We start from the raw sequence: 50,316 nt of genomic DNA on the forward strand, positions 1-50,316 counted from the left end.
TCGCTGCGCTCGCTGGAGCAGAACGCGCCCTGGGTGCGCCGCATCTTCCTGGTCACCGACCGGCAGCGGCCCGCCTGGCTCGACCCCGACCACCCGCGGATCACCGTCGTGGACCACACGCAGATCTTCGACGACCCCCGCGCGCTGCCGACCTTCAACTCGCACGCCATCGAGAGCCGGCTGCACCACATCGACGGGCTCTCCGAGCACTTCCTGTACTTCAACGACGACATGTTCCTGGGCCGCCCCGTCACCCCCCAGGACTTCTTCCTCTCGAACGGCATGACCCGGGTCTTCTTCTCCCCGTCCCAGGTCCCGCAGCTCGAAGTCACCGCCCAGGACCGCCCGGTGGACGCGGCCGGCAAGAACAACCGGCGGATCATCGCCGAGCGGTTCGGCCCGACCATCGTGCAGAAGATGCGCCACGCCCCGTACCCGCTGCGCCGCTCCACCCTCTTCGAGATAGAGCGGGAGTTCGCCGGCCACCACCGGGCCACGGGCCTGAGCCGGTTCCGCAGCGTGACGGACATCTCGATCCCGTCCTCGCTCTACCACTACTACGCGTACTTCACCGGCCAGGCGGTGCCCTCGGAGATCGAGTTCGCGTACCTGGACCTGGACAAGCCGCAGATCGAGCGGCGCATGGGCATCCTCCTCGCCCGCCGGGACCGGCAGGCCTTCTGCATCAACGACACGGTCTCCGACGGCCGCGACGTGGACCGCCAGTCCCGGATGCTCCGTGACTTCCTCGACGCCTACTTCCCCATACCCAGTCCCTTCGAGCGGAAGGAGTACCACGCCCGATGAAAATCTCCTTCCTGATCAACAACATCTACGGGATCGGCGGCACGAACCGGACCGTCATCAACCTCGCCGAGGCGCTGTCCGCCGACCACGAGGTGGAGATCGTCTCGGTCTTCCAGCGCGCCACCGCCCCCAAGTTCGAGATCTCGCCCCAGGTGACCGTGCGTGCCCTGGTCGACCTGCGCCCCGGCAAGACCGGCGCGGACCGCGGCCACCCCGACCTGGAGGAACCCGGCTCCGTCGTACCGCGCCAGGAGGAGTTCTACGCGCAGTACAGCAAGCTCTCCGACCAGCGGATCATCGACCACCTGTCCAAGACCACCGCGGACGTGGTCATCGGCACCCGGCCCAGCCTCAACCTGTTCGTCGCGCAGTACACGCACGACGACGCGCTGCGGGTGGCCCAGGAGCACATGACCCACCTCGCCATCCCGCCAGCCGTACGCGCCGAGATGGCCCGCGTGTACCCGCGCCTCGACGCCGTCACCACCGTCACCGACGCGGACGCCCGCTCCTTCCTGGAGCACACCCCGGTGCCGCCCTCGCTGCCCGTCGTGGCCATCCCCAACAGCGTCCCGCAGCCGGTGGTCAGGCCCTCCGAGGGCGACCGCAACGTGATCGTCACCGCGGGCCGCATGCACCACGTCAAGCGCTACGACCTGCTGATCACGGCCTTCTCCCAGCTCGCCGGGGACTTCCCCGACTGGCAGCTGCGCATCTACGGCGACGGCGGCGAGGCCGCGAAGCTCCGTACGATGGTGCACGAACTGGGCCTGGCCGGACAGGTGCTGCTGATGGGCGGCTTCTCCCCGATCGAGTCCGAGTGGGCCAAGGGCTCCATCGCGGTGGTCACCTCCAGCGCCGAGTCCTTCGGCATGACCCTGGTGGAAGCCATGCGCTGCGGACTGCCGGTGGTCTCCACCGACTGCCCCGTCGGCCCCCGCGAGATCATCACCCACGGCGAGGACGGCCTGCTCGTCACCAACGGCGACGCCGACGCCGTCGCGGCCGGCCTGCGCACGGTCATGGCCGACGGCGAACTGCGCCGCCGGATGGCCGCGTCCGCCCTGCGCAACTCCGCCCGGTACGACCCCGCGGTGATCGCCGCCCGGTACGCGGAGCTCTTCGACGACGCCGCCCGCAGGCGGGCCGCCTCCGACAGCCGCTACCGCCGGCCCACGGCGAAGCTGCTCGGCCGCGAATCCGGCGCCGGCGCCCCGCCCGCCGCCATGCAGACCGCGGTCTGCCACGCGACCGCGGTGGACGCGGCCTGGCTGCGGCTGTCCCTGGACGGGCCCGAAGAGGGCCGCGTCCGCTGGAACTTCGTGCTCCGCCACCTGTCCTCGGGCAACACCCCGCTCCCCGACATGCCCCTGCGCACCCAGCGCGCGTCCCTCGACACCGGCGGCACCCGCTACACGGCCAATGTCACCCCCGAGGCCCTGACGGGCCTCGGCGACGGCCGCTGGCAGGTCATGATGGAGTCCGGCAAGGGCGAGTACGTCCACGTCAAGGCGGGCATCCGCGACACCCGGGCGCTGATCGGCGTACGGACCCGGCTGCTGGCCGACCCGAGCCCCGGCCCCGTTCAGTGGAACCTGCCCTACGCGCAGCCCAACGGGAAGCTGATGCTGCGCACCGTGGTCCGGACCGCGCACGCCGAGGTCTCCACCGTCCAGATCGCCGACAACCGGGTCATGCTGTCCGCGGTGCTCCTCGGCGAGCTCGACCTGGTGCCCGGCGCCCTGCTGATCCTGACCCGGCGCGGCCACTACGCCTCCGAACTGTCCGTTCCCGCCCACGTCTTCGGCGGACGCTTCTTCCAGGCGGCCATCCCCGTGGACGAGGCCGTCGAAGAGCGCCTGGAGCGCTGGGAGGACTGGGACTGGTGGATCCAGCCCGACCCCTTCGACCGGCGGCGGGTGCGGGTCTGCCACCTCTTCGAGGACTTCCCCGACGTCAAGAACTCCTGCGCCTATCCCGCCGTGCCCGTCGCCACCGACGAGGACCCCCGGTTCGTCATCGCGAGCCCGGTGAAGCCGGTGCACGTCCGACCGTACTGCTCCGTGTCCGGGGCCATGGCCATGAACGTGGTGGACCGTTGATCCGCACCAACCGCTCGATCCTGCACGTCGTCGCCCACCAGGACGACGACCTGTACTTCATGAACCCGGACCTGGTGCGCTCGCTCCAGGACGGGGACCGGACCACCACGGTCGTACTGACCGCGGGCGAGGACGACGGGATCAACGCCGACGTCAACGACCCCGGCCGGCACACGGTGCCCGCGGACCTCGCCGGCTACAGCACCGCCCGCGGCTGCGGCCTGCGCTCGGCCTACGCGCGGATGGCCACGGGGGACCGGTCCAGCCCCTGGCAGCGCGAGGTCACCGAACTCGTGCAGGGTTTCGCGGTGGAGAGCTTCACGCTCGTCGCGAGGCCCACGGTGCGGATGTACTTCTTCCAGCTGCACGCGGTCGCGAACTCGCCGCAGGGCATGCGCACCGGGCTGTACGAGCTGTGGGCGGGCCTCACGCGCACCCACCCCACCCTGCCCGTGTGGGGGTCGGCGCTGGCCCGCGTCCAGCACGTGAGCAGGGAGGCGGTCATCGGCGCGCTGGCCGCGCTGCTCGCCGAGACGAAGGCGACCACCGTCCGCATGCTGGATCCCGACCCCGAACACGACGGCGGCAAGCGGGACTTCGTGCTCTCCGACCACCTGGACCACACCGCCGCCGCCCAGTTCACCATCGCGGCCCTGGAACAGTCCCGGGGCACGGCGAAGCGCGGACCGGTCGTCGAGCCCTACCGCGCGTACGCCAACCGGTTCTGGGGACAGAACCTGGACGCGATGGAACTGGCCGAGAAGGCCGACTACCTGTCCGTGTACATGGGCCTGGGCTCCACCCACTGCCCCCAGGGCACCTGCCACCAGTGCGGCGACCGGCAGCTGGGCACCGACCCGTACCGCAGCACCCACATGCGCAGCAGCGCCTACCGCTACTCGCCGGGCACCGACTGGCTGCGGCTGGGTCCGGGCGGCCGGCTCAACGCGTACGGGGTCTTCGCGGGCCGGCTCGGCTTCTTCACGGAGACGGGGCCCGCCACCGGGGTGTGGCAGGGCCCGTTCATGCTCGGGGACGAGTGGATCTCCCCGTCCCTCGCCCTGGCCGGCGAGCCGGGTGGGTCGGCCCACGTGCTCGGGCTGCGCCGCCGCACGGCCGAGGGCGGCGCCGTGACCGTGGACCTGGTGCACTCGGTCCAGAGCGCGGACGGCGGCGGGTTCAGCAACTGGCATTCGCTGGAGAACCCGGACTGGACGCACGAGGACCTGCGGCGCCAGCGCGAACTCGGCGTCCCCGCGGCCGCCGTCGACGGTGCGGGGCGCCTGTACGTCTTCGTCCGCGACTTCGCCCAGGGCATCTCGGTGAGGCGGCAGAACGACTACGGCGGCTGGGAGCCGTGGGAGAGCCTCGGCGGCCGCTTCCTCCAGGACGCGGGCACCGCCATCACCACGGAGCTCGGCACGGTCGAGCTGTACGTGCCCGGCAAGGAATCCGTGTCGCGCTGGCACCAGAAGGCGGTGGGCGGCCCCTTCTTCTCGGACAACACCCTCACCACCGGTACGGTCGCCACCGGCGGCATCAGCGCGGTCAACTCCGGCGGCGGCCGCGTCTGCCTCTACTACCGGCAGGCGGCGACGCAGCAGGTCATGGCGTACCGCCAGCACGAGAACGGGCGCTGGCCCGGCTCCGGGGCCCCGCTCGGGGGCTCCGGCGGCACCGGTCCCGTCGCGGCCGTGTGGGCCGCGCAGCGCGGTGCCCGCGAGGCGTACCTGGCCCACCGCAGCGCGCGCGGCCGGCTCTGCGTCTCGCTGCCCGACCGGGAGCAGGACGCGACGGGCCCCCGCTGGCGGGAGACCGGCGAGATGTTCGCCCAGGCCCCCTCGCTGGCGTACGACGCCGCCGGCGCGCTGGTCGCCGCGGTCATCGGGACCGACGGCCGGCTGCGGGTCCAGCGCCAGCTCCGCCCGGAGACCGGCAGCCCGCTCGGCCCGGCCGTGACGGTATGAGGCGCCGGTACCAGCTCGCGCTGGCCTTGGCCCTGGTCCCGCTGGCGGCCGCCGGGCTGCTCGTACAGCAGTACTCGGCGGGGGAGAAGGAGCCCCCGGGGGAGCTGCTGCGGGTGATGGAGTGGAACATCTGCGGCGCGGCCCAGAACTGTCAGAACCGGGGCGCCACGGGCGCCGGGACCTCGGTGGTGCGGCTGGCCGAGCAGGTGGAGGCCCGCCATCCCGACCTGCTGGGCGTCAACGAGATCTGCCGCTCGCAGTTCGAGGCGCTGCAGCGGCTGGTCTCCATCCGCGGCTGGCGGATGGAGGGCTCGTACGCGCAGATGCACGACAACGTGCGCTCCTGCGGCTCCGACGGCTCGTACGGGCTCGCGATCTTCTCCCGCGAGCCGCTGACGGCCCCGCCGAAGTACCGGGCCTTCGCCAGCACCTCGGAGGAGTACGTGGCCCAGGGCCGTGCCGAGCAGGTGCGCCGCGGAGTGCTGTGCGCGCCGACGACGGTCAAGTACCGGCGGGTCATGCTGTGCGGCGCGCACGCCGGGACCGAGCCGGAGCAACTGGCGGAGGTGCAGGGGTGGTTCGCCGACCCCGCACTGTTCCCGGCGGACCTGCCGGTGGTGTTCGCGGGCGACCTGAACCAGCAGCCCAACGAGGCGTCCCTGGCCGGGCTCTACTCGCACACGCGCGGGGAGAAGGACACCCACGAGCCGCGGGGCCGGTTCATCGAGGCGGACGAGGGCGACCGGGCCTGGTTCCGCCAGGGCGCGGCGGGCGGGGTCCGCTGCGACGCGGCGGGCGTGACCCGGTGCCGCAACGGGGCGCCGACCGCCGACGACGGGCGGAAGATCGACTACATCTTCGCCACCGAGGCCCACTTCGCCAGCCCGGAGGGCCGGACCGAGGACTTCCCGGAGTCCGACCACATGCTCTACGAGGGGACCTTCCGCTTCCGGGAGTGACCACGGGTCCCCGTCGGCGGGTACGGGCCGACCCCGTCGGAACGCACCGACGACGAAGCGGGCTGTACGGGAGGCAATCCCGTACAGCCCGCTTCATTCGTGCTCCGTGCGACCCGTTACGCCGGGACGCTCGCCAGGCCCGGGGCCAGGAACTTCTTGCCGTTCACACGCTCGGAGACACCCTCGCGGTCCAGGTACGGCGTCACGCCGCCCAGGTGGAAGGGCCAGCCGGCGCCCGTGATGAGGCAGAGGTCGATGTCCTGGGCCTCGGCCACGACACCCTCCTCCAGCATCAGGCCGATCTCCTGCGCCACCGCGTCCAGGACGCGGTCGCGGACCTGCTCCTCGGTCAGGACGACATCGCCCTGCACCAGGAGCGCGGCGACCTCGGGGTCCAGCTCCGGCTTGCCGGAATCGTAGACGTAGAAGCCGCGCTTGCCGGCCTTGACCACGGCCGCCAGGTTCGGGGAGACGGTGAAGCGCTCCGGGAAGGCGCGGTTCAGGGTCTCGGACACGTGCAGACCGATCGCCGGGCCGACGAGCTCCAGCAGCACCAGCGGGGACATCGGCAGGCCGAGCGGCTCGATGGCCTTCTCGGCGGTGACCACCGGGGTGCCCTCGTCGATGACGTTCTGGATCTCGCCCATGAAGCGGGTCAGGATGCGGTTCACGACGAACGCCGGGGCGTCCTTGGTGAGGACCGCGGTCTTCTTCAGCTTCCGCGCGACACCGAAGGCCGTGGCCAGCGAGGCGTCGTCGGTCTGCTCACCGCGGACGATCTCCAGCAGCGGGAGGATCGCGACCGGGTTGAAGAAGTGGAAGCCGACCACGCGCTCCGGGTGCTGGAGCTTGGAGGCCATCTCCGAGACCGACAGCGAGGAGGTGTTGGTGGCGAGGATCGCGTGCGCCGGGGCGACCGCCTCGACCTCCGCGAACACCTTCTGCTTGACGGACATCTCCTCGAACACGGCCTCGATGATGAAGTCCGCGTCCGCGAAGCCCTCGGCCTTGTCCAGGACACCGGTCACCAGGGCGGTCAGGCGGTTGGCCTTGTCCTGGTTGATGCGGCCCTTGCCGAGCAGCTTCTGGATCTCGGCGCGGACGTAGCCCACACCCTTGTCCACGCGCTCCTGGTCGATGTCGGTGAGGACCACCGGCACCTCCAGGCGGCGCAGGAAGAGCAGCGCCAGCTGCGAGGCCATCAGGCCCGCGCCGACGACGCCGACCTTGGTGACCGGGCGGGCCAGGTTCTTGTCCGGGGCGCCGGCCGGGCGCTTGGCGCGCTTCTGGACCAGGTTGAAGGCGTAGATGCCGGAGCGCAGTTCGCCGCCCATGATGAGGTCCGCGAGCGCGGTGTCCTCGGCGTCGAAGCCCTTCTGCAGGTCGCCGTCCTTGGACGCCTCGATGATGTCGAGCGCGCGGTAGGCGGCCGGGGCGGCGCCGTGCACCTTGGAGTCCGCGATGAAGCGGCCGCGGGCGACCGCCGCGTCCCAGCCCTCGCCGCGGTCGATCTCCGGGCGGGCGACCTCGGTGGTGCCGTTCAGCACGTTCGCGGTCCACAGGAGCGACTGCTCCAGGAAGTCCGCACCCTCGAACAGCGCGTCCGCGATGCCGAGTTCGAAGACCTGCTTGCCGCGCAGCTGCTTGTTCTGGTTCAGCGAGTTCTCGATGATCACCGAGACCGCGCGGTCCGCACCGATCAGGTTCGGCAGGATGGTGCAGCCGCCCCAGCCGGGAACCAGGCCGAGGAAGACCTCGGGCAGCGAGAAGGCCGGGATGGCCTTGGAGACGGTGCGGTAGGTGCAGTGCAGACCGACCTCGACACCGCCGCCCATCGCCGCGCCGTTGTAGTACGCGAAGGTCGGGACCGCGAGGGCCGACAGCCGCTTGAAGACGTCGTGGCCGCCCTTGCCGATGGCGAGCGCGTCATCGTGCTTCTTCAGCAGCTCGACGCCCTTGAGGTCGGCGCCGACCGCGAAGATGAACGGCTTGCCGGTGATGCCCGCGCCGACGATGGAGCCCGCGATGGCCTCCTGCTCGACCTGGTCGATCGCCGCGTTCAGGTTGGCGAGGGACTGCGGGCCGAAGGTGGTCGGCTTGGTGTGGTCCAGGCCGTTGTCCAGCGTGACGAGCGCGAAGCGCCCGGCGCCGAAGGGCAGGTCCAGGTGGCGGACGTGCGCCTGCGTGACGACCTCGTCCGGGAACAGCTCGGCCGCGCCCTTCAGGAGCTCAGTGGTGGTGCTCACTTGGAGTCTCCCTCGGTGTTGAAGTGCGGGTTCTCCCAGATGACGGTGGCGCCCATGCCGAAGCCGACGCACATGGTGGTCAGGCCGTAGCGGACGTGCGGCTGCTCCTCGAACTGGCGGGCCAGCTGCGTCATCAGACGGACGCCGGAGGAGGCCAGCGGGTGGCCGAAGGCGATCGCGCCGCCGTACTGGTTCACGCGGGCGTCGTCATCGGCGATGCCGTAGTGCTCCAGGAACGCGAGGACCTGGACCGCGAAGGCCTCGTTGACCTCGAACAGGCCTATGTCCTCGATGGACAGGCCGGCCTGGGCGAGGGCCTTCTCGGTGGCCGGGATCGGGCCGTAGCCCATGACCTCCGGCTCGACACCCGCGAAGGAGTACGAGACGAGGCGCATCTTGACCGGGAGGTTGTTCTCCCGGGCGAAGTCCTCGGACGCGATGATCGCGGCGGTGGCACCGTCGTTGAGACCGGCGGCGTTGCCCGCGGTGACCCGGCCGTGGGTACGGAACGGGGTCTTGAGGCCGGCCAGGTTCTCCAGGGTGGTGCCCGGGCGCATCGGCTCGTCGGAGGTGACCAGGCCCCAGCCCGTCTCACCCGCCGCCTCGTTGGTGTTGCGCACCGAGATCGGCACCAGGTCCTGCTGGATCTTGCCGTCGGCGTACGCCTTGGCGGCCTTCTCCTGCGAGCGCACGGCGTACTCGTCGGCGCGGAGCTTGGTGATCGTCGGGTACCGGTCGTGCAGGTTCTCGGCGGTCATGCCCATGAACAGGGCGGACTCGTCGACCAGCTTCTCGGAGACGAAGCGCGGGTTCGGGTCGACGCCCTCGCCCATGGGGTGGCGGCCCATGTGCTCGACACCGCCGGCGAGGGCGACGTCGTACGCACCGAAGGCCACGCCGCCCGCGACGGCGGTCACGGCGGTGAGCGCGCCGGCGCACATGCGGTCGATGGAGTAGCCCGGGACGGACTGCGGGAGGCCCGCGAGGATGCCGGCCGTGCGGCCCAGCGTGAGGCCCTGGTCGCCGATCTGCGTGGTCGCGGCGATGGCGACCTCGTCGATCTTCGCGGGGTCCAGGTCCGGGTTGCGGCGCAGCAGCTCCCGGATCGCCTTCACGACGAGGTCGTCGGCGCGGGTCTCGTGGTAGATGCCCTTCGGGCCCGCCTTGCCGAACGGGGTGCGGACGCCGTCGACGAAGACGACGTCCCTGACGGTACGAGGCACGTTGGCTCTCCTCCAGGTGCGGGTGTGCACTGCTGCGCGGGGGCACGCTCGGCGGATACCGCTGAGCGTGCGCTCACCTGCCCCATGCTACTTGCGGGTAACCCATGTGGACACCCCCTCCGGCCGGAGCGGCGAAGGTCACACTCTGCCCCCGGGCGCCTGAGCCCGGCCGGAGGCGGACGCGAGAAGAGCCCCCGGCCGGGGCCGGGGGCTCTTGGAGTGCACTGCGCGTGGGAGCGGGAACGTCAGTCGGTGGCCGCCAGGGCCGTGACCAGTGCGTCCGTCACCTGCTCGATCTGCCAGGGGCGGGCGCCGTAGGCCGTCAGGGCCTGCGCCACCGCGTCGGCCTCCAGCCGCTGCGGCGGCTCCCAGCACAGCCGGCGGACCGTGTCCGGGGTGATCAGGTTCTCCTGCGGCAGGTTCAGCCCCTCCGCCAGCGCGGAGACGGCGGCCCGTGCCGCCGACAGCCGGGCCGCGGCCGCGGGGTCCTTGTCGGCCCAGGAGCGCGGCGGCGGCGGACCGGCCGGGCTCGCCCCCGGCTGCGGCAGCTCGTTCTCGGGCAGGGCCCTCGCCCGGTCGACGGCGGCCATCCACTGGTCCAGCTGGCGCCGGCCCATCCGCTGCCCGTAGCCGGGCAGGGCGGACAGGGCGTGCACGTTGAGCGGGAGGGCGAGCGCGGCCTCGACGATCGCGGCGTCGCCGAGCACCTTGCCGGGCGACACGTCACGGCGCTGCGCGATCCGGTCCCGCGACTCCCACAGCTCCCGTACGACGGCCATCTGACGGCGCCGGCGCACCTTGTGCATGCCGGAGGTGCGACGCCACGGGTCCTTGCGCGGCGGGGCGGGCGGTGCGGCGGCGATGGCGTCGAACTCCTGCCGGGCCCAGTCGAGCTTGCCCTGGCGGTCCAGCTCCTTCTCCAGCGCGTCGCGCAGGTCCACCAGCAGCTCCACGTCGAGCGCGGCGTAGCGCAGCCACGGCTCGGGGAGCGGCCGGGTGGACCAGTCGACGGCGGAGTGGCCCTTCTCCAACGCGTAGCCGAGCACGCTCTCGACCATCGCGCCGAGTCCGACCCGCGGGAATCCCGCCAGCCGGCCGGCCAGCTCGGTGTCGAACAGGGAGGTGGGCACCATGCCTATTTCGCGCAGGCAGGGCAGGTCCTGGGTCGCGGCGTGCAGGATCCACTCCGTACCGGACAGGGCCTCGCCCAGCGCGCTCAGGTCGGGGCAGCCCACCGGGTCGATGAGCGCGGAGCCCGCGCCCTCGCGGCGCAGCTGCACGAGATAGGCGCGCTGCCCGTAGCGGTATCCGGAGGCGCGCTCGGCATCGACGGCGACGGGTCCGGTGCCCGCGGCGAAGGCCGCGACCACCCGGGCGAGCGCGTCCGCGTCGGCGACCACCGGAGGGATCCCCTCGCGGGGCTCCAGCAAGGGAATCGGCAGCCCATCGGACGGAATATCGACGTCGTCCGGGGGGCCGCCCCCGGTGGTGGTGCGCAGGTCTGCTGCGGTCTCTTGGGCGTCGGTCACCGCTCAAGGGTATCCGTGGATACGACGCGCCCGTCGCCGGAACGTTCCGGCGACGGGCGCGAAGGGGAAGGGCGGACGTTTCCCCCGGGTTCCCCGGGAGTTCGCCCGGGAGTCCGCGGGCGAAATCAGTGGATGATCCCGGTCCGCAGTGCGACGGCGACCATCCCGGCCCGGTCGCCGGTGCCCAGCTTGCGGGCGATCCGGGCGAGGTGGGACTTGACGGTCAGGGCGGACAGGCCCATCGAGACGCCGATGGCCTTGTTGGACTGGCCCTCCGCGACGAGGCGCAGGACCTCGACCTCGCGGCCGGAGAGCTCTCGGTAGCCGCCCGGGTGGCTCGGGGCACCCGGGGGGCGGCGGTGCATACGGGCGGCGGCAGCGCCGATGGGGGCGGCGCCGGGCCGGGAGGGGAGCCCGATGTTGGTCCGCGTACCGGTGACGACGTAGCCCTTCACTCCGCCCGCGAGGGCGTTGCGCACGGCGCCGATGTCGTCGGCGGCGGACAGGGCCAGGCCGTTCGGCCAGCCGGCGGCCCGGGTCTCGGAGAGCAGGGTGAGACCGGAACCGTCGGGCAGGTGTACGTCGGCCACGCAGATGTCGCGCGGGCTGCCGACGCGGGGGCGGGCCTCCGCGATGGACGACGCCTCGATCACGTCACGTACTCCGAGGGCCCACAGATGGCGGGTCACGGTGGAACGGACGCGCGGGTCGGCCACGACGACCATGGCCGTCGGCTTGTTCGGGCGGTAGGCGACCAGGCTTGCGGGCTGCTCGAGAAGAACGGACACCTAGGCCTCCTGGGGGAGTGGCGGGACGGCCGGCTCGGGGAAGGAAGCCGGTGCGAACCGTGCGGATGGTCACTGACTCCTTCGGCACGTCACCCGCCCGGCTTTAGGGAATGATCACGATTTGGTGAGTAACAATTCGGGCAATTCGGACGCACGATCGATCATCGGGTGATCAGAAGCCCACAACGGATGCCCCGTTTTGGCACACCGTTACGGGTTTGATCGGTCGATCCTCGCCAACTGGGCCGCCCCGGGAGCCCGGACGGCCGCCTCACCCGGCGGCCGTCCGGCTTCACACCTACGGGTGGTGCGGACCCCGCCGTTGTGGCAGGGACACCACACCCGTGACCGTCTCCGTCGGCCCCACCGGCGGCAGCCCCGCGATCTGGCACAGCAGCTCGCACCAGGCCGACAGGTGCGCCGAGGTGTCCGGCACCCCGCCCACCCCCTCGCGGGGCGTCCACGAGGCCCTGATCTCGATCTGGGTGGCCGGCCGCCGCTCCGAGAGCCCGCCGAAGTAGTGCGAGCTCGCCATGGTCACGGTCCCGCTCGCCTCCCCGTACGTCAGCCCGCGCGCGTCCAGCGCCCCCGTCAGCCAGGACCAGCACACCTCCGGGAGGAGCGGGTCCGCGGCCATCTCCGGCTCCAGTTCCGCCCGTACGAGCGTCACCAGCCGGAAGGTCCCCTGCCAGGCGTCGTGCCCCGCGGGGTCGTGGAGCAGGATGAGCCGGCCGTCGGCCAGGTCCTCCTCGCCGTCGACGACCGCCGCCTCCAGCGCGTAGGCGTGCGGGGCCAGTCTCTGCGGCGGTTTCGTGGGGTCGATCTCGATCCCCGGCCGTAGCCGCGCCTTCTTCAAGCCGTCGACCGCCCGCCGGAACGGGAGCGGGACGGAGCTCTCCTTCGCGCTGTCCACACCGTCAGCGCCATCTGAAAATCGTCCCTGAGCCGCAGCCATGCGGGGAAGACTAGGCGCAGCGGACGCCCGTACGACGCAGGGACACCCGCGCCGGGCCGGGCACTTCTTCATACGTGCGAAGATTTGAGTTGTGAGCGCCAACGACCTTCCCCTCGCGCACGGCTCCGCCGGCGCTGGGGAGACCCCATTCCAGGGCCAGCCGAGTCAGACGTACGATTCCGCCTTCCTGAAGGCGTGCCGGCGGGAGCCGGTGCCGCACACCCCGGTGTGGTTCATGCGGCAGGCCGGGCGCTCCCTCCCCGAGTACCGCAAGCTGCGCGAGGGCACGCAGATGCTGGAATCCTGCATGCGCCCCGACCTGGTCACGGAGATCACCCTCCAGCCGGTGCGCCGCCACGACGTGGACGCGGCGATCTTCTTCTCCGACATCGTGGTCCCGCTGAAGGCCATCGGCGTCGACCTGGACATCAAGCCGGGCATCGGCCCGGTCGTCGCCCAGCCGATCCGCCGCCGCGAGGACCTCGCACAGCTGCGCGACCTCACCCCCGAGGACGTCGGTTACGTCACCGAGGCGATCGGCATGCTCACGGGTGAACTGGGCTCCACGCCGTTGATCGGATTCGCGGGTGCGCCTTTCACCCTCGCGAGCTACCTCGTCGAGGGCGGCCCCTCCAAGAACCACGAGCACACCAAGGCCCTCATGTACGGGGACCCGGAGCTGTGGGCCGACCTCCTGGACCGCCTCGCCGAGATCACCTCGGCCTTCCTCAAGGTCCAGATCGAGGCCGGCGTCTCGGCCGTCCAGCTCTTCGACTCCTGGGTCGGCGCCCTGGCCCCGGCCGACTACCGCCGCTCGGTGATGCCGGCGTCGGCGAAGGTCTTCGAGTCGGTCGCCTCGTACGGGGTCCCGCGCATCCACTTCGGCGTGGGCACGGGCGAGCTGCTCGGCCTGATGGGCGAGGCCGGCGCGGACGTCATGGGCGTCGACTGGCGCGTCCCGATGGACGAGGCCGTCCGCCGGGTCGGCCCGGGCAAGGCGCTCCAGGGCAACCTGGACCCGGCGGTCCTCTTCTCCACCACGCAGGCCGTGGAGGCCAAGACGGACGAGGTCCTCTCCGCCGCGTCCGGCCTGGAGGGCCACATCTTCAACCTGGGCCACGGCGTCCTGCCCACGACGGATCCGGACGCCCTGACCCGCCTGGTGGACTACGTCCACACCAAGACGGCCCGCTGAGCCGAGGCTTCGACGACGTCGGTACTGTGCCGTGCATGACATGGCACGGGCCGACGTTTCGCATGTCCGACGGGGAGAGCATCGACGGGTCCTGGTGCCTGGTCTGGCGCAGGTACGAGACAGGGGGCGAGCCCTTCCCCGAGAACCTCTTCGTGTACGCGGACGGCAGGATCACCCTCGGGCGGTACGAGGCGACGGACCTGCCCGGCCTCGGCGGGCTGCTTGCCTCGGGGAAGGTCGCCCTGGACCCGCCGGGTGGGCGGCAACGGACCGTCGGGCCCTCGAAGTGGCAGTCGCGCGAACCCGAGACGCGGACCGACGAGAGCTTCCTCCTGGACGCCGCCGACGAGATCGCCCGGCTGGCGGGCCGGCCCACGACCGGCGACCTGCTCCTGGAGGCCGTCCGGGCCTACCGGCGCAATCCCACGCCGGCCGGCCGGTCCCTGCTCCGGGACGCGTACCTCGCCGTCCCCGCCCACCTGCGGGTCTACGTCCTGGGTGACATGGACCGCCAGGACCGGCCGCTGCGGATCCTGGTGACCGACCTCGGGCAGGCCGTGGACGGGGACGGTCCGGTGGCGACGCGGGAGCTGCACGAAGCCGCCCTCGCCTACTTCGCCGATCGCGACGCGGGCGACGAGCAGGCCGAGGCCCGGTCGGCCGTCCGGTACGCCGACGCCCCGCCCGGCGCCCCCGAGCCCCCGCTCGTCCTCCGCGAGAGCGTGTATCCGCAGGGTTGGCCGGCCGGGCCGGGCGACTTCGCGCTCCGCAACGACTACGACGCCCCCTGCACGTACGCGGGGCAGACCTACCCCACCGTGCTCCACGGGTACTGGGCCCTGTCCGCCGCCGACCGGGCCGACCACGACCGGATCCGCGCCGCCGCGACCGCCCGCGAGGCCCAGGAGCTCGGCGGACGGGCGCCGCGGCGCCCGGACTGGCCCGAGGTGCGGCTCGCGGTCATGGCCGGCCTGCTGAGGGCCAAGTTCGACCAACACCCGCGACTGGCGCAGCTGCTGGTCGCCACGGGGCAGTCGGCCATCACCTGCACCGGCATCTCCGACGCACCCTTCTGGCGCGAGGAGGGCCCCCGCGGCCGGAACTGGACGGGCCGCCTCCTGGAACTGACCCGCTCCGAACTCGTCGCCGCGCGAGCACCGCGCGAGTAGCGGGCTAGACCCCCGCCGCGCGGACCGCCGAGACCGCCTTGCGGGCCGCCACCAGGATCGGGTCCCAGACCGGGGAGAACGGTGGGGCGTAGCCCAGGTCCAGGGAGACGAGCTGGTCGACCGTCATGCCCGCCGTCAGGGCCACCGCCGCGACGTCCACGCGCTTCGCGGAGCCCGCGCCGCCGACGATCTGTACGCCGAGGAGCCGGCCCGTGCGGCGTTCCGCCAGCATCTTCACCGTCATCTCCGCCGCGCCCGGGTAGTAGCCCGCCGTGTTCGTCGAGCGGATCGTCGCGGTCACGAAGCGCAGGCCCGCCTCCAGCGCGTCCCGCTCGCGCAGCCCCGTACGGGCGATCTCCAGGTCGCAGACCTTGCTGACCGCCGTGCCGACCACCCCGGGGAAGGTGGCGTAGCCGCCGCCCACGCCCGAGCCGATGACCTGCCCGTGCTTGTTGGCGTGGGTGCCCAGCGGGATGTGCCGGGTGCGGCCCGCCATCAGGTCCAGGACCTCCACGCAGTCGCCGCCCGCCCAGATGTTCTCGTGCCCCCGCACCCGCATCGACAGGTCCGTGAGGATGCCGCCCGACTCGCCCAGCGGCAGGCCCGCGGCGCGGGCGAGCGCGGTGCGGGGCTCCACGCCGATGCCGAGGACGACCACGTCCGCCGGGTACTCCCCGCCCGCCGCCGTGGCCACCGCGACGGCCCGGCCCTCCTCGTCGGTGAGGATCTTCGTCACCTCGGCGCGGGACACCGTACGGATCCCCATGCCGTTCATCGCGGTGTGCACCAGGCCGCCCATGTCCGGGTCCAGCGTGGCCATGGGCTGCTGGCCGCGGTGCAGCACGGTCACCTCGTAGCCCCGCCCGACCAGGGCCTCCGCCATCTCCACGCCGATGTAGCCCGCGCCGACCACGACCGCCCGGCGGCCCCGCGTCCGCTCCAAAGTGCCCATCAGGCGCTGGCCGTCGTCCAGGGTCTGGATGCCGTGGACGCCGTGCGCGCCGATGCCCGGGAGCCGCGGGCGGACCGGGCGGGCGCCGGTCGCCAGGACGAGCTTGTCGTAGTCCGTCCACGAGTCGGCTCCGGTGTCCAGATCGCGGGCGCGGACCCGGCTCCCGGCGATGTCCAGCTCCAGCACCTCCGTACGCGTGCGCAGGTCGATGTCCCGCGCCCGGTGCTCCTGCGGGGTGCGGGCGATCAGGTCGTCCCGCTCCGCGACCGCGCCGCCGATCCAGTACGGGATCCCGCACGCGGAGTACGAGGTGAAGTGCCCCCGCTCGAAGGCCACGATCTCCAGCTCCGCCGGTCCCTTGAGCCGCCGGGCCTGTGACGCGGCGGACATCCCCGCCGCGTCCCCGCCGACCACCACCAGTCGTTCCGTCGCCATCGCCCGCACCGTCCTTTGTCGTCGCCGCCGTCGCGACCACGCTACGGGCGAATGCGTGTTCAGTTCCGGAGGTCCACCGGGTCCACCGGGTCCACCGGGTCCGCCTCGCGCGCCGCCGGGACCCGCTTCGCCACCGGGCCCGCCTTCGGCTTCGCCGGGCGCCACTTGCGAAACAGCCGCCGGCCCAGCACCACGGCGCCGGCCGTCAGCGCGAACGGGAGCAGCGCGCCGAACGCCACCGTCAGGTACCGCACGATCTGCGTGAAGACGTTCCACCCGGCTTTCAGGGCGCCCAGGAAGGTCGGCTCCTCGTCCTTCTTCTCCCCGGCCCGCACCATCGGCTCGGCCGGCTCCGAGAAGGTCAGCGTGATCGTGCCCAGCGAGGTCTGGTCCTTCAGCGCCGTCTGCTGGGCCAGCAGCGACTCCAGGTCCGACTGGCGCTTGGCGAGCTCGCTCTCCAGCGTGACGACGTCGCCCAACCCCGAGGCCTTCTCCATCATGTCCCGCACCCGTGCCACGCTCGCCTGCTGCGACTTGACCCGGCTGTCGGTGTCCGCGACCTTCTGGGTCACGTCCTGCGCCTCGACCTTCCGGTCGAGCAGCTTCCCGCTGCCCTCCATCGCGCCGAGCACCGCGTCGAAGCGGTCGCCCGGCACGCGCAGGGTCACGGTCGAGGTCATCAGGCCGTCGGCGTCGCGTTTGGTGGTCTCGTTGCCGACGTAGCCGCCCGCGTTCTCGGCCGCCGTCCGGGCCGCCGCCGTCGCCTTCTGCGCGTCCGCCGTCTCGACGCTCAGCGTCGCCGTACGGATGATCTGCGCCCGGGCGGAGGCGGGCGACTGGCCCTTGTCCGCCGCCGCGGGCGCCGCCGCGGCGCCCGCCGCGCCCTTCGCCGCCTCGCCGTCTGGGCGGGGCGCCGCCACGTCCGCCGCCTTGCCGGCCGAGGCGTCGCCGCCGGCGCTGCATCCGGTGAGCGCGAGCGCCCCGGCCAGCGAGAGGGCGGCCAGGGCCGCCGCGGATCGCCGTCTGTACTGCATGCGCTGGATGTTCTGGGTGTGCATCGCTGAATACCCCCCGAGAATGCGGCTGATGTCGCCGATGGGACGTACGGAGTCCCGCCGCGGGTTTCGCCCGCGCGGTTGCGAGGCGGTCCCGAAGCGGTCACGGTCCGGCCTCGGTGATCGGTCCGAGCTCGGTCTGAGACGATGTGCGCATGCACGAAGCGGACGCGCGTACGGATCAGCAGGCCGGCCACGGTCCGGGCCACGGACCCGGCCACGGACCCGGCCACGTCGTCGTCATCGGCGGCGGCATCGCGGGACTCGCCGCGGCGCACCGGCTGCTCGCCGACGGCGCCCGCGTCACGCTCCTGGAAGCCGGCCCGCGCCTCGGCGGCAAGCTGCTCGCCGGCGAACTCGCCGGCGCCCCCGTCGACCTCGGCGCCGAATCCGTGCTCGCCCGCCGCCCCGAAGCCCTCGAACTCGCCCGCGCGGTCGGCCTCGGCGAGGCCCTCCAGCCGCCCGCCACCGCCACCGCCCACCTGTGGACCCGCGGCGCGCTGCGGCCCATGCCGCGCGGCCACGTCATGGGCGTGCCCGGGGACCTGGGGCCGCTCGCCGCCTCCGGAGTCCTCTCCGCCGAGGGCCTGGCCCGGATCGAGGCCGAACGCGCCCTGCCGCCCGCCGAGATCGGAGAGGACGTCGCCGTCGGCGAGTACGTCGCCGCCCGTCTCGGCCACGAGGTCGTCGACCGGCTGGTGGAGCCCCTGCTCGGCGGGGTCTACGCCGGCAACGCCTACCGCATCTCCATGCGGGCCGCCGTGCCCCAGCTCTTCGCGGCCGCCCGTACGCACGCCTCACTGGGCGACGGCGTACGGGAACTGCAGCACCAGGCGGCGCTCCACCCCCAGCAGGGCGGCCCCGTCTTCGCGGGCATCGACGGCGGCATCGGCCGGCTCCCGATCGCCGTGGCCGAGGCCTGCCGGGCGGCCGGGGCCCGGATCCTGCGCGACACCCCCGTGCGCGAGTTGACCCGTAGCGCCGAAGGCACCTGGCGGGTGGTCGCCGACGCGGAGGTCATCGAGGCCGACGCCGTGGTCCTCGCCACCCCCGCGGAACCCGCCGCCCGGCTCCTGGCGGCCCTCGCGCCCGCGGCGGCCGCCGAGCTGCGCGGGGTCGAGTACGCGTCCATGGCGCTGATCACCATGGCCTTCCGGCGCTCCGACCTGCCGGCCGGCATCACCGGCGGCGGCGCGAGCGGCTTCCTCGTACCGCCCGTGGACGGCCGGACCATCAAGGCGTCGACCTTCTCCAGCAACAAGTGGTCCTGGGCCGGGGCCGATCCCGAGCTCTTCCTGCTGCGCACCTCGGTGGGCCGGCACGGCGACGAGGCCGTGCTCGGGCGCGAGGACGCGGAGCTCGTCGAGGTCTCGCTCGGCGACCTCGGCGAGGCCGTGGGCCTGGCGGCCCGGCCGGTCGCGTCCACCGTCACCCGCTGGGACGGCGGACTGCCCCAGTACCCGGTCGGTCACCTCGACCGCGTGGCCAGGATCCGCGCCGCCGTCGCGGCCCTCCCCGGCCTCGCGGTGTGCGGTGCGCTGTACGACGGGGTCGGCATCCCGGCGTGCATCGCGAGCGCCGTCCGGGCCGCGGACGTGGTGATGGCCACGTTGGGCACCCCTGGCACAGACCACTGATCGGCACACGGGACAATAGGCACATGACTGCACCAGAGAAGATTCCCAACGCGGGGAAGAAGGCGAAGGACCTCAACGAGGTCATCCGCTACACCCTGTGGTCCGTCTTCAAGCTGAAGGACGTCCTCCCGGAGGACCGCGCCGGCTACGCCGACGAGGTCCAGGAGCTGTTCGACCAGCTGGCCGCCAAGGACATCACCGTCCGCGGCACCTATGACGTCTCCGGCCTGCGCGCCGACGCGGACATCATGATCTGGTGGCACGCGGAAACCGCGGACGAGCTGCAGGGCGCGTACAACCTCTTCCGCCGCACCAAGCTGGGCCGCGCGCTGGAGCCGGTGTGGTCGAACATGGCCCTGCACCGCCCCGCCGAGTTCAACAAGTCGCACATCCCGGCCTTCCTGGCCGACGAGACCGCCCGCGACTACGTCAGCGTCTACCCCTTCGTGCGCAGCTACGACTGGTACCTGCTGCCCGACGAGGACCGCCGCCGCATGCTCGCCGACCACGGCAAGATGGCCCGCGGCTACCCGGACGTGCGCGCCAACACCGTCGCCTCCTTCTCGCTGGGCGACTACGAGTGGCTGCTGGCCTTCGAGGCCGACGAGCTCTACCGCATCGTCGACCTCATGCGTCACCTGCGCGCCTCCGAGGCCCGTATGCACGTCCGTGAAGAGGTGCCCTTCTACACCGGACGCCGCAAGTCCGTCGCCGATCTGGTGGCCGGACTCGCCTGAGACCTCCCCTGGGGGGAAGGGCCGGAGGACGACCACACCGTCAGGTGAGCTCCTCCGGTGGATCGGGAGGCCCTGCCCCCGAAACGACGCAGCCGGAGATCCCGCCCGGAAGTTCAGACGACCGGCGGCAGCAGTGCCCTGCGGGCGCTCGCTGCCCGGTCGTCCAGCGACACCGGTGCGGGCTCCGGATGCGGCGCGCACGTGATGCGCCGTCCTCGGGTGTCACCCGTGAGGAGATACCGCTCCACGTGACGGTCCACGCAGTCATTGCGTCCGCCGACCACCCCGTGGGTGCCCGCCCCCTCCTCCGTCACCAGCGCGGCCCCGGCGCCGAGCCGCCGTTGCAGCTCCAGGGCGCCCGGGTACGGGGTCGCCCCGTCCCGCTCCGCCGCGACGACGAGCGTCCGGGGGAGTGCGGCCGGCCGGCCGCCCACCGCCACCGGCCGCTGCCGCTCGCTGACCGGCCAGTACGCGCACGGCAGGTTGAGGAAGGCGTTGGCCCAGGTCTCGAACGGGGCCGCACGCGCCAGCTCGGTGCTGTCGCGGTCCCAGGTCTCCCAATCCGCGGGCCAGGGGGCGTCGTTGCACAGCACCGCCGTGTACACGGCCGTCGTGTTCTCGCCCTCGGCCGCCGAGCCCGGGTCCGGCGCGGCCTGCCGGACGAGCGGGCCCGGATCGCCGCGCAGGAAGGCGGCCAGGGCCGCGGCCCGGTCGGGCCAGACCTCGTCGTAGTACGCGGTCCGCAGGTACGCGGAGTGCAGTTCGCCGGTCCCCACGACTCCGCCCGCCGGAGTACGGGCCACCGCGGCCCGGACGCGCTCGTAGCTCGCCTGCACGGCCCGCGGGGTGGTCCCGAGGCCGTACGCGTCGTGGTGGCGGGCCGCCCAGGCGCGGAAGTCCGCCCAGCGGCGCTCGAAGCCGCGCGCCTGGTCCAGGTTGTTGCGGTACCAGACGCGGCCCGGGTCGGGGTTGACCGCCGAGTCGAAGACCATCCGGCGGACGTGGCCCGGGTAGAGCGTGGCGTAGACCGCGCCGAGGTAGGTGCCGTACGAGGCGCCCATGAAGTTCAGCCGCGCATCGCCGAGCGCGGCGCGCAGCACGTGCAGGTCGCGGACGTTGTTCAGGGTCGTGTAGTACGCGAGGTCCGCGCCGGCCCGCCGCGCGCAGCCGCGGGCGTAGGCCTGCGCGGCGGCGACGCGTTCGCGCTTGTACTGCGGGGACGGGGCGGGCGGGACCTGCGTCGGGGCCGCGGCGTACTCGGCGGGGTCCTGACAGGAGAGCGGGCCCGAGCGGCCGACCCCGCGCGGGGCGTAGCCGACGAGGTCGTAGGCGGCGGCGACGCGCCTCCACTCGGGGAGGCCGGCCACGAGGGGGAAGAACATGCCGGAGGCACCGGGGCCGCCGGGGTTGTAGACGAGGGAGCCCTGGCGGGCGCTCTCGCGGGCGCCGGCGGCGGGCCCGGCGCCGGTCGCCGTGGCGCGGCTGACGGTGAGCGAGAGCTGCGGGCCGCGGGGGCGGGCGTAGTCGAGCGGGACCCGCAGGGTGGCGCAGCGGACGGGGTCGGGGAGGTCCTCGACGGCGGGGCAGGGGCGGAAGTCGAGGCCCGCGACGGCCGCCGCCCGGGCGGCCAGCTCCGCACCCGCCGCGGCCACGGCGCTGTCCGGGGCCGGATCCGCGGCCGCCCGGGCCGGGGCGGGGGAGCACAGGGTGAGGCAGAGAGCCGCCGCGGCGGCTGCGCGGCGTGCGAGCTTCGTCCGCATGACGGCCCTTCCATCTCATCGTGTCGTCCGATGAAAGGCTTGGGCCGGGTCCCTGTAAAGGATCACTGACGGGTGTCGCCCTCAATCCCCCCGTTGCCGGGGGACCGTTCCCCGCTTGCCGTACTCGAGGGCCGCCCGCAGCCCGGGATCCGTGACCGCGCCGAGCCCTCGCACGGCCACCGCGGTGAGCGAGCCCCTGCGGCCGCGCTCGCGGTCGAGCGAGAGCAGCAGCCGCTGCCCGTCGGGTGAGGCCCAGGGCGAGTTCTGGTGGCCCTCGAAGCGCGCGATGGCCAGACACCCCAGGGCCAGGATCAGCGGCAGCGCGAACCAGCTCAGCATCATCCCGGCCGAGGTTCCGTCCGAGGTCCCGTCCGAGGGGACGCAGAGCGCGGCCGCCATCATGGCGAGGATCAGGAGGGTGGCCCGGCGGACCGAGCGGACCGCGTCGTACACCCTCCGCCCGGGCCCGCCGTCCAGTGCGAGGCCCGCCTCGCCGAGCCGCTCCGCGAGGGCCCGTACGGCCGCGTCCTCGGCCACGGCCGTGCGTATGGACGCCACCGGGGACTGCCCGTCGGGTCCGAACGCGACGAGCGCGGACCACTCGTGCGGATCGCGTCCGACCGGGTCGAGCACGGTGGCCCAGCCGGTGTGGGCGAGCAGCAGCCGGTGCTGGCGCTGCATGGAGAGCAGCGTCAGCTCGGCCACCCGCCGCGGGCCGCCGGCGAGGTAGGCGGCCTCGTACAGGTTCAGCTCGTCGTGGTGGTGCGTGATGGCGTCGGCGGATGCGGGCTCCGCGACTTCGGTGGCCGCTCTCAGGAGGCGGGTGCACGAGATCAGCACCCCTGCCCAGGCCAAGAGGAGGAACAGGACCCAGAACATGATCGTTTTTTATCGGACGGCGATCGTTCGGGTACGGAGTGCTGCCGATGTGTGAGCACCTCGTGACAGGTCCGTGATGGACTGTCAGGAGCTGCTGCTACAGCTGGAACTGGACGAACCACCGCAACTGGAGCTGCTGGAACAGCTCGAACCACTGCTCGCGCAGCTGCTGGAGGAGGATCCGCAACTGCTGCCGGAGGACCCGCAGCTGCTGCCCGGGGATGCGCAACCGCTGCCGGAGGACCCGCAGCCGCCACCGGAGGAGCCGCAACCGGAGCCGGAGCCTGCGCCCGATCCGCCGCCGTCGGCGCCCGCGCACCAGACGACCGGGACCACCTCGGCCGCCGCCGTCGGGGAGCTGTCCCAGCCGGTGGCGCGGGGTGTGGGCCGGGAGCCGGGCCGGGACCGGTACTGGGCCGCCGCCAGCCGGGTACCGCGGGCCGCGGGCACGAGCTGCTCGCGCAGATACGGGTCGCGCAGGCCGCGCAGCCCGAACAGCGCGATCTGGACGTGCGAGGTCCGGTCGCCCAGGTACTGGGCGCGGATCTCGCGCAGCGCGGCCTGCCCCGCCGGGGTGACCCGCTGCTTGGCCCGTGCGGCGCCCGCGGCGCCCATGACCACCCCGCCCAGCAGCACGGGGAACACCATGACGATGAACGGGACCTGCGGGCCGGAGTCCAGGACGAGGGCGATGAAGGTGAGCGGCAGCGACAGCGGCACCAGCACCCCGCACACCACCGCCTGGGCCACCCCCCACCGGCGCCACTTGCGCCCGGAGCCGGGCAGGGAGATCAGCCCGCGCGCGGCCAGCGCGTCCCCGGTCTCCTGGACGGCCGGGTCGAGCATGGCGGCGTACCGCACCTGGTAGAGCCACCCCGAGGGTGCGTCCCGGTACGCCTGGAGCACCGCCCGCTCGGCGGGGTCGGCGGCCCGCGCCCCGGGGCGTACCTGGACGATCCCGGGGCCGCCGCCGCCCACCATCCGGGTGTCCCCGAGCAGCGAGACCAGCGCGGTGTCCACGACGTTGCCGGGGCCGCCCGACAGGAACGCGGCCTCGGACAGGTCGTGCAGCCGCGGGGCGGGACCGGCGGAGGCCGGCCGGGAACCGCGCAGCCCGCGGAAGAGGAGGACGGTGGAGACGATGACGCCGGTCCAGACGGCGAGGGCGAGGAGGATCATGCCGCTCTCCCCACGAGCGCCCGGGCCCAGCGCGCGACGCGGCGCGGCGGCCGGGCCCCGGCCCGGTCCTGCCACCAGGCGGTGAGCCGGCGGCGGGCGGCCGGATCGGCGGGCAGGTCCCGGATCAGCAGGTGCTCGGCGAAGTTCAGCGCGTCGCGGCGGTACCCGGCGGTCATCGGCCGGTGGCGGGCATACCCGAGGAAGGCCTCGCGGTACGCCTCCTCGCCGCCCAGGATCCCGGGCAGCTCGGGCGCCAGCCGGGCCACGACCCCGGCCCGCTTGGCGGCGAGCGCGCGCGACTGCACCCGTACCCGCTGCCGGTCGAAGCCCTCGGGCACGGGCGTCCCGGCCACCAGGGCCGACAGCAGCGCCCCCTGCTCCAGCCCCACGCGAACCCGCGCGCGCCCGCTGTCGACGCCGCCGCCGCACTCCCCGCCGCCGCCGTCGGTCGGACCGGATTCGGCCGCACCGGCCCTGCTCGTACCGGCCCTGCTCGTACCGGCCCTGCTCGCACCGGCCCCGGCGGCGCCCGTCCCGGGCGCACCGGTGTCGGCCACGGCCCGGATCCGGGCCAGTTCGGCGGCGAGTTCCGCCTCCGGCGGGAAGTCGTCGTCCCGCTCCAGCAGGACCCCCGGCGGATCCACCCGTCGGCGCAGCTGCGCCAGCACGTCCAGCACCACCGGCGGGACCGGGTGCGCGTGGGTGTCGTGCCAGACTCCGCCGCGCTCCATCCCGCCCGCCACGTGCACGTACGCGAGCGCCTCCAGCGGGATCGCGTCCAGTACGGCCGACGGGTCCTCGCCCCGGTTGACGCGGTTGGTGTGCAGGTTCGCCACGTCGATCAGCAGCCGCACCCCCGTCCGCTCCACCAGCTCGGTCAGGAACTGGCCCTCCGTCAGTTCCTCCCCGGGCCAGGGGATCAGCGCGGCGATGTTCTCCAGCGCCAGCGGCACGGGCAGCGCGTCCTGGGCGATCCGCACGTTCTCGCAGAGCACGTCCAGCGCGTCCCGGGTCCGCGGCACCGGCAACAGGTGCCCGGCCTCCAGCTCGGGCGAGGAGGTCCGAACGAAGGCGATGTGCTCGGTCACCAGCGGCGCCCCCAGCGCCACCGCCCGCTCGCCGAGCGCGGCCAGCCTGCCCGCGTCCGGCCGGTCGGCGCCGCCGAGCCCCAGCGAGACGCCGTGCGGCACCACGCCGACCCCGCGCTCGCGCAGCCTCAGCAGCGAGGCCGGCAGGTGTCCCGGGCAGATGTTCTCGGCCACCACCTCGACCCAGTCCAGACCCGGCAGCCGTTCCACCGCTTCCGCGATCTCGGGCCGCCAGCCGATGCCCACCCCCAGGCGTGCCATGGGCTTCATGTCCCCTCGCCCCCCTCGTCGGTCCTCGACGGTGCTCGTCGGCCCGTGTGCCGGTGTCATGGCCCCGACGGAGTCGAGCCAACCGTCGGAGGGGACGTTCAGAGCAACATTTGAGGTTCCCGGCCCCCCGGATCCGCCCGCGGCAGGGCAAGATCCGAAGGAGTCGGCCGGCCTACAGCCGGGCCCGCAGCGCCGGATGGTCGGCGATCACCGTGGCGCTGCCCGGCGCGATCTCCGTGAACCCCGCGTCCCGCACCAGCGGCAGCCCGCTCCCGCTCAGCTCCGCCCACCGCTCGCGCGCGGCCGTCCGTACCGCCAGGCGGAAACCGGACTCCCGCCACGCGGCCCGCTCCGCCCCGGTCAGTTCCCACCAGGCGAGCTGCGCGGCGTGCCCGGCCTGGGCCATCGCCTTGCCGGCCGACATCTCCAGGTCCGGGTTGAGCCACAGCACCACGGTCCCGGCAGCCACCGGGGCGGGCGGAGCCGGGTCGTCCAGGTCGGTGCCCGACACCTGGAGCTTGGCGAGCTCCTTGGGCCAGCCGTCCAGCGGCACCGGCGGGTAGACCCGTACCTCCGAGGTGTCACCCCGCACCGTGATGCCCGGCAGCGTGCCCGCCTTGCGCCACTCCGCCCCGCGCGCCCGCCGGACCACCTTGCGGATCCGCGCGTCCTGCCAGTCCCGTACGGCCTCGGCCCACTCGCCCTCGCCGGCGGCCCGCTCGTCGCTCAGCAGCACCAGCACCGCGCGGGCCGCCGTCTCCAGCGCGTCCGTGCGCGCGGGCGGTTCGGCCTTCTCGATGTGCACGACCAGGGGAAGGACGAACTGCGGTGACTCGTCGCGCAGGACGTGCTCCTGGCGGAAGGGGCTGTCGGCCCCGACCGCCGGTGCGGCTGTGGTGTCGTTCGTGTGCTGGCTGCTCATCCCGCCAAGGATGCCAGCCTCCGCCTTCAGGATGATGCCGCAGGGGTCCTGGCCAGGTGAGGATCTTCCCCATGAAGAGCGATCTTTTTGCGTCCGAGAACCTGGCCCAGCCGTCTGCCGCTCCCGGGATGAGCCTGCAGAACGCCAAGTCCGTGAAGTACACCGTCAACGGTGAAATGCTGGCCCGCCAGGGCTCGATGGTCGCTTTCCGCGGCAACCTCCAGTTCGAGCGCAAGGGCCAGGGCATCGGCGGCATGCTCAAGCGCGCCGTCACCGGCGAGGGCCTGGCGCTGATGTCCGTACGCGGCCAGGGCGACGTCTGGTTCGCGCACCAGGCCGGCAACTGCTTCATCATCGACTTCGAGCCCGGCGACGCCCTGACCATCAACGGCCGCAACGTCCTGTGCTTCGACCCGACCCTGTCCTACGAGATCAAGATGGTGAAGGGCGCCGGCATGACCGGCGGCGGCCTCTTCAACAGCCTCTTCACCGGCACCGGCAAGCTCGCCGTGGTCTGCGACGGAAATCCGATCATCATACCCGTCACCGCGCAGTCCCCGGTGTACGTGGACACGGACGCGGTGGTGGGCTGGAGCGCCCAGCTGGAGACCGGTCTGCACCGCTCCCAGTCGGTCGGCTCGATGATCCGCGGCGGCTCCGGCGAGGCGGTCCAGCTGAAGCTGAGCGGCGAGGGCTTCGTCATCGTCCGCCCGAGCGAGCTCACCGAAACCACCGCGGCCCACTGAGGCGGCGGGAACCCGGGCAAGGGACACCGACACGGTGGAGGAGAGCGTGGCGACGGCGGACCGTTTCGAGGAACATCGGGCCCATCTGCAAGCGGTGGCCTACCGGATGCTGGGTTCGCTCAGCGAGGCCGAGGACGCGGTCCAGGACACCTGGCTGCGCTTCGACCGCACCGACACGAGCGACGTCGAGAACCTGGGCGGGTGGCTGACCACCGTCGTCGCGCGCGTGTGCCTGAACATGCTGCGCTCGCGCGCGACCCGGCGCGAGGACTCGCTCGACGAGTCCTGGGAGCCCGGCGGGAGCCGGATGCCCGACCCGGTGATCAGCCGCGGCGAGGTGATCGATCCCGAGCAGGAGGTCCTGCTGGCCGACTCGGTCGGGCTGGCGCTGATGGTGGTGCTGGAATCCCTCGCGCCGGCCGAGCGGCTCGCCTTCGTGCTGCACGACATGTTCGCCGTGCCGTTCGACGAGATCGCCGCGATGATCGACAAGACCCCGGCCGCGACCCGGCAGCTCGCGAGCCGCGCCCGCCGCCGGGTGCAGGGGCAGGCCCCGCCGCCGGACCCGGACCTCACCCGCCAGCGCGAGGCCGTCAGCGCGTTCTTCGCCGCCACGCGCGACGGGGACTTCGAGGCGCTCGTGGCCATGCTCGACCCGGACGTCGTACTGCGCTCGGACGGCGGCGTCGCGCGGTCCCGGCACACGGTCGTACTGGACGGGGCGCGGACGGTGGCCGGACAGGCGGTCACCTTCGGCGGCCTGGCCCCGTTCGCCCGTCCGGCGCTGATCAACGGCGCCGCCGGCGTCACGGTCGTCGTGGAGGGCCGCCCGATGTCGATCATGGCCTTCACCGTCGTGGCCGGGAAGATCCTCGCCATCGACGTGATCGCGGACCCGGAGCGGCTCCGCGGGTTCGGACTCGTCGGCGCGGACGCCTGACCGCGCGGCTCGGGGCCGCCGCGCCGGGCGGCGGCCCCGAGTACGCTCGTAGCATGGATGAGCGCGAGCGCGGCGAGTCGTACTGCCCGACCCCGGCGGCCCCGGCCGGGCGCGTGGACGGGCCGCCGTACGCCGACTGCCTGGAGTGCGGCGAGCCCACCGAGTACGGGGTCGCGACCCCTGGCGTGGTGCTGTGCCCGGTGTGCGAGTGGCAGGACGCGCAGCGCACGGCCTGCTCCGGCTGAGCGCGCTGTCCTGCCGGGCCCGGGCCGGCCGGGCTATTTGCCGATCAGTTCGGACACCTTCACGAAGCGGTAGCCGCGCTTGCGCAGCTCCGGGACGACCTTGCGGACGGCCTCCTCGGTGACCGGGGCGGCGCTGCGCGTGCAGTGCATGACCACCACCGAGCCGGGCTTCACCCCGGAGAGCACCTGTTCGGCAACCGCGTCGGGATCCTTGGCGAAGGCGTCCCCGCTGACCACGTCCCACTGGACGGCCGTGACCTTGGCGGCGGTCAGGGCGCGCAGCGCCTGGTCGTCGTAGCAGCCGCCGGGGAAGCGGAAGTACGGGACGGTGTTGACGGCCCCCGCCTTGCGGAAGGCGGCGAAGGCCTTGTCCACGTCGGCCCGGGCGGCGGCGCCGTCGAGCGCGGGGAGCCCGTAGCAGGGGGACTTGAAGGCGTGGTGGCTGTACGAGTGGTTGGCGACCTCGAAGTTCGGGTCGGTGCCGATGGACTTGGCCTGGTCCGGGTACTCCTCGGCCCAGCGGCCCGTCATGAAGATCGTCGAGGGCACCTTGAGCGTGCGCAGCGCGGAGATGAGCTGCGGGTTGTCGAAGTGCTCACCGCCCGCGGCGCGCGGGCCCTGGTCGGAGGTCATGTCGGCGTCGAAGGTGAGCGCCACCGTCTTGTCGGTGTGCTGCTTCGCCCGCTCGAAGACCGGGGTCAGGCCGTTCGGGCCGGGAGCCATGGTCGGGGCCCTGCCGGGCGGACCGGGCTGCGGGGACGAGGAGGCGGACGCGGAGGCGGAGGCCGGGGCGGACGCCGGGGCGGAGGGGGAAGGGGAGGCGGATGCGGGTGCGGGGGCGCCGGGGGTGCCCATGCGGGCCTGGCTGCCGGCGTCCGACGTGCCGGTGCCGCCCCCGCATCCGGCGAGGGCGGCACTGAGAGCTGCGACGGCGGCCAGGGCCGCCGCTCTACGCGCTGAGATGGTCACATACGCAAAATATATGACTATGTGGCAACTAGACGTGCGCGGCACTCGTCCACGTCGAAGTCACCCTTCGGGTACTGCGGATCGACGACCTCCAAGTGCTCCAGGAGCAGCTTGCTGATGGCCCAGTTGCGGTACCACTTGCGGTCCGCGGGGACGACGTACCAGGGCGCCACCTCGGTGGAGCACCGCTCCAGCGCCAGCTCGTACGCCTCCTGGTACGCCGGCCACGCGGCGCGCTCGTCGATGTCGCCGGGGTTGAACTTCCAGTGCTTGTCCGGGTTGTCGAGCCGCTCGAGGAGCCGCTCGCCCTGCTCTTCGCGGCTGATGTGGAGGAATACCTTCAGCACGGTCACGCCGTCCTGCGCGAGGGAGTTCTCGAACCGGTTGATCTCGGCGTAACGGCGGTTCAGCCGACTGCGCGGCACCAGCTCGCGCACACGGGCGATCAGGACGTCCTCGTAGTGCGAACGGTCGAAGATGCCGACCTCGCCCGGCTGGGGGAGGGCCTTCATGACGCGCCAGAGGAAGGGGTAGTTCCGCTCCTCGGAGGTGGGCGCCTTGAAGGCCTTGATCCGGCAGCCGGAGGGGTTGAAGAGGCCGATCACGTGCTTGACCGTGCCACCCTTGCCGCTCGTGTCCATGCCCTGCAGGACCAGCAGGACGCGGCGGCGGTCGCCCGCCGTGCTGGCCGCGTAGAGCCGCTCCTGGAGGGAGGCGAGGGGTTCGGCCATCCGGGCGGTGGCCGCGACGCCGGCCGCCTTGTCGCGGGGGCCGGCCGGGGTCGCCGCGGGGTGGAGGGCGGCGAGGTCGACGCGCTCACCGGCGGGTACGCGCAGGAGCGGGCCCAGGGGGGTGTCGCCGCAGGACTTCCCGGCGCCCCCGGCCGGCTTCTTCCCGGGCTGTTCCTTCTTGGCCACCGCTACCCACCTCGGTCCCGTCGCTTGCCTCCGATCCTCCGGCAGACCGGACGAGAGCGCGAGGTGTCGGGTCCTCATGCCAGGGGCCGGTCACGGCGAAGGTGGTTCCGGGCTGGTAGGCGTTGACGTACATGGTCCGCCGGTCGGGCGAGAAGGTCACCCCGGCGAACTCCCCCCACTCCGGGGCCCCGGGCCGACCGATGTCGTCGGCGTTGCGGGCCATCGGGTAGACCTCGCCGTCCAGGGCCACCCCGAACACGTACTGCGCGCCGCCGCCGTCCTCGCAGACCATCAGCCCGCCGTCCGGGGCCAGGCAGATGTTGTCGGGGGAATCCCCGGGGAGCCCGACGTCGGCGGCCGGTCCGAAGACCACGTCCAGCCGGATCCGGTCGCGCAGCGGGTCGTGGAACCACACCTGGCCGTGGTGGTCGGCGGGGGAGCCCTCGCTGCCGCGGGCGTAGCTGGAGACGAAGTGGACGCCGAAGTCCCCCCAGTAGCAGCCCTCCAGCTTCTGCGCGTGCGTGATCCCGCCCCGCCCGAAGTCCTGGAGCCGGACGGGGGTCACGGCCGCCGAGGGGTCCGGTACGGGGACCCACTCCACCGGGAACTCGGCCCCGGGCTCGTCCACCACGGCGAGGTTCGCCACGCCCGGCACGCGCATGGCCTCCAGGGTGCCGCCGGCCCGCAGCGAGCCGAGACCGCCGAGCGGCCGCTCGGGCAGGAAGCGGTAGAACAGGCCGAAGGGCTCGACGAAGGCGTCCTCGGTCTCGTACACGACCCCGCGGTACGGGTCGACGGCGACGGCCTCGTGGGCGAAGCGGCCCATCGCGGTGAGGGGCACCGCGCCGGAGCGGTGCGGGTCGGCGGGGTCGACCTCGAAGACGTAGCCGTGGTCCTTGGTGTAGCCGGAGGTGCCGGCGCGGTCCTCGGTCTCCTCGCAGGACAGCCAGGTGTTCCAGGGGGTACGGCCGCCCGCGCAGTTGACGGCGGTGCCGGCGAGGGCGACGCGCTCGGCGGTGACCCGCCCGGCGGGGTCGAGTTCGAGGAGGGTGCAGCCGCCGAGCGCGGCGGGGTCGTACGTGAGGCCGTCGACGGGCGGTACGCGCAGGGTGGCGGTGGTGCGGTTCTCGTGGTTGCGGACCAGGCGGACCCGGCCGGCGGCGCCCCCCGCGGCGAAGGCGGCCATGCCGTCACAGTTGGCCGGTACGGTCCCTTCGCCGGAGCGCAGGGGGTCGCCGGCGCGCGAGAGCACGCGGTACGTGAACCCGGCGGGCAGGTCGAGGAGGCCGGCGGGGTCGGGCACGAGCGGGCCGTAGCCGCGGGCGGCGGGGGCGGCGGTGGCCGGCCCGGCGAAGAGCGCGCCGAGCGCCCCGCCGAAGGTGATGCCGGCCCCGGCGGCGGCGAGCAGGCTGCGTCGGGCGAGGGACATCTGCAACTCCCGGCGGTGGTACGGGCCATGCGACCGCCCCGTGTTACCACGCCGCCGGGCCCCTGACGCCCCCGCCGCGCCGAGTTGTGCGGGCGCTACGGCAGAACCCGGCCTCGCCGGCGTTCGAGGCGCAGGTCCGGGCGGAGCCCGCGCTGGCCCGCGCCTGGGCCGTACCGCCCAGCACCACAGAAGCCCGGGCCGGAGCCCGCCGAGCCTTGGCGGGGGGACCCGGCACGGGACCCGGCGTGGCCGAAGCCGAACCGCCGAGCCCCCGGCAGGGTCAGGCCAGCTTCGCGCTCAGCGTGATCGTCGTGCCCGTCAGGGCCTGGCTGACCGGGCAGTTCTGCTTCGCGTCCTGCGCCGCGGCCACGAACGCGTCGTTGTCCAGGCCCGGCACCTCGCCCTCGACGGTCAGGTGGATGCCGGTGATGCCCTTGCCGGGCACGAAGGTGACCGCGGCCGAGGTGGTCAGCTTGGTCGGCGGGTTGCCCGCCTTCGCGAGACCGTTCGAGAAGGCCATGTTGAAGCAGCTGGAGTGCGCGGCGGCGATGAGCTCCTCCGGGCTGGTCCGCCCGTTCGCCTCCTCGTCGGTGCGGGCCGGCCACGAGACGGGGTAGCTGCCGAGGCCGGACGAGTCGAGCGTGACGACGCCCTTGCCTTCGAACAGGTCGCCTTCCCAGACGGCGTGTGCGTTGCGTGTGGCAGCCATGGTGGATCCCTTCGCGGAAGCGGAACGGCCGGCCCGCGGAAAACGGGCCGCCGTCCCCAAACCTACTGGGACACCAGGGGCTTCGCGTCGCGTGCCAGGGCGGTGAGCCGCGAGATGGCACGGAAGTACTTCTTGCGGTAGCCGCCGTTCAGCATCTCGTCACTGAACAGCCGGTCGAAGGGGACCCCCGAGGCCAGCACCGGTATCTCCCGGTCGTACAGGCGGTCCGCCAGCACCACCAGCCGCAGCGCCGTCGACTGGTCCGGGACCGGGCCGACATCCGTCAGGCAGACCGCCGCTATGCCGTCGGTCAGGGCGCCGTAGCGGCTCGGGTGGACCCGCGCCAGGTGTTCCAGCAGCCCGGGGAAGTCGTCCAGGCTCGCGCCCGGGGTCGCGTACGCGGCCTTGGTGACCTGCTCGTCCGAGAAGGGGGCCGGGGCCTCGGGCAGGCCACGGTGCCGGTAGTCCTGGCCGTCGATGCGCAGCGGCCGGAAGTGCGCGGACAGCCCCTGGATCTCCCGCAGGAAGTCCGCGGCCGCGAACCGCCCCTCGCCCAGCTTGCCGGGCAGGGTGTTGGAGGTGGCGGCCAGCGCCACCCCCTGCTCGACCAGGCGGCTGAGCAGGGAGGAGACGAGGACGGTGTCGCCCGGGTCGTCGAGCTCGAACTCGTCGATGCACAGGAGACGGTGCCCGCCCAGGGTCTGCACGGTCTGCTGGAACCCCAGCGCGCCGACCAGGTTGGTCAGCTCCACGAAGGTGCCGAAGGCCTTCAGCGCGGGCTCGGCCGGAGTGGCGTGCCACAGGGAAGCCAGCAGGTGGGTCTTGCCGACGCCGTAGCCGCCGTCGAGGTAGACCCCGCGCGGCCCGGCCGGCGCCGCGTTCTTGGGGGTCCTCGCGAACCACCGCCGCTTGCCGGCGCCGGTGGCGTGCGCCCCGCCCAGGCCGGCCGCGAAGCCGCTCAGGACGGTGACGGCCTCGGTCTGGCTCGGCTGGGTCGGGTCCGGGTCGTACGTGTCGAAGCGCACCGAGTCGAACCGGGGCGGCGGCACCATCTCGGCCACCAGCCGTTCGGCGGGTACCCGGGGCTCGCGGGCGCACAGGGCCTGGGGCCCCGCGTCGGCTATCGGAGGCCGGCCGGAGAGGGATCCGGAGGGCGAGAGTGATGTTGACACAGCACTCAACTCTACGGGCCGTGGCACACTGCACCGATGCGACGCCTGTTCCCTGTGACCGATCAGACATCAGCCCCAGACCCGGCCTCGACCCGCGATGTGCTCGACCGCGAGTGGTCGCTGGACGAGCTCGCCGACGCGTACGCCTACCCGGCGATCGGGCCGGACGGCCACTGGCTGCGGGCCAACATGGTCTCCACGCTGGACGGCGCCGCCCAGCACGAGGGCCGCTCACAGCCCATCTCCGGCGAGAGCGACATGCGGATCTTCGGCACCCTGCGGGCGCTGGCCGATGTGGTGGTCGTGGGCGCGGAAACGGTTCGCCAGGAGGGCTACCGCCCCGCGCGGGCCCGGGAGGCCTTCGCGGGCCGCCGTACGGCCGCCGGACAGGGCCCCGCGCCCGCCATCGCCGTGGTCACCGCGAGCCTGGACCTGGACTTTTCGCTGCCGCTGTTCACCTCGCCGCGGGTCCCCACCCTGGTGGTCACGGGCGCCGGAGCCCCCGCCGACCGGATGGAGGCGGCCCGCAAGGCCGGGGCCGAGGTCCTGCTGGCGGGGGACGGCGCCACCGTGGACCCGGCCCGGGCCGTGCAGGTGCTCGCGGAGCGCGGGCTGCGCCGCCAGCTGACCGAGGGCGGGCCGAGGCTGCTGGGCCAGTTCGTGGCCGCGGACGCGCTGGACGAGCTGTGCCTGACGATCTCGCCGATGCTCACGGCCGGTGACGCCCAGCGGATCTCCAAGGGCCCCTCCGTCACCGTTCCGCACCGGCTCGCGCCGGCCTGCGTACTGGAAGAGGCCGGGTTCCTCTTCACGAGCTACCGTCGGATCTGACAAGGGGCGGAATTTGTCGTTCCGCTTAGCTTCCGCTGGGCACATATACCTCCGCAGGCCCCGTGCCACAGCGGGGCAGGATGGTTTCCGCAGGGGTCGGCCGGCCGGCCTCGGCCCATGAAGGAGAGGGCGTCCGTGTTCACGAGCGTATTGATGATCGAGCAGCCGCTCACCCCGGTCGACGTGGACTTCGTCACCACCCTTCACGGAGACGAGTCGGTCTCCTTCGTCGTCCTCATGCAACCCCGCGGCGACCGGGACCGGCTGCTGCGCGCCATCGACGACGTAGCGCTCGGTGAGCTTCCCGACGCCATCCGCGAGGGCGACGAACCCGAGGGCGAGGCGGCCCGCGGCCCCGCCGAGCTGGCCCTGGAGCTCTCCCTGGCGGCCCTGCGCAAAAAGGGCGCCAAGGCCGTCGGGCAGATCGTCGACGACCACCCCCTCGACAAGCTCAAGGCGGTCGTCGAGGAGACCGGCGCCGACGAGGTGATCGTCCTGACCGCCCCGCACTACGTGGAGGAGTTCTTCCACCGGGACTGGGCCTCCCGGGCGCGCCACAAGGTCGGCGTTCCGGTGCTCAAGCTCTTCGCCCACAAGGAATAGGGTGTAAGCGGCCGAACCCGCGCACCCGTGCCCCCGGCTGCCCGCACTTACTCGATCCTGGAGCGACCTGAATGAAGCCCGGCCTGCCGACCGCCATGGAACGGCCCCACTTCATCGGCATCGGCGGCGCCGGCATGTCCGGCATCGCGAAGATCCTCGCCCAGCGCGGAGCGAAGGTGGCCGGCAGCGACGCCCGGGACTCCGAGACCGCCCAGGCGCTGCGCGCCCACGGCGCCACCGTCCACATCGGGCACGCCGCCGGGCACCTCGCCGACGACGCCACCTGCGTGGTCGTCTCCAGCGCCATCCGCGCCGACAACCCCGAGCTGGCCCGCGCCGCCGAACTCGGCATCCCCGTCGTGCACCGCTCCGACGCCCTCGCCGGCCTCATGGACGGGCTGCGGCCGATCGCGGTCGCCGGTACGCACGGCAAGACCACCACCACCTCGATGCTCGCGGTGTCCCTGTCGGCCCTGGGCCTGGACCCCTCGTACGCCATCGGCGGCGACCTGGACGCCCCCGGCTCCAACGCCCACCACGGCGAGGGCGACATCTTCGTGGCCGAGGCGGACGAGAGCGACCGCAGCTTCCACAAGTACACCCCGCGGGTCGCGATCATCCTCAACGCCGAGCTCGACCACCACGCGAACTACGCGTCGATGGACGAGATCTTCGAGTCCTTCGAGACCTTCGTCGGCAAGATCGAGCCCGGCGGCACCCTGGTCGTCGCCCACGGCCAGGCCGGCGCGGCCGAGATCGCCGGGCGCGTCCGCGGCAACGAGGGCCTGACCGTCGTCACGTACGGCGAGGAGCCCGAAGCCGACGTCCGGATCATGAAGATCACCCCGCGCGGCCTGACCAGCGAGGTCACCGTCGTCATCGACGGCCGGATGCTCACCTTCACCGTCTCCGTCCCGGGCCGCCACTACGCGCACAACGCCGTCGCGGCCCTCGCCGCCGGTGTCGCCCTCGGCATCCCGGCGCACAACCTCGCCTCGGCCCTCGGCAAGTACACCGGGGTCAAGCGCCGCCTCCAGCTCAAGGGCGAGGCGGCGGGCGTACAGGTCATCGACTCCTACGCGCACCACCCCACCGAGATGACCGCCGACCTGGAGGCCATCCGCGGCGCCGCCGGGGACTCGCGGATCCTGGTCGTCTTCCAGCCCCACCTCTTCTCCCGCACCCAGGAGCTCGGCAAGGAGATGGGCCAGGCCCTGACACTGGCCGACGCCTCCGTGGTCCTGGACATCTACCCCGCCCGCGAGGACCCGCTCCCCGGGGTCACCAGCGAGATCATCATCGCGGCCGCCCGGTCCGCGGGCGCCGACGTCACGGCCGAGCACGACAAGGAAGCCGTCGCCGACGTCATCGCGGGAATGGCCAAGCCCGGCGATCTCGTTCTCACGATGGGCGCGGGTGACGTCACGGACCTCGGTCCGGCCATCCTCGCCCGCCTGTCGAGCTGAAGATCCGAGGGAGCGGGAGAGTCATGTCGTACGAGGTCGAGAAGACGGACGAGCAGTGGCAGGCGGAGCTGACGCCGTCCGAGTACCAGGTGCTGCGCCTCGCCGGCACCGAGCCGGCCTTCCGTGGTGAGTACACGGACACCAAGGCGGAGGGCGTGTACGCCTGCCGCGCCTGCGGCGCCGAGCTCTTCCGCTCCACGGAGAAGTTCGAGTCGCACTGCGGCTGGCCGTCCTTCTTCGACCCCAAGGACTCCGAGGCCGTAGAACTGAAGTCGGACGTCTCCCACGGCATGGTCCGCACGGAGGTCCTCTGCGCCACGTGCGGCTCCCACCTGGGCCACGTCTTCGAGGGCGAGGGCTACCCCACCCCGACGGACCAGCGCTACTGCATCAACTCCATCTCCCTGCGGCTGCACCCCAAGGCGCAGAACACCGAGGGCTGATCAGGGGGCCGGGTCCGCGGGCAGCCAGACCCGCGCGCCCCACCGCTCCAGCCGCTCCCGCCGGGATTCGTAATCCGGCAGTGCCCGGGCCACTCTCCGCCAGAAATGCGGGGAGTGGTTCGGCTCGTGCACGTGCGCCAGTTCATGGACGAGTACGTAGTCCACGAGCGCCACGGGGAGCTGCATGACCGCCCAGTGGATGTTGAGTACTTCCCGGTTCGAGCACGACCCCCACCGGTAGCCGAGAGGGCGGACGGCCAAGTCGACCTGCGGGGCTTCCAGACACCGGGCCCACGGGCCCAGGCGTCGCGGAAGCCATGCGCGCCCGCGTTCCGCGTACCAGGCGATCAGGTCCTCGGCCGCCGAGTCGGTGCGGTCCTGCCGCAGCCTGATCCAGCCGTCCGCGAGGGCTACAGGGCGAGGCGCCTCGTCGACGGTCCGGAACCGGTAGCTCCGTCCCAGGTAGTGGAAGCCCTCCCCATCGACGAAGAGACGGCGCGGACGCTGCTCCACATGCGCCTCGCGGTCGCGGACCTTGCCGTAGAGCCAGGGCAGGCGGGTGCGGATGAGGCCTTCAAGGGCCTCGCGGTCCGCTCCGGGCGGCACGGCCGCGACGATCCGCGCGTCGCGCTCCACCGTGACCCGGACGCTCTTGCGTCCGGGTACGGGGCGGAGGTCGATGACCAGACCGCCCACGTGCAGCGGTTCGGTCGAGGTGTCGTACATGAACGGGTTACAGGTCCTTCTTGTTGTGCTGGATGATCTCCCGCACCGCGGGCGCGAGGCTGTCGACGGACGCATGGGTACGGTCGTTGACGGCCAGGAGCATCCAGATGTCGCTCTGCAGGTCGTGCAGCGCGGCAGTGTTGTAGAACAGGTCCTTCCGCGTGGCGTGCCGTACCGCCGTGGCCCACACCTCGTGCGCCAGCCCGATCAGGTCCGTACGCACCTCATCGGAGATGACGCCGTCCGTGACGACGGTGGTCAGCTGCTGGTAGACAGCCTGCTCCATTTTGCTGAGGCCGCGTACGTCTTCCGGCAGGCCCGAATCGCGGCCCTCGGCCACGTTCCACACCTCTTGTGAGAGCGACTCGAACGCATCGAGCTGCTGGGCCCAGCCCTCCGCGTACTTCTTGAGGACCGCCTCCAGCCGTTCACGGAGCCTCTCGTAGGCGATGGGGTTCTCCTGGAAGTGGAGCTCGATGTGACTGCGCACGGCATGCGCCATCATCGACGCCTTGGCCCGGGCGTTCGGCATCTGCCCGACCCTGGTGCGGAAGTCATCGGAGGTGAGCCGGGTGGGCTCTATCGCGCGTTCCACGCCGAGGGACCGCACATGCTCGTCGATCAGCTCGCCCACCCGCTCGCCGTAGGCGGCCGGGTCGAAGCCGTCCTCCTCCTCGCTGAACCGAACCTTGGCCACTTGGGCGATGAAGCTGAAGACCTTGGCCGGCCGCTGGTAGGGGCGGGTCGCTTCGCGCGGCAGGAGGAGGTCGAGGGTTCTCAGGAAGGCCTGCAGCAGCTTTCGGTAGACGATGCGCCGCTCCTCGTCCTCCAGACCGTCCACCAGCTGGTGTACCGCGAGCGTGTCGTGGGGGTCGATCAGTTCGCTCTGAGTGAGACCGAGGTGGTGGCAGAGCGCGTCGTACTGGTGCTCAAGCCTGTGCTCCTCGACGGCGAAGTCGACGGGGGCGCCCTCGGCTTCGTCGGAGGCGTAGGCCGCCAGCGCCTCCAGGAGGGCCTTGGCGACGCCCGCGTAATCGACGATGAATCCGGCCTGCTTCTTCTCCCCGTAAGTGCGGTTCACACGGGCGACGGCCTGGAGGAGTTCGGCTTCACGCATCCGGCGGTCCAGGTACATGACTTGTTCGATGGGTGCGTCGAAGCCGGTGAGCAGCATGGTGCGGACGATGAGCATGGCCACCGGCCTGGAGTCCGCGATGTCGACGGAGTCGGGAAAGGGGCTGCGGAACGCCCTGACGGCCTTCGCCTGGGCACTTCCGTCGGACCAGACCGCCCAGTCCGAGTCGTCCTCGGAGTAGGCGGAGATCACCGGCACGAAGTCGATGGCTTTGAGCAGGGCGAGTTGATCGTGGGCAGAGACGAGGAGCCGCTGCTTGGGCGTACGGTCTTCCGTCGGGGTCCTCTGAGCCTTGCCGAGGGCGAGGCCCGGAGGTCTGGCCGCCTTCTCCACCTCGGCGACGAGTTCCTCGCGCGCGGCATTGAGGGCCTCGCGGTAGCGGACGGCGATGCCCCGGGAGTGGGCGACGACCTGGGCCTTGAAGCCCTCCTTCATCGCCCCCTCGACGTAGTGGCGCAACATGTGGCGTGCCTTGCGCCGGATCATGTCGTCGGCGCCGAGAACGGCGGAGGACTTGGCGTAACGCTTCTGGAGCTTGTCGTACTCCTCATCCGTTAGCTCGGCGAACTCCTCTTGGAACGCCTCGTCCAGGGCCTCTCCCTCGGCGACCGCACCCTTGGCGATGTGGCCCTCGTAGTAGATGGGCACGATCGCGCCGTCGTCCTCGGCGTCCTTGATGCGGTACGTGTCGATGAACTCGCCGAAGGTCGTGGTCGTGAGCTTGCGGCGGTTCATGATGATCGGGGTCCCGGTGAAGCCGATGCGGGCCGCGTTGGGCAGGGACTCCATGAGGTTCTGGTGGAGGGCCGACCCGTGCGAACGATGTGCCTCGTCGACCATGATGAGGATGCTGTCGCGGTCGTTGACCAGGCCCCAGCCCGGTGTGCCGTCGCGGGACAGGGGAGCGGCCGCGTTCTGCCGCGCCTTCTCCGCGTCCTGCTGCTTCTGGATCATGACGAAGACCAGACCGGCATTCTCCAGGCCGAGGACCTTCGGCACCTGGGAGGCGCGGGTGATGACATCCGGTTTCTCGCCGGCGAGCACCGCCGTCTCCGACAGTTGGTCCTGCAACTGCTTGCGGTCCGTGACCACGACGACCTTGAAGTGGCCCAGGCCGGGCGTGGAGCGCAGTTTGCGTACCAGAAACACCATGGTCAGCGACTTGCCCGAGCCTTGGGTGTGCCAGACGATGCCGCCGCGCTTGTCGTCCTTGCCTCGGACCTGCCTGGTCTCACCCGTCCGCAGTCGCTCGATCGCCTTGTGGACCGCGCGGTACTGCTGGTAACGCGGGCCGATCTTCACCCGGGCGGTGCGGCCCTCGGCGACCTCGACGTCCTTGAAGACGACGAAGTTCCGCACGATGTCGAGCAGGCGGTGCGGGTGCAGCACACCGGCGGCGAGGACCTTCTGGGCACGGGCGAAGGCGTCGTCCTCGTGGTAGGTCGCCCTGGCCACCTGCTCCGTGTCGAGCGGGTGCGCGTCCCGCCAGACCACGTAGTCCTGGGGGCGAGCCGTGAACGTGCCCAGCAGGGCGGTGTCACCCGTGGTCGCGACTGTCAACTGGACTGTACGGAACAGCTGTTGACTGCCTTCGGGGGTGATCGACTCCCGCCTCTGGTTGGCGTACCGGCGCAGTTGCTGGACCGCTCTGTGGGCGTCGCCCTGCCCGGCTTTCAGCTTTTTGCACTCGACGACGACCAGGGGGATGCCGTTCACGAACAGGACGAGGTCGGCGACGAGTTTCCGCGGCTTTCCGTGGTCGTCCCGCGCGCCCGGGATGGTCATCGGGAACTGGGAGACGGCGAGGAAGTCGTTGTTCTCCGGCGTCTCCCAGTCGATGAACCTCACCCTCTGGGCGCGCCCACCGTCCCACCCGTCCACGCCGGGAACGGCGACGCCTTCGATCAGCGCCGCGGTCGCCGCCTCGTTCGCGGCGATGAGACCGCCTCCGGCGGCTCCGCCCTTGCTGAGGGCGGCAATCGCGAGGGATGCACGGGCGTCATCGAGCCACTTCGAGCCGTCCGGCATCAGATTGAGCCGGTCCAGCCGGCTCCGGAGGATTCCGGCGAGTATCGCGCCGTCCGTACCGTGCCGGACGTACGGCTCCTCACCGGAGGCCTGCAACTCCACGCCGCGGTTCCCCACCGCGTGCCGCCACCCCATGGTGCGGTGGGTGAGCTGCGCGATGAGTGGCGCCTCTACGTATTTGTACTCGGGGCCGGACACGGAGGTACGGTCTCCTTTTGCGGGCGGTTCCGGGAATGCGGACGGCGTGGCGCTATGACGGGACGGGGGTGCGGACCCTGCCGGTGAGCAGATCTTCCATGAGGGCGCGTTTCACGGATTGCAGCTTTTTGATCTCTGCCTGAAGGGTCTCGACTTCGGTGACAGCTCGTGCGATGACCTCGGAAATCCTTGTCTGCTCGGCAAGGTCCGGTGCACGTACGGCGATCTTGGAGAACTCTGTCTTGTTGACGATCGGAGTCACCTGAAGGCCGGAGCGCATCTTGATGTCATGCGATACCGAGCTGATCAGATGAAAGACGAACGTCGGGTCCATCGTTGCGGCGGGAATCAATGCGTTGATCTGTTGGTTCACGCAGGCGTCGAACTCCAGGAGTCCGACCTTCCCGATTCCGAATCCGATGCAGACGGCCAGAGTGGACCTGGCGGGAACGGCGGTCAAGCCAGCCGAGTCGGGTTCGGCCGCCCTGTTCGGCCGCACCACTCGTCCGGATTCCGTGACCTCTGTCGGTGTGACGAAGGGGATGTCCCTGCCGGTGCCGTCGCTGGCACCGACGGTCGGAGTCCGCCCGGTGACCACCCTTCCCAAATCGCCGATCGACATGGATCTCCAGCCGTCATCTCCTGCCAGCAGACGCGAGATGACCCCTTCCTTCACCCTTCTCTTCTTCTGCTCAATCGCCGCAAGCGAGTCGATCTGCATGCCGACCTCGTCGAGGACATTGGCGACCCTCTGCTGTTCCGCCAATTCGGGGGCGGGTACGAGCAGATGCTGCAAGTCGCGCCAGTAGATGGCTGCGACGCTCGTGGTGCCTTGCGCCAGACTGGGGATCATGCGGGACGGTTCACCGAAACCCAGCTGGTAATTCATGTAGCGGGCGTCGATGGTGTCAGCGAAACGCATAAGGAGGAGATTGTTGTCCGGGACGGACTCCACGCCGTCTCCCTGCCATATGCCGACCTTCCCCACGAGCTGGGGAGTGTTCCGGGTGTTGAAGAGGACATCTCCCGTCCGCAAGGAGATGGAGGGCAATCCGTCAATCAGATCACGCGAAACCAACTCGGTCTGATCCAGACCGACTCGGCCTTCCCCAATGCTGCCCATCTTGATGAGTCGGATTGCCCCCGATCCGCTGTGGCCGCGGGCCGGTGTCCCCAGGCTCGTCTGCCGGACGATGTCCTTCAGCGGCAGCCACGGCATGGGATCAGGCATAGCCGAGTTCCTCCAGGTAGCTCTGAAGGCGCTCGGCCGAAGCTTCCCGCTCCTGTTCCAGAGCGGACAGCGTCACCGCGTACTTCGTGCCCCAGGTACGGAAGGTGTCCACCAGGGATCGGCGGTCGGCGGCGACGAAGCGGCTCATGCGGGTGTACAGGTCCTCGCTCAAGAACCCGAGGACTACCTCTTGGGCCTGAGCGGCGGAGAGTCTCTCCGCGGCATCCTTCAGTTTGATCAGGAACGATGCCTTGATCGCGGCGAGTTCGCTCCTCGCCTCTCTCAGCTTCTTCTTGAGGGCGGTCATTTCCTTGGCCGGCAGGACGTGGGAGAGGTCGAGCTCTTCCTCGTCGCTGTCGTCCTCGCCGTCTCCCGAGCTCGCCTTGGAAGTCTTCTTCGGAGGGGAGCCCGCCTTGATCTTCGTGTCCAGCTCCGTGACCAACGCCTCCGCCGTTTCCAGCTGCTGCACGTACGCCGGGATCAACTCGGGGATCAGTCGGTGCTCCCGCGCCTTGCGCATCGCGCCCCGGTAGCGAGCCATCGTTTTGGCGTCGGCCGTTGCCGAGGGCTCCTCGAATGCCGAGGAGATGCTGCGGACCCAGCCGTCGATCAGGCCCTTGAAATCCTTGGCCATCAGCACGCTGAGGTCGTTCCTCGAGTCGAACCACCACGCGGCGACCGCTCCCGCCAGCTGATGCTTGTCGAGTAGCCCCACGGGCTCCAGCGCCGCCACGAAGGTGGTGAGCAGATCCTCGCGCGCCTGTGACTTCTGCTGGTGAACGGGGAGCTTCGAGAGCTGCTCCCGGTGGAAGCCCCACCAGGTGTGGAAGGCCCGCCCGAGGGCCACCTCCTGCTCCTGTGCGAGGCCCGGGATCCGTGCGGCGGTTGCCTCGTACCCCTCCTGCAAGAAGTCGACGTACTCGGGATCGTCGTTCCGCAGCCGGAAGAGTGCCCCCTCGGGTTCGATTCCGAACGCCTCGAACTGTGCCCTGCGCGCCGTGATCTCGCTCCGCGGCACGCCTCCGTACAGGTGCGCCCGTACGTCCTGCGGTTCCGTCATCGGCGTGTTGTCCACGTAGCGGCGGATGTTGAGGTTGAAGTCGTTCTTCGCCAGCTCGTCAGCCGTCACGACACGAGCGAACCCGGGGATCTCCTCCCAGTCCTCGTAAGCGGAGACGATCTTCTCCGCATGCTGCGCCTCCAACAGGTTCTGGGTGCGGCCTGCTGTGATCTCCCGGTCGGCGTTGATGAAAAGTACGCCGTCGCGCCGGCCGTCGGGCGCACCGTCCCGTCCGCGCAGGACGAGGATGCATGCGGGGATGGCAGTGCCGTAGAAGACGTTGGGGCCGATGCCGATGACGGCCTCCAGTCGCTTCTCTTCGATGATCCGCCTGCGGATCTTCTGTTCCTCTCCGCCACGGAAGAGCACACCGTGCGGCATGACCGATGCCGCGATGCCGTCCGCCTCCAACACCGCCAGTACGTGCTGGATGAACATCAGGTCGGCCTTCTTGGCCGACTCCTTCGTCCAATTCTTCATGCGCTCGGGGAACTTCATGCCTTCTTGGCGATAGTTCTGGGCGAACGGCGGGTTGGTGAGGATACGGTCGAAGTGCTGTAGCTGCCCGTTCTGTACGTGTTGCGGGTCGGCAAGGGTGTCACCGTGATGGATGACACCGTCGGCAACGCCGTGCATCAGCAGGTTCATCCGGGCCATCGCCCAGGCGCTGCCGTTGTCCTCCTGTCCGTACACCGCCAGGTGGGACTCGTCGCCGCCGTGGTCCTGCACGTACTCCTTGGCAAGGATCAGCATGCCGGCCGAGCCGCAGCACGGGTCGTAGACGGACATGCCGGGCTGCGGCTTGACCAGCTGGTTCATCATGCGGATCACAGAGCGGGGGGTGTAGAACTGGCCGCCCTTCTTGCCGCCCTCGTCGGCGAACTCGCCGATCAGGAACTCGTAGGCGTGCCCGAGGAGGTCAGGGAACTCGAAGTCGTCGTTGCTGAGCCGGTACTCGCTGAAGTGGTCGATGAGCTGCTGGATGACCGGCTTGGTGAGCTTGGTGTTGCCGCTGCGACCCTCGGTGAAGCTGATGTAGGAGAGGACTCCTTCGAGGGCATGGTGGTTCGCGTTCTCCAGCTCCGTCAGTGCCACGTTCAGCGTCTTGGCGGGCTCGATCCGGGACTCGCTGACGATCGTGGACCAGCGTGATTCCTGCGGAACGTAGAACTCGTGAGCCTTGTAGGCGCCGCGCGCCTCGGAGATCCGCTCGGCCTGCTCCTGGGTCTTGCCCTCTTGCAGGAGCTTCTTGACCAATGCGGCCCGTGCCACGTCGAACTGGTCGGAAGCGCGCTTCAGGAACAGCATGCCGAAGATGTAGTCCTGGTACTGCGCTGCGTCCATCTTGCCGCGCAGGATGTCCGCGGCTGCGTACAGATGCCGCTCCAGCTGCGGCAGCGTGAGCTGTGCCACTCGGATCTCCTCTTGCTTCACGTCCCACAGGACGCGCGTCCCGTGGAACACCGGTCCGGCCTGGGACCGGGGTTATGACATTCGGTTCGTACGGCGGGTTCGCTGAGCCTTTCGCTCGGGCACGTGCCCGAGCGGCCGCGAAGGCGATGCGTCTGGGAACTCGTCCCCCAGCATGTGCGTGAACAGGCCCTGCCTGAGCGCGTCGAGGCGTGCCAGCATGCGGTGCTGGATATCCATCTGGAGGCTCACTTCGCTGAGCGCCCTCGCCATCAGACGCTGTCTCTGGAGGGAGGGGAGTGCCACGGGCAGCCGCCCCAGCGAACCCGCGGTGAGGGTCGGCACCGTGACCGTCTGCACGTGGGACAGCAACTCGGCGACCACGGGAGGGTGGGCCAGGTAGGCCGAGAGGTAGACCGGGTCGATCTGCTCCGTGTCCGGGCGGATCCGGATACAAGAGGAGTGGTAGATCCAGTCCCGGACGGTCTCGTCGACCAGAGCAATCCGGCCGACCCCGCCCAGGCGCACCAGCACCAGGTCGCCCGGTCGGAGCCGGAAGCGTTCCAGGTCGTTGCCTTCGCCCGGTAGCCGCCGGAGCGCTTGCGAGTCGATCCTCCGGGCGTCGGTGATGTCCGCGGGGGTCACCACCGGTGTTCCCTCGCCGTCCGTCGTCAGCTCGGTGAACAGATCGCTCGTAGGGCTGGGGGTGATCTCGCACAGGTCACCCAGCATCACCGGCTCCGGCATCACGATCCGCCTCCCTGCCGATGGGCGCACACGCTCGGCTGGTGCGCCAGCAGCGCCGGGAGGGCGGTGTCCGCGGCGTCGATCCGGCGGGCCGTCGCCACGGAGACGTACCCGATGGCGATCAGCGCCGAGGCGCGGCCGGAGGCGAGATCCACGTCGCCGATGCGGTCCAGGTGTGCCACCTTGTTGCGCAGCTCCCGCAGATCGTCCAGGCGCTTGTGCAGCGGCTCGCGCCGACCCCGGTAGCCGGGGAACCCGGCACTCATGGGACGCCACAGCTGGGTCTCGTAGTCGGCGCCCCGCCCCATCAGGTTGACCCAGAACCCGAGCGGCATCGCTCGCTGAACGGCGGCCGGGGTGGCCGGCGTCGAGGTGCGGCGCAGCTTGTCTACGGCGTCGGAGATCATCTTCTCCGTGCCGTAGGTGAGTCGCAGCTGCGGAGCGTTCCACCAGTCTTCCCGCCCGTAGTAGGCGGCCAGCCTGGTGGAGATGGCGCGTCGCAGGACGTTCTCGAGATGGCGGAGCACCTCGTACATCGCCTTGGCGGTGGCCGTCTCCCACCTGTACCACTCCAGGGTCTGCCGGCAGAAGGCGCAGCAGAGCGTACCGGGATCGGCATATCGACCAACGTCGAGCGTTTTGATCAGGACTATCTCATCAGCAGTGGCGCACGGCATGGTGATCCCCCCCGAGGGTCCATGTTGCACAGCTAAGGACTGGGCGTTACGGTGGCGAACGTAAGCCCCGGTGTGTGCCTCTGCTCGCAAGCGCCCCGGGGCATTGTCATGCCCGGAATGCGCTGATCAAGCGAACCGCGTGCCGCAACCGATCACTGACGTGCATGTGTACGTTAGCACAACCGCCGACCAGACCCCCTGTCTTGCGTATCCACATACACAACGCCTTCGCGCGGGATGGTTGGCGTTCGCCGGGCGACCCGTGACGAGAGGGGGTCGCGGGGTGCGAATCGACGTCCGAGGGCTTCCGTTCTCCTGGTGTACGGCGCAGTGTCACGCAAGCAACTCCGGCAGGTACCCCGGGGGCGCTGTTCTTGGGGCGCCCCTCGACACCCCCCCTCACCCCATAGAGGTCGTCACGCCATGGCAGAACTGAACCGCCGCAGGTTCCTGCAGATCGCGGGCGGCAGCGCCGCCGCCGCGATGCTGAGCGAGAGCATCGCGCGCGCCGCCGCCATTCCGGCGCAGGGCAGCACCGGAACGATCCAGGACATCGAGCACATCGTCGTGCTCATGCAGGAGAACCGGTCCTTCGACCAGTACTTCGGCGCGATGAAGGGCGTACGGGGCTTCGGTGACCCGCGGCCCGTCCTGCAGGACAACGGCAAGTCCGTCTTCTACCAGTCCAACGGGACGAAGGACATCCTCCCCTTCAACCCGCAGGTCAACGACCTGGGCATGCAGTTCGTCGAGGGCCTGAACCACGACTGGGCCGGCGGGCACCAGGCGTACAACAACGGCAAGTACGACAAGTGGGTGCCCGCCAAGACGGCCACCACCATGTCGTACATGACCAGGAACGACATCCCGTTCCACTACGCGCTCGCGGACGCCTTCACCGTCTGCGACGCCTACCACTGCTCCTTCATCGGTGCCACCGACCCCAACCGCTACTACATGTGGTCGGGTCACACGGGCAACGACGGCGTCGGCGGCGGCCCGGTCCTCGGCAACCAGGAAGCCGGGTACGGCTGGAAGACCTACCCCGAGCGCCTGGAGGCGGCCGGCGTCTCCTGGAAGATCTACCAGGACATCGGCGACGGCCTGAACGCCGCCGGCTCCTGGGGCTGGATCAGCGACTCCTTCCGCGGCAACTACGGCGACAACTCCCTGCTGTACTTCAACAGCTACCGCAATGCCCAGCCGGGCAGCGCCCTGTACGAGAAGGCGCGCACGGGCACCAACGCCAAGGCGGGCGAGGGCTACTTCGACAAGCTGCGCGCCGACGTGGTGAACGGCACCCTGCCCCAGATCTCCTGGATCGCCGCGCCCGAGGCCTTCAGCGAGCACCCGAACTGGCCCGTCAACTTCGGCGCCTGGTACATCTCGCAGGTACTCGACGCGCTCACCGCGAACCCGGCGGTGTGGGCGAAGACCGCCTTCTTCATCACCTACGACGAGAACGACGGCTTCTTCGACCACGTGGTGCCGCCGTACCCGCCGACGTCCTCGGCCTGGGGCCTGTCCACCGCCGACGTGTCCAAGGACCTGTACGCCGGTGGCGGCGGCTACACGGCCGGACCCTACGGGCTGGGCCCGCGCGTCCCGATGATCGTGGTCTCCCCCTGGAGCAAGGGCGGCTACGTCTGCTCCGAGACCTTCGACCACACCTCCGTGATCCGCTTCATGGAGAAGCGCTTCGGCGTGCAGGAGCCCAACATCTCGCCGTGGCGCCGCGCCGTGTGCGGTGACCTGACCTCCGCCTTCGACTTCAGCAAGGCGGACGCGTCCCCGGCCGCCCTGCCCTCCACCGCGGGCTACGTCCCGCCGGACCACAACGCCCACCCGTCCTACCACCCCGTCCCGCCGGCCACCGGCGCCCTGCCGAAGCAGGAGGCGGGCGGCAAGCCCACCCGTGCGCTGGGCTACAGCCCGTACGTGGACGGCAAGGCGACGACCTCCACCGGCAAGTTCACGCTGACCTTCTCCAGCGGCCCGTCCCTGGGCGCCCACTTCCACAGCACCTCGGGCAACCGCACGGACGGCCCCTGGCCCTACACGGTCGAGGCGGGCAAGGTCCTGTCGGACACCTGGAGCACCAGCAGCTCGACCGGCAACCAGATCAACCTCACGGTCTGGGGCCCGAACGGTTTCCTGCGCACCTGGAAGGGCCCGGCCAAGAAGGCCGGACCCGAGGTCACCGCCCGCCACGTCGACTCCACCGGCAACCTGGCCCTCACCCTGACCAACACCGGCAGCGCCGCCGTCAACCTCACGGTGACCAACGCCTACGGCGGGGCCGCCCAGACCTTCAAGGTCAACCCCGGCGCCACGGTCGCCCACACGGTCGACCTGCGCACCACCGGCCGCTGGTACGACGTCAAGGTCGTCTCCGACGCCGACACCACCTTCCTGCGCCGCTTCGCCGGCCACGTCGAGACGGGCGCCCCCGGCGTCTCCGACCCGGCGCTCAAGACCGTCTGACGCGGTCGGCCGGCGTACGCAGCAGCCGCCGCTCCAGGACCGCGAGGTCGCCGGGGCGGTGGCTGCGGGCGTGCCGGAGCAGCAGGTCGCGGGCCGTGCCGGGGACCCGGCGGTGCCCGGGGTGGCGGGTGGTGAACTCCTCGCTCGCGAAGCACCGCACGGCGCCTTCGAGGCCCGCCCGGTCCGGCTTGCGCACCGCCCAGGCGAGTTCCTCCGTGGACGCCCCGGCCAGCAGTCGCCCGGGGCCCAGCTCCGCGAGCAGCGACGCCGCGTCGCGGGGGTCCTTCCGCGGGGCGCCGAGCCAGCTGAACGCCACGCTCAGCGGCACCTCCCGCGGCAGGTCCGGCTCCTCCTCGCCCCGGGCCAGCGCCCGGGCGTAATCCCGCAGCCCCTCGGGCGCCGCGGCGGCCCACCGGGCGCGGTGGCGGGCGGGGATCCCGTCCGGGACTCCGGGTCGAGCAGCCGGCCGCCCCCGAGGTCGGGATGGGGCCTCCCGCAGTACTCGCCGACCGTGCAGACGCGGCCGTCGCCACTCGCCGGGGTGTCAGCCTTCCCGGCGGAAGTCCAGCATCTGGAAGACCTTGTCGTAGCGGCGTTCCCCGACCCGGCCGAGAAGGTCCGCCACCTCATCCCGCGACGGTGGTCCGATCCAGCCCAGCGCGGCACCTCCGCTGACCAGGTCCGACAGGATCCGGTGGGCCGACCCCGCGAACCGGGCCTCCAGCTCCGGATCGGAAGCCAGCTCCATGGCGTCTGGGAGGGCGGGTTCACCGGTCACGCCGCCGGGCAGGGCCGGGTTCACGATCGGCAGCGTAGCTAGTGGTCCGGGGCCTTGGGGAGGAGGCGGTCGATCAGGGCCAGTGCGATGGCCGAGACGATGAAGGCCAGGTGCACGATGACCTGCCACATCGTCTGCTCCCAGCGCCAGTTGGCTCCGGTGATCTCGATGAAGGACTTCAGCAGGTGGATCGAGGAGATCCCGATGATCGCCGTCGCCAGCTTGACCTTCAGCACGTTGGCGTTGACGTGGCTCAGCCACTCCGGTTCGTCCGGGTGGTTCTTGAGGTTGACCCGGGCCACGAAGGTCTCGTACCCGCCGACGATCACCATCAGCAGGAGGTTGGCGACCATCACCACGTCGACCAGGCCCAGCACGATCAGCATCGTGCGGGTCTCGTCGAGGGAGTCGATGTCGCCCACGAGGTGGGCGAGTTCCTTGAGGAAGATCCAGACGTAGACCATCTGGGCCACGATCAGGCCCAGGTACAGCGGTAGCTGGAGCCAGCGGCTGACGAACATCAGGGCGCCGATGCGGTGCCCCATGGTGGGGGAGGGTTTGACGGGAGGCGCGGGGGTCATGCGGGACTTTCGATGGCAGGTCACGGGACCCTTCCAGGCTGCCCTCCGGCCCGGTCCGAGGACCTCGGCCGGAGGTACGGAAAGCCGCGCCGCCTCCACCGATCGGACTACCCCCAGGGAGCTACGGGCGCCGTCGCGCCCTGCGGCGGCGCAGCAGTACGCCGACGGCCGCGCCGGCCAGGGCGGTCACGGCGACCCCGGCCGCCGTCCACCAGGCGGCGGTACGGTCCGTGGCGCCGGGCTCGGTCGCGGGCGTCGGGGAGGGGGACCCGGCCGGCGGCTGCGCCGGCGCGGGAGCCGACGGTGTGCTCGCCGAAGGTGTGGCGGTCGGGGTGCCGGCGGTCGGGGCTCCCGCGGTGGGGCCGCCGGTGGACGGCGCCGGGTCCACCACGGGTACGGCCACTTCGCGGTCCCCGTGCCCCAGAGCCGGGAAGCCGACGTCCACGCTCACCTTCCAGTTGCCGGGCGGCAGCGTCTCGGCGGTGCTCCACCCGGCGGGCGGCGCGGCCGGATCGCGGACCAGGCGCCAGGGCCCGAGCGTACGTGCGCCGTCGCCGCTCACCGCGTTCACGGTGGCGGCGACCGCGGACTCGACGGCGTCCCCGTCGTTCTCCCAGGTGACGTCGGCGGTGACGTGCCCGCCTCGCTGGCCGGTGACCACCACCTTCACGGTGTCGCCGTGGGCGTGCGCCGCGGCGGGGGACAGCAGGACCAGGCCGAAGGCGGCCAGGGAGGCCAGGGAGGTCAGGGCGGCCGGGAAAGCGGGTCGTCTGTGCATCGTCGCTGTGCTCCGGGTGGGGTGAGGGGGGAGGGAGGGGAGGGTGGGGCCGGGGGGGGGGGGGGGGGGGGGGGGGCGGGCCGCGCCGGGGGGGGGGGGAGCCGGCTAGTGGTGGAGGCGGGGGGGGGGAGGGGCGGGAGGGACGGGCCCCCGAGGGGC

Annotated in this window: 43 protein-coding genes (1 of these 43 cut by a window edge); 16 read left to right on the plus strand and 27 right to left on the minus strand. The window is 71.7% G+C overall.

Going from position 1 to position 50,316, the window contains the following annotated elements; all coding sequences use genetic code 11:
* The 4 genes in view from ACFWB8_RS05315 to ACFWB8_RS05330 are tightly spaced (each overlapping or abutting the next) and all read left to right on the plus strand, a layout consistent with a single transcriptional unit that may run on beyond the window.
* Positions 1–807 carry the final stretch of a stealth conserved region 3 domain-containing protein gene (locus ACFWB8_RS05315; protein ID WP_385222932.1) on the plus strand. Its footprint begins 948 nt before the window's first position, so 807 of the gene's 1,755 nt are visible here — the last part of the coding sequence; the start codon falls outside the window, past its left edge; it ends in the stop codon at positions 805–807.
* Complete coding sequence (locus ACFWB8_RS05320) at positions 804–2,909, plus strand: glycosyltransferase family 4 protein (protein ID WP_385222748.1); 2,106 nt, start codon at positions 804–806, stop codon at positions 2,907–2,909. Before ACFWB8_RS05315 ends, ACFWB8_RS05320 begins: the two co-directional genes overlap by 4 nt.
* The gene (locus ACFWB8_RS05325; RefSeq protein WP_385222751.1) at positions 2,906–4,876 is read left to right on the plus strand and encodes a PIG-L family deacetylase; all 1,971 of its coding nucleotides are present in this window, start codon (positions 2,906–2,908) and stop codon (positions 4,874–4,876) included. Before ACFWB8_RS05320 ends, ACFWB8_RS05325 begins: the two co-directional genes overlap by 4 nt.
* Positions 4,873–5,835, plus strand: a complete 963-nt coding sequence (locus tag ACFWB8_RS05330; protein ID WP_385222754.1) for an endonuclease/exonuclease/phosphatase family protein — start codon at positions 4,873–4,875, stop codon at positions 5,833–5,835. Before ACFWB8_RS05325 ends, ACFWB8_RS05330 begins: the two co-directional genes overlap by 4 nt.
* Before the next feature lie 116 nt (positions 5,836–5,951).
* Here ACFWB8_RS05330 and ACFWB8_RS05335 read toward each other — a convergent pair whose 3' ends face one another.
* From ACFWB8_RS05335 to ACFWB8_RS05355, 5 genes are all read right to left on the minus strand, one after another.
* Complete coding sequence (locus tag ACFWB8_RS05335; RefSeq protein ID WP_385222757.1) at positions 5,952–8,081, minus strand: 3-hydroxyacyl-CoA dehydrogenase NAD-binding domain-containing protein; 2,130 nt, start codon at positions 8,079–8,081, stop codon at positions 5,952–5,954.
* On the minus strand, positions 8,078–9,304 hold the full coding sequence (locus ACFWB8_RS05340) for a thiolase family protein (protein ID WP_385222760.1): 1,227 nt from the start codon (positions 9,302–9,304) through the stop codon (positions 8,078–8,080). Before ACFWB8_RS05340 ends, ACFWB8_RS05335 begins: the two co-directional genes overlap by 4 nt.
* Before the next feature lie 245 nt (positions 9,305–9,549).
* Positions 9,550–10,833, minus strand: a complete 1,284-nt coding sequence (locus tag ACFWB8_RS05345) for an HRDC domain-containing protein (RefSeq protein ID WP_385222763.1) — start codon at positions 10,831–10,833, stop codon at positions 9,550–9,552.
* A gap of 125 nt (positions 10,834–10,958) precedes the next feature.
* Positions 10,959–11,621, minus strand: coding sequence for a response regulator transcription factor (locus ACFWB8_RS05350; RefSeq protein WP_069922445.1), 663 nt, complete (start codon positions 11,619–11,621; stop codon positions 10,959–10,961).
* Positions 11,622–11,919: 298 nt separating this feature from the next.
* Positions 11,920–12,576 carry a DUF3000 domain-containing protein gene (locus ACFWB8_RS05355; RefSeq protein ID WP_385222767.1) on the minus strand — a complete coding sequence of 219 codons (657 nt, stop codon included), beginning with the start codon at positions 12,574–12,576 and terminating at the stop codon, positions 11,920–11,922.
* A 91-nt stretch (positions 12,577–12,667) separates the two neighbouring features.
* Between ACFWB8_RS05355 and hemE the strand changes: the two genes are divergently transcribed.
* Together hemE and ACFWB8_RS05365 are read left to right on the plus strand one after the other, a co-directional pair.
* Entirely contained in the window at positions 12,668–13,771 is a 1,104-nt protein-coding gene (hemE, locus tag ACFWB8_RS05360; protein WP_385222770.1) for a uroporphyrinogen decarboxylase, read from the plus strand.
* A gap of 35 nt (positions 13,772–13,806) precedes the next feature.
* On the plus strand, positions 13,807–14,940 hold the full coding sequence (locus ACFWB8_RS05365; RefSeq protein ID WP_385222773.1) for an NADAR family protein: 1,134 nt from the start codon (positions 13,807–13,809) through the stop codon (positions 14,938–14,940).
* A gap of 4 nt (positions 14,941–14,944) precedes the next feature.
* Here the strand turns inward: ACFWB8_RS05365 and ACFWB8_RS05370 are convergent, their stop codons facing one another.
* Together ACFWB8_RS05370 and ACFWB8_RS05375 are read right to left on the minus strand one after the other, a co-directional pair.
* Positions 14,945–16,327, minus strand: coding sequence for an FAD-dependent oxidoreductase (locus ACFWB8_RS05370; RefSeq protein WP_385222776.1), 1,383 nt, complete (start codon positions 16,325–16,327; stop codon positions 14,945–14,947).
* A 59-nt stretch (positions 16,328–16,386) separates the two neighbouring features.
* Positions 16,387–17,361 (minus strand): DUF4349 domain-containing protein, encoded by a 975-nt coding sequence (locus tag ACFWB8_RS05375; RefSeq protein ID WP_385222779.1) that lies wholly within the window; start codon positions 17,359–17,361, stop codon positions 16,387–16,389.
* Between the two features lie 176 nt (positions 17,362–17,537).
* On the opposite strand from ACFWB8_RS05375, the gene hemG reads away from it, so the two are divergent.
* A complete protein-coding gene (gene hemG, locus ACFWB8_RS05380; protein ID WP_385222782.1) occupies positions 17,538–19,019 on the plus strand; it encodes a protoporphyrinogen oxidase in 1,482 nt (493 codons plus the stop codon).
* Positions 19,020–19,042: 23 nt separating this feature from the next.
* Complete coding sequence (gene hemQ / locus ACFWB8_RS05385) at positions 19,043–19,756, plus strand: hydrogen peroxide-dependent heme synthase (RefSeq protein ID WP_385222785.1); 714 nt, start codon at positions 19,043–19,045, stop codon at positions 19,754–19,756.
* Positions 19,757–19,869: 113 nt separating this feature from the next.
* On the opposite strand, the gene ACFWB8_RS05390 is transcribed toward hemQ, so the two are convergent.
* The 5 genes from ACFWB8_RS05390 to ACFWB8_RS05410 all read right to left on the minus strand — a co-directional run bounded on the left by ACFWB8_RS05390 (position 19,870) and on the right by ACFWB8_RS05410 (position 25,854).
* Positions 19,870–21,516: an alpha/beta hydrolase gene (locus ACFWB8_RS05390; protein ID WP_385222788.1), complete on the minus strand. Its 1,647-nt coding sequence runs from the start codon at positions 21,514–21,516 to the stop codon at positions 19,870–19,872.
* Positions 21,517–21,597: 81 nt separating this feature from the next.
* Positions 21,598–22,395: a TIGR04222 domain-containing membrane protein gene (locus ACFWB8_RS05395; protein ID WP_385222791.1), complete on the minus strand. Its 798-nt coding sequence runs from the start codon at positions 22,393–22,395 to the stop codon at positions 21,598–21,600.
* A gap of 84 nt (positions 22,396–22,479) precedes the next feature.
* Positions 22,480–23,574, minus strand: coding sequence for a TIGR04222 domain-containing membrane protein (locus ACFWB8_RS05400; RefSeq protein ID WP_385222793.1), 1,095 nt, complete (start codon positions 23,572–23,574; stop codon positions 22,480–22,482).
* Complete coding sequence (locus ACFWB8_RS05405; RefSeq protein WP_385222796.1) at positions 23,571–24,932, minus strand: DUF692 domain-containing protein; 1,362 nt, start codon at positions 24,930–24,932, stop codon at positions 23,571–23,573. Before ACFWB8_RS05405 ends, ACFWB8_RS05400 begins: the two co-directional genes overlap by 4 nt.
* Positions 24,933–25,104: 172 nt before the next feature.
* Positions 25,105–25,854, minus strand: coding sequence for an aminoacyl-tRNA hydrolase (locus ACFWB8_RS05410; protein ID WP_385222799.1), 750 nt, complete (start codon positions 25,852–25,854; stop codon positions 25,105–25,107).
* 71 nt (positions 25,855–25,925) lie between these two features.
* Between ACFWB8_RS05410 and ACFWB8_RS05415 the strand changes: the two genes are divergently transcribed.
* The 3 genes from ACFWB8_RS05415 to ACFWB8_RS05425 are packed head-to-tail and all read left to right on the plus strand — an operon-like array spanning position 25,926 to position 27,785.
* Positions 25,926–26,600 (plus strand): AIM24 family protein, encoded by a 675-nt coding sequence (locus tag ACFWB8_RS05415; protein WP_385222802.1) that lies wholly within the window; start codon positions 25,926–25,928, stop codon positions 26,598–26,600.
* 34 nt (positions 26,601–26,634) lie between these two features.
* Complete coding sequence (gene sigJ / locus ACFWB8_RS05420) at positions 26,635–27,540, plus strand: RNA polymerase sigma factor SigJ (protein WP_385222805.1); 906 nt, start codon at positions 26,635–26,637, stop codon at positions 27,538–27,540.
* A gap of 53 nt (positions 27,541–27,593) precedes the next feature.
* Positions 27,594–27,785: a hypothetical protein gene (locus ACFWB8_RS05425; RefSeq protein WP_385222808.1), complete on the plus strand. Its 192-nt coding sequence runs from the start codon at positions 27,594–27,596 to the stop codon at positions 27,783–27,785.
* 33 nt (positions 27,786–27,818) lie between these two features.
* Here the strand turns inward: ACFWB8_RS05425 and ACFWB8_RS05430 are convergent, their stop codons facing one another.
* The 5 genes from ACFWB8_RS05430 to zapE all read right to left on the minus strand — a co-directional run bounded on the left by ACFWB8_RS05430 (position 27,819) and on the right by zapE (position 32,933).
* Entirely contained in the window at positions 27,819–28,640 is an 822-nt protein-coding gene (locus tag ACFWB8_RS05430; protein WP_385222810.1) for a polysaccharide deacetylase family protein, read from the minus strand.
* Positions 28,641–28,771: 131 nt separating this feature from the next.
* A complete protein-coding gene (locus ACFWB8_RS05435) occupies positions 28,772–29,671 on the minus strand; it encodes a PPK2 family polyphosphate kinase (RefSeq protein WP_385222813.1) in 900 nt (299 codons plus the stop codon).
* The gene (locus ACFWB8_RS05440; protein ID WP_385222816.1) at positions 29,571–31,100 is read right to left on the minus strand and encodes an alkaline phosphatase PhoX; all 1,530 of its coding nucleotides are present in this window, start codon (positions 31,098–31,100) and stop codon (positions 29,571–29,573) included. Before ACFWB8_RS05440 ends, ACFWB8_RS05435 begins: the two co-directional genes overlap by 101 nt.
* Before the next feature lie 280 nt (positions 31,101–31,380).
* Positions 31,381–31,809: an OsmC family protein gene (locus ACFWB8_RS05445; RefSeq protein ID WP_385222819.1), complete on the minus strand. Its 429-nt coding sequence runs from the start codon at positions 31,807–31,809 to the stop codon at positions 31,381–31,383.
* 62 nt (positions 31,810–31,871) lie between these two features.
* Positions 31,872–32,933, minus strand: coding sequence for a cell division protein ZapE (gene zapE / locus ACFWB8_RS05450; RefSeq protein ID WP_385222935.1), 1,062 nt, complete (start codon positions 32,931–32,933; stop codon positions 31,872–31,874).
* Positions 32,934–33,017: 84 nt separating this feature from the next.
* Here zapE and ACFWB8_RS05455 point away from each other — a divergent pair, with 84 nt between their 5' ends.
* The 4 genes from ACFWB8_RS05455 (at position 33,018) to msrB (ending at position 36,324) form a co-directional block, all read left to right on the plus strand.
* Positions 33,018–33,812, plus strand: a complete 795-nt coding sequence (locus ACFWB8_RS05455) for a pyrimidine reductase family protein (RefSeq protein ID WP_385222822.1) — start codon at positions 33,018–33,020, stop codon at positions 33,810–33,812.
* Positions 33,813–33,947: 135 nt separating this feature from the next.
* Complete coding sequence (locus tag ACFWB8_RS05460; RefSeq protein WP_385222825.1) at positions 33,948–34,415, plus strand: indole-3-glycerol phosphate synthase; 468 nt, start codon at positions 33,948–33,950, stop codon at positions 34,413–34,415.
* Between the two features lie 71 nt (positions 34,416–34,486).
* Positions 34,487–35,881, plus strand: coding sequence for a UDP-N-acetylmuramate--L-alanine ligase (gene murC, locus ACFWB8_RS05465; protein ID WP_385222828.1), 1,395 nt, complete (start codon positions 34,487–34,489; stop codon positions 35,879–35,881).
* 23 nt (positions 35,882–35,904) lie between these two features.
* Complete coding sequence (gene msrB / locus ACFWB8_RS05470; protein WP_385222831.1) at positions 35,905–36,324, plus strand: peptide-methionine (R)-S-oxide reductase MsrB; 420 nt, start codon at positions 35,905–35,907, stop codon at positions 36,322–36,324.
* On the opposite strand, the gene ACFWB8_RS05475 is transcribed toward msrB, so the two are convergent.
* The 6 genes from ACFWB8_RS05475 to ACFWB8_RS05500 all read right to left on the minus strand — a co-directional run bounded on the left by ACFWB8_RS05475 (position 36,325) and on the right by ACFWB8_RS05500 (position 45,536).
* Positions 36,325–37,050 (minus strand): M48 family metallopeptidase, encoded by a 726-nt coding sequence (locus ACFWB8_RS05475; RefSeq protein WP_385222834.1) that lies wholly within the window; start codon positions 37,048–37,050, stop codon positions 36,325–36,327.
* A 7-nt stretch (positions 37,051–37,057) separates the two neighbouring features.
* Positions 37,058–40,411 carry a type I restriction endonuclease subunit R gene (locus tag ACFWB8_RS05480; RefSeq protein WP_385222837.1) on the minus strand — a complete coding sequence of 1,118 codons (3,354 nt, stop codon included), beginning with the start codon at positions 40,409–40,411 and terminating at the stop codon, positions 37,058–37,060.
* A gap of 52 nt (positions 40,412–40,463) precedes the next feature.
* Positions 40,464–41,642: a restriction endonuclease subunit S gene (locus ACFWB8_RS05485; protein ID WP_385222839.1), complete on the minus strand. Its 1,179-nt coding sequence runs from the start codon at positions 41,640–41,642 to the stop codon at positions 40,464–40,466.
* Complete coding sequence (locus ACFWB8_RS05490; RefSeq protein WP_385222842.1) at positions 41,635–44,115, minus strand: N-6 DNA methylase; 2,481 nt, start codon at positions 44,113–44,115, stop codon at positions 41,635–41,637. Before ACFWB8_RS05490 ends, ACFWB8_RS05485 begins: the two co-directional genes overlap by 8 nt.
* Positions 44,116–44,187: 72 nt before the next feature.
* Positions 44,188–44,859 (minus strand): restriction endonuclease subunit S, encoded by a 672-nt coding sequence (locus ACFWB8_RS05495; RefSeq protein ID WP_385222845.1) that lies wholly within the window; start codon positions 44,857–44,859, stop codon positions 44,188–44,190.
* Positions 44,859–45,536 carry a hypothetical protein gene (locus ACFWB8_RS05500; RefSeq protein ID WP_385222848.1) on the minus strand — a complete coding sequence of 226 codons (678 nt, stop codon included), beginning with the start codon at positions 45,534–45,536 and terminating at the stop codon, positions 44,859–44,861. The genes ACFWB8_RS05495 and ACFWB8_RS05500 overlap by 1 nt, the downstream gene beginning before the upstream one ends.
* Before the next feature lie 423 nt (positions 45,537–45,959).
* Here ACFWB8_RS05500 and ACFWB8_RS05505 point away from each other — a divergent pair, with 423 nt between their 5' ends.
* On the plus strand, positions 45,960–48,020 hold the full coding sequence (locus ACFWB8_RS05505; RefSeq protein ID WP_385222850.1) for a phosphocholine-specific phospholipase C: 2,061 nt from the start codon (positions 45,960–45,962) through the stop codon (positions 48,018–48,020).
* Here ACFWB8_RS05505 and ACFWB8_RS05510 read toward each other — a convergent pair.
* The 4 genes from ACFWB8_RS05510 to ACFWB8_RS05525 form a co-directional block, all read right to left on the minus strand.
* The gene (locus ACFWB8_RS05510; RefSeq protein ID WP_385222853.1) at positions 48,007–48,336 is read right to left on the minus strand and encodes a hypothetical protein; all 330 of its coding nucleotides are present in this window, start codon (positions 48,334–48,336) and stop codon (positions 48,007–48,009) included. The genes ACFWB8_RS05505 and ACFWB8_RS05510 overlap by 14 nt on opposite strands.
* Positions 48,337–48,564: 228 nt before the next feature.
* Positions 48,565–48,822, minus strand: coding sequence for a hypothetical protein (locus ACFWB8_RS05515; RefSeq protein ID WP_385222854.1), 258 nt, complete (start codon positions 48,820–48,822; stop codon positions 48,565–48,567).
* Between the two features lie 14 nt (positions 48,823–48,836).
* A complete protein-coding gene (locus ACFWB8_RS05520; protein WP_385222857.1) occupies positions 48,837–49,379 on the minus strand; it encodes a TIGR00645 family protein in 543 nt (180 codons plus the stop codon).
* Positions 49,380–49,500: 121 nt separating this feature from the next.
* Positions 49,501–50,157, minus strand: coding sequence for a hypothetical protein (locus tag ACFWB8_RS05525; protein ID WP_385222860.1), 657 nt, complete (start codon positions 50,155–50,157; stop codon positions 49,501–49,503).
* Between the last annotated feature and the right edge of the window lie 159 nt (positions 50,158–50,316).

Origin of the sequence: Streptomyces sp. NPDC060031 (assembly GCF_042736805.1) — a bacterium.
Lineage (GTDB): Bacteria > Actinomycetota > Actinomycetes > Streptomycetales > Streptomycetaceae > Streptomyces.

What these genes read in the sequence shown, in the direction of transcription:
- ACFWB8_RS05320 (WP_385222748.1), top strand. Translation starts at nt 804, where the DNA reads ATGAAAATCTCCTTCCTGATCAACAACATCTACGGGATCGGCGGCACG.
- ACFWB8_RS05330 (WP_385222754.1), top strand. Translation starts at nt 4,873, where the DNA reads ATGAGGCGCCGGTACCAGCTCGCGCTGGCCTTGGCCCTGGTCCCGCTG.
- ACFWB8_RS05355 (WP_385222767.1), bottom strand. Translation starts at nt 12,576, where the DNA reads ATGGCTGCGGCTCAGGGACGATTTTCAGATGGCGCTGACGGTGTGGAC.
- ACFWB8_RS05365 (WP_385222773.1), top strand. Translation starts at nt 13,807, where the DNA reads ATGACATGGCACGGGCCGACGTTTCGCATGTCCGACGGGGAGAGCATC.
- ACFWB8_RS05370 (WP_385222776.1), bottom strand. Translation starts at nt 16,327, where the DNA reads ATGGCGACGGAACGACTGGTGGTGGTCGGCGGGGACGCGGCGGGGATG.
- ACFWB8_RS05375 (WP_385222779.1), bottom strand. Translation starts at nt 17,361, where the DNA reads ATGCAGTACAGACGGCGATCCGCGGCGGCCCTGGCCGCCCTCTCGCTG.
- hemG (WP_385222782.1), top strand. Translation starts at nt 17,538, where the DNA reads ATGCACGAAGCGGACGCGCGTACGGATCAGCAGGCCGGCCACGGTCCG.
- hemQ (WP_385222785.1), top strand. Translation starts at nt 19,043, where the DNA reads ATGACTGCACCAGAGAAGATTCCCAACGCGGGGAAGAAGGCGAAGGAC.
- ACFWB8_RS05390 (WP_385222788.1), bottom strand. Translation starts at nt 21,516, where the DNA reads ATGCGGACGAAGCTCGCACGCCGCGCAGCCGCCGCGGCGGCTCTCTGC.
- ACFWB8_RS05395 (WP_385222791.1), bottom strand. Translation starts at nt 22,395, where the DNA reads ATGTTCTGGGTCCTGTTCCTCCTCTTGGCCTGGGCAGGGGTGCTGATC.
- ACFWB8_RS05400 (WP_385222793.1), bottom strand. Translation starts at nt 23,574, where the DNA reads ATGATCCTCCTCGCCCTCGCCGTCTGGACCGGCGTCATCGTCTCCACC.
- ACFWB8_RS05405 (WP_385222796.1), bottom strand. Translation starts at nt 24,932, where the DNA reads ATGAAGCCCATGGCACGCCTGGGGGTGGGCATCGGCTGGCGGCCCGAG.
- ACFWB8_RS05410 (WP_385222799.1), bottom strand. Translation starts at nt 25,854, where the DNA reads ATGAGCAGCCAGCACACGAACGACACCACAGCCGCACCGGCGGTCGGG.
- ACFWB8_RS05415 (WP_385222802.1), top strand. Translation starts at nt 25,926, where the DNA reads ATGAAGAGCGATCTTTTTGCGTCCGAGAACCTGGCCCAGCCGTCTGCC.
- ACFWB8_RS05425 (WP_385222808.1), top strand. Translation starts at nt 27,594, where the DNA reads ATGGATGAGCGCGAGCGCGGCGAGTCGTACTGCCCGACCCCGGCGGCC.
- ACFWB8_RS05430 (WP_385222810.1), bottom strand. Translation starts at nt 28,640, where the DNA reads ATGGGCACCCCCGGCGCCCCCGCACCCGCATCCGCCTCCCCTTCCCCC.
- ACFWB8_RS05440 (WP_385222816.1), bottom strand. Translation starts at nt 31,100, where the DNA reads ATGTCCCTCGCCCGACGCAGCCTGCTCGCCGCCGCCGGGGCCGGCATC.
- ACFWB8_RS05445 (WP_385222819.1), bottom strand. Translation starts at nt 31,809, where the DNA reads ATGGCTGCCACACGCAACGCACACGCCGTCTGGGAAGGCGACCTGTTC.
- ACFWB8_RS05455 (WP_385222822.1), top strand. Translation starts at nt 33,018, where the DNA reads ATGCGACGCCTGTTCCCTGTGACCGATCAGACATCAGCCCCAGACCCG.
- murC (WP_385222828.1), top strand. Translation starts at nt 34,487, where the DNA reads ATGAAGCCCGGCCTGCCGACCGCCATGGAACGGCCCCACTTCATCGGC.
- msrB (WP_385222831.1), top strand. Translation starts at nt 35,905, where the DNA reads ATGTCGTACGAGGTCGAGAAGACGGACGAGCAGTGGCAGGCGGAGCTG.
- ACFWB8_RS05475 (WP_385222834.1), bottom strand. Translation starts at nt 37,050, where the DNA reads ATGTACGACACCTCGACCGAACCGCTGCACGTGGGCGGTCTGGTCATC.
- ACFWB8_RS05485 (WP_385222839.1), bottom strand. Translation starts at nt 41,642, where the DNA reads ATGCCTGATCCCATGCCGTGGCTGCCGCTGAAGGACATCGTCCGGCAG.
- ACFWB8_RS05495 (WP_385222845.1), bottom strand. Translation starts at nt 44,859, where the DNA reads ATGCCGGAGCCGGTGATGCTGGGTGACCTGTGCGAGATCACCCCCAGC.
- ACFWB8_RS05500 (WP_385222848.1), bottom strand. Translation starts at nt 45,536, where the DNA reads ATGCCGTGCGCCACTGCTGATGAGATAGTCCTGATCAAAACGCTCGAC.
- ACFWB8_RS05505 (WP_385222850.1), top strand. Translation starts at nt 45,960, where the DNA reads ATGGCAGAACTGAACCGCCGCAGGTTCCTGCAGATCGCGGGCGGCAGC.
- ACFWB8_RS05520 (WP_385222857.1), bottom strand. Translation starts at nt 49,379, where the DNA reads ATGACCCCCGCGCCTCCCGTCAAACCCTCCCCCACCATGGGGCACCGC.
- ACFWB8_RS05525 (WP_385222860.1), bottom strand. Translation starts at nt 50,157, where the DNA reads ATGCACAGACGACCCGCTTTCCCGGCCGCCCTGACCTCCCTGGCCTCC.